We start from the raw sequence: 57,671 nt of genomic DNA, 5'->3' as shown, positions 1-57,671 counted from the left end.
GTGAGTGCGCCGGCATCGCGCGCGAGCCGGACTGCGCGGGTGGCCAGCTGATGACAGGCCTCGTCGTCCCACAGGTCCGTTGCGATGCGGCAGGCAAGCGAATACCAGCGCAGGTCGTCCTCATCGCGGCCATCCCCGTCGCGGAACGCCTGCAGCGCTCGCCGGAGCAGCGGAACGGCTGCTGCATAGCCTTCGGTGAACCGCATCGCCAGGCCGTCTAGGAGTGGGTCGACGGGTCGGGGCAGCTGCGCTGCCGGGGGCGCCCTGCGGGCGGCCTCGGCCACGGAGGCCACCCCGCCGCCGAGGCGGCCGGCGGCAATCGCGGCTTCGAGTGCTTGGAGGTACGTCTCGCGGGCAAGCCGCGGGTCGAGCGGTCCGAGGCGTTCAGCAGCGGCGAGCAGCAGGAGGGGAGGGTCGCTGCCGCGTGTTCGCGCAAACGCGATTTGGGCCCGCAGCAGGTCCACCCTGGCGCGCTGAAGCTCCTCGAGTGGGCCCAGCTCCGCCGTCGTGAGCAGTCCTAACGCCGCGTCGGGCGCCCCGGTCTGGTACTTGGCCTGCGCTGCGGCCAGCGCCCGCTCCCCCCGCCGGGTCGGATCGGGCGTGAGCTCGGTCGCCCGCTCCAGAAAGGCGGCGGACGCCGCGATCCCGCCGCGGCTCCGGGCGCGGTCGGCCGAGCGCTCGAGTTCGGTGGCCACGGCCTCGTCCGGCCTGTCTGCCGCGCGGGCGCGGTGCCAGGCCCGCCGATCGGGATCTGTCTGCGGGTCGGTCACCTCGGCCAACGCACGATGAACCTCATGACGGTCGCGCAAGTAGGCCGCCCGATAGGTCGCCGAGCGCACCAGCGGATGACGAAACCGCACCCGGGCCCCGAGCTTGATCAACCCCGCGTCCTCGGCCGGGGTGGCCGCGTCGGCTCCGATCCCAAGCCGCTCGGCCGCTCGCCACAGGAGGCTCGCGTCGCCGAGCGGTTCGGCCGCCGCGGCGAGCAGGAGCTGCTGCGTATGCTGTGGAAGCGACTGCAGCCGGCGCCGGAAACTCTGCTCGATCCGACTTGTGAGGGGCCACGCGTCGGGAAGGCCGAAGCCACCTGCCAGCTCCGCTGGTGTCAGTCCATGGGGCAGCTCCAGCAGACCGAGCGGGTTGCCGCGCGTCTCTGCAATGATCCGGTCCACTACCCGCTCGTCCAGCCGCCCGTGGATCGCCGAGGTCAACAACAGCCGGGCGTCGCCATTGCCGAGCCCTTCGACCACCAGCTCCGGCAGGCCATTCAGTTCTCGGTCGTCACTGGGCTCACGCACTACGAACACCAGGGCAACGGGATCGGCTTGCATGCGTCGCGCTACGAATGCCAGCGCCTGTACCGAGGCCCGATCCAGCCACTGCGCGTCATCGATGAGGCACACCAGCGGCTGCGCGGTCGCCACCTCGGACAGCAACGTCAGGACCGCCACGCCCACCACCAAGCGAGTAGGGACACCCCCTTCGTGCAGCCCGAACGCGACGCGTAGTGCGTCCCGCTGCGGACCCGGCAAGTCCTGCAGCCGCTCGAGCATCGGTGCGCACAACTGATGCAGCCCGGCGAGGGCCAGCTCCATCTCCGACTCCACGCCACCGACCTGGGCGATCCGGCAGCCCGACGCCCGCCCTCGCAGATAGTCCAACAGGGCTGTCTTCCCGACGCCGGACTCGCCGCGCAGGACCAGCACCGAACTCCGACCGGCACGGACCCCGTCTAGCATCCGATCCAGCACGTCGCACTCATGGCGCCGGCCACGCAGCCCAGACCCGGGATGGCCCGTGGACACAGCCATGCCCGATGGTAGCCGGGACGGCGGCTGGACTGGCAAGATGTCCGTCGATTCGCTGACGGTCATGGCCGACAGGGACTACGTGTCCCACGAACTCGACGCCCGGCGCGCTTCCAACGGATCCCAGTCGCCGCGGGCCAGGAAAGGGTGCTGCCGGTGCTGATGACGCTGTGCTTCTGACGGTTCCTGACCGCGCCGATGGTCCTGGGCGCGCACGACCACGCCGATCCGCTTGACAGCAGCCAACGGCACTCTGATCCCGTTACAGGCCATCGGTCAACCACGCCGGAATTCCGGTCGGTCGAGCGTTGCCACCGGTCGGTCACGCGCTGGGGAGCGGCGTGACCGACCGCACCCCTTTACTACGGCAGGGCACCCGGCGCTGCGCGAGTTGTAGGGGCCGTCGGCCTGGCCGTGCCGATTGCATCTCGCGGCAGCGTCCGCCGCCGAGTGGGTTCAGGCCGAGCTCGCTGTGGAGGCGACGGTGGTTGTTCCAGTCACTCGGCCACCGCGGTTTCGAGTCGTCGATCCCCCGCCACGGGCCCTTGTTCCGGACGAGTTCCGCCTTGAACAGCGAGTTGGACGGCTCGGCCATCGCACTACCGTAGGAATCACCGACCGACCCGATCGGAAGCGCCCGCGTCCCGCGCGTGGCCCGGACCGACGCGACATCAGCCCAGGTACCGTCGTAGCGGCTCGCGCCGGGGCGCAGAACGTCGTCGTGGTCGACCCCGTGCCGTTCAAGCTGGAGAAGGCCCGGGAGCTGGCATCGGCAATCTCGAAGGTCACGAGCCGCGCTCCCGTCTGCTGGACTCGCTCGATCGGCTCGTGCGGCAGGTGTCCTGTCGGGGTTGGTGACCGCGGACGAGGCGTTCGGGCAGAGCCGTTGCAGTAGCGAGCGTGTACCGGCCGGTGAGGGACCCTGCTAGGCGCTAGGTGGGCAAAGGTGCAGAACGCATTGTGCGGCGAAGCTGATGGCAGGGACGCCGAAGAGCAGCTGACCGTGGCTGCGGGCGCTGTTGCGCTCGGTCTACGACCAGCCCCACGCCACATCGGTGCACGCCAGTTCGACCGGATCCTCAACCCGATGTTGCCGCCGCTCATCAACGGATAGGCAAGCGCGTCGGCCATCAGCCCGGCCAGCGGCATCTCGTGGCTGTAGGACTCGATACCGATGACACGCATCAGATCGACGAGCGACTGCACCGCCGCCTCGGAGCCGAAAACCTTGGCGTGGATGCCGCGCTCCTCGGCGTTCGGGTCGCGCAGGTCCGCGGCCACGCAGGCCCGCCAGGCCAACGCCCGGGTCGCCTCGATGCGCGTCTTGACGTCCGCGAGCACGAAGGCCACGCCCTGGTGGTCGATGATCGGCACCGACCCGCCGCGGCGGTCGGAGCGGGCGAAGTCCAGCGCGAATGCGAAAGCCGCGCATCACCCGGACGGCACACGCCCCGACGGCGGCGCCCCCGAACGCGGCATTGATCAACGTGAGCCCGGTGCCGGGTTCGCCGATGATGTTGTCTGCCGGCACCGTCACGTCGACGAGGTCGAACTGCCGAAGCAGCAGGGCCCGGTGGCCGAGCGGATCGAATGAGCCGGTGATCTGCAGCCCCTCGATCGACCCCTCGACGGCGGCGACGGCCAGCGACTCCTCCGGTAAGCGCCCCGCCCCGGCGCGGCACGCGACGGTCATCAGGGTCGGCCCGGTTCCGTCCCAGCCCGTGGCACCCGACACCCGCTGCTTGCTGCCGTCGATGATCCAGTGTCGGCCGCGGCGTCGCATGGTCGTACACAGCCCGGTACCGGGCTCGACGGAGTCGAAGTTGGCATTGCCGCCCGGTTCGCTGAACGCCAGGGACGCCACCGGTGCGCCCTGCGTCCTGAGAAACGGGGTGAGGAGGCGTTGCTGGCTGCTCGGGTGTGCGACCTCGCAGCACCGGCGCGAGGCCCAGCGACGTCGAGAACAACGACAGCGCGGCGCTCGGATCGCCGGCGATCAGTTCCTCGGCGAGGATCGCGACGGTGACGGCGCCGGTACCATCGCCGCCGAGCTCCTCGGGCACCAACTGACGCAGGAAGCCGACCTCGACCATCTGCTGGTAGAACGGCAGCGTCGCCCGGTGCCGCTCCTCCGCCGCCGGGAGGTGGCGCGTGGCCGGGCCGACGCCGCTGAGCACGTCGCGGGCGAACTCCCGGGCGCGAGCACGGAGCAGGCGCTGCTCCTCTGTCGGTGTGAAGTCGATCGGCATCGTTCCTCCTGCGGTTCAAGGCGTTGTACCGCCGGCCGAGCCCACCCTGACCCGTGCCTTCTCCGCTCGACTAGCACCAGCGCGCACCGCGGTTGGCTCGTCGCGCACGGAGGACGCTTTGGGGCATATGTGCGCGCTCACGCCAGGTGTCGTGCGCGCACGGTCAAACCGCACCGTGACCGCGCACCGAGGATCTCTGTTGACTGCTGTTCGGCCGCCCCCACCGGCGACCCGGAGACCACGATGAGGAGAGTTCGTGACCACGACACCCGACGTGCTCGGCCCAGCGACCCACCAGCACACAAACCGCGCCTTCCGGCTACGACGGCGCCCCAACGGTCCGGCCGCCGCCGGCGACCTCACACTCGTCACCGAGCCGGTCACACCGCTGCGTGAAGGACAGGCCCTCGCCCGCACCCTCTTCCTGTCGGTCGACCCGGCGAGCCGCATCTGGATGGACCACGACCGCCCGTTCATGCCTGCGGTGCCGATCGACGCGGTCATGCGTGGCTTGGGTGTCTGTCAGATCGTCGCGTCTCGCCGCGCCGAAGTCGCCGTCGGCGACTTCGGCGCCGGCTTCACCGGCTGGCAGGAGTACTGCGTCGTCGACGACACGACGCTCGATGCCCCGCTCAGCGTCCTGCCCTCGCCGCTACCCGCGCCGGCGTCGGCTTTCGTCGGGGTTTTGGGCCACACCGGGATCAGCGCCTACCTCGGCATCGACTTCTTGGACCCGCAGCCCGGTCAGACCGTCGTAGTGTCCGCCGCCGCGGGTGCCGTCGGTTCTGTCGCCGGGCAGCTCGCCAAGGAGCGCGGTGCGCGGGTCGTCGGCATCGCGGGCAGTCCGGAGAAGTGCCGGCACGTTGTCGAGGACCTAGGGTTCGACACGTGCATCGACCACCGGGCGGCCGACTGGCAGGCCCAGCTCGACGCAGCGACGCCCGAGGGCGTGGACGTCGTTTTCGAGAACGTCGGTGGTGAGATCATGGATCACATCCTCATGCGGATGAACCTCCATGCACGCGTCTTCGTCTGCGGGTTGATCGCCCACCACAACGTCGGCGACCGCGACACTTGGCGGGGTCTGGTCAACGTCGACCAGGTCCAGATACAGCGCGCCACGATGCTCGGGTTCATCGTCACCGACCATCTCAACCGCTGGCCGGAAGCGATCAATCACCTTGCCGAGCGCCTCACCACCGGCCGGCTGCGCCATGAGGAGACCGTTCTCGAAGGCTTGGATGCCGCCCCCGCCGCGCTCGATCGCGTCTTCTCCGGGGCGGAGATCGGCAAGATCCTGCTGCACATCGCCGACCCCACCTGACCTTCCTCTCCCCGGAACCGCCCGCCATCACGAGCAGTGGACCAGCACCAAGTCCGACGCCAACAACCCGCGATCGGCCGGAATGATCGCGCTGACATGCAAGGAAATCTGCCGGCTGCTCATCGAGCCCGCCTGCCCGTCCCGAACCGCGATTCCGCCGCCAACACCGCGGCTGCCTCCGGTAACTGATCCGATCGAAATGAGGATGATTCGATGACCTTTCAGCTGGGTGTATACAGCTTCGGCAACACACCATTGTTGGACGACGAGCGTCTCGGCCCCACGTCGCAGGCGATTCGCGATGTGCTGGAGGCCATCACGCTGGCTGAACAGGTCGGGCTGGACTTCTTCGGCGTGGGGGAACATCACCGCCAGATCATGCCCATCTCCTCGCCGAGCTCGGTGATCAACGCGGCGGCTGCCGTGACCACGCGCATCGGACTGGGCAGCGCGGTAACCGTGCTGGCTACCGACGATCCGGTGCGGGTCTATCAGCAGCACGCCACGGCGGCGGCTCTCGCTCCGGGCCGTATCGAGATCACGGCCGGCCGGGGATCGGGGACCGACTCGTTCCCGCTGTACGGCTACCCTCTGGAGGACCGCGACTCACTGTATGCGGCCAAACTCGACCTGCTGCTGGCGGTCAACGCGGCCGAGCAGGTCACCTGGGATGGGCCGCACCGAGCGCAGCCGCTGCGCGACGTCCTGGTGGTACCCCGCGCAGATCCCCCGATGAAGATCTGGCTCGGTTCCGGCGGCAGCCTGGAGTCCTCCGTGCGCGCCGGCTCCCTCGGACTGTCGATCGCCTACGGCATCCTCAACGGCACCGCCGACCACTGGGCCCGCATCGCCGGGACCTACCGCGAGGCCGGCTACCGCGCCGGACACGACCCGGCCACTCTGGAGGTCTCCGTCGCGGGGCACGGCTTCATCTCCACAGACGGCCGCGCCGCCAAGGAAAACCTCTACCGGTATGAGAGCTCGGTACTGAGGACCGTCGGCCGCCCCGTGCCCGACCGAGCCTACTTCGACACCAACTATGCCCCGGGCGGCATGACCATGGTCGGCGATCCGAGTGAGATCGCCGACCGGCTCATCGCTTTTCAACGCGTGCTCGGCCACAATCGGCAGGTCCTGCAGATGGATCTCAGTGGGATCCCCCATCGGGAGGTACTGCGCTCCATCGAACTGCTGGGCACCGAGGTCGCCCCGAAAGTACGAGCTGAACTGGAATAAGCACCAGCTCGTTCGAAGATATTGCAATTAACTCCGCACTCCCGCGTGATCTGCTCGTGCAATTAACGGCCGCCCCCACCGGCGACCCGGAGACCACGATGAGGAGAGTTCGTGACCACGACACCCGACGTGCTCGGCCCAGCGACCCACCAGCACACAAACCGCGCCTTCCGGCTACGACGGCACCCCAACGGCCCGGCCGCCGCCGGCGACCTCACACTCGTCACCGAGCCGGTCACACCGCTGCGTGAAGGACAGGCCCTCGCCGGTGCAAGAGCCCGCGCGGATCAGCCTACCGAAGGGCGACACGTCCCGCATTTCGATGAGGAGAACGGACAACCGATGTCCGAATCTGCCTTTTCGACATGGACGGGAGCTCTACTCATGCCCCCCGATAACCACGTCACTCTCGGCCGTTCCGGGCTGCGGGTCAGCCCGTTCGCGCTCGGCGCTACGACCTTCGGGGAGGATCCCAGGGCCGCCGGCGAGGGCGCGCGGGCGCTGTTCGCGTCCACCTGGGAGCGCGTGCAGGCGACCGACGAGCTGGGGGCAGCGTGAGTGGCGAGACACAACGACGCCGCGCGCTGGGCGAGTTCCTCAGAGCCCGGCGGCAGCAGATCGTGCGCTCCGAAGTCGGCCTCCCGCCGACCGGGAGGAAAAGCGGTCTCGGGCTGCGCCGCGAGGAGATCTCCTACCTGTCCGGTGTGAGCATCACGTGGTATACGTGGCTCGAGCAGGGGCGACAGATCACGCCGTCCCGGCAGGTACTGGAAGCGATCGCACGCACCCTGCGCCTGTCCGTCGCCGAACTCGCCTACATCCTGTCGCTTGCCGGGCACTCCGCCCCCGACGCATCTGAGCCACCCCCGACGGCACTGTGCCACGTCCAGCGGCTGCTCGACGTACTCACGATCTACCCGGCATACGCGATCGCCCCGGACTGGACGGTATCGGGATGGAACGTCGCCTACGAGGCGCTGTACCCGAACGTAGCGACCGCCCCGGTGGCGGACCGGAACCTGCTCTGGCTCGTATTCACCGACCCCTACCTGCGTGACCTGATGGCCGACTGGGATGACACCAGCCGCCGTCTCCTCGCCCAGTTCCGAGCTGAAGCCGGCCCCCGGCTGGGCCACCCGTCCTTCTCCCGCCTGGTCAAGCGACTTCTTGAAGCCAGCGAGCCGTTCCGCGCCGGCTGGGAGAGCCACGACATCGAAGGATTTGCTGCACGGGAGCGCCTGTTCCACCACCCCGTCGTCGGCAACCTCTACATGGAGCAACACGTACTGACACCCTCGGACCAGCCTGACCTGCACGTGGTGATCTACACACCCCTGCTGACCACCGACACTGCCGCGCGGCTGCATCGATTGGTCGGCACAGCTACTCCGGACTGATCTTTGAGGTTCCCCGAAGCACGGACACCTTCGGTGCGGGGTCAGTGATCTCAGCCTGACAGGGCGTGAGAGTTGCGAAGATTCCGATGCCAGAATGTGCCCATCGAGGCCAGCAATCTGGCGTCGCGGAGCCACTTCCCGAGGCCCACGACGCGAACTGCGGGCCGTGATCGGAGCACGGCACGTTCGCCTCGCCGGTGCGTTCTTTCTCAGGCTGCCGGCGAATGATGGAGCCACCACCGCCGAGTACTCGGACCAGTCGCCTGATCGAGACGGCGATGGGGCGTCGCACCCAGGCCCTCGTGGCGCAACTCGATGGTTCCTGCCGCGCCGCGGACCGACCTCGCCGAGGCCACCGCGCAAGCGTTCGACCCAACACCCCGATGCACAGATCCTGACCAGCTTCCCCGGGATCAGTCCACTCACTGGCGCCCGCGTGCTCGGCAAGATCAGCGATGACCGTGCCCGGTTCCGGGACGCCCGAGGATTGAAGTCCTATGCCGGCTCCGCGCCGATCACCATCGCTGTCAACGGTCATCGGGGACTTCAAGTGGGCGGATAGCACTTCTCCGGGTGGGCGGACAGTGGTTCTCCAGATGGTCGGTTAGGCCAGGCGGCCACCCCCCTTGCCGGCGATTGCTTCGGTGAGACGGTGACTCTCACCCTTCGTCAGGACCAGGTGCGCGTGTGCAGCAACCTGTCCACGGTGGCCGTGATTATCTAATCGTCTCGATCGTTTGTCCACCACACCAACGGCACTATTTGAAGATCAGGGTTGAGGTAACCGCCGCCAAGGTTTTCGGCATGACCGAGTCGAATCACTGGGTTGAATGTTGCTGGTCACCGCGATCGGACGGCGCTCGTAAGCGGCGTCGATGATGATGCGATAGAACGCCTCAGCGGCTTCCTGCCCGGCGGGGAGCATCCCGATATCGTCGACCACGATCAGGTCGCACCCGCAGATCCGGGCGTGTCCCGGAAATCTCATGTCCGCCAACCCGGAGATTTCATGCCCGCCTGTCCGGACCAAACTGTCCGCCACCCGGACCTTTCCATGTCCACTGGTAATCGACCTGGGAAGGAGCCTGGTGGTGCATCATCGCAAGGCCAAGACCAGCGGCTCCCCACGGTCGGCCACGTCTGGATCTTCGGCGCTCCCCTCACCCTGCTCGCTTATCTCCCGGACGACGACGACCTCGCGCGGCTGGTGGTACCGCTACTAGTGGCGATGCTGTCTTCGCAGCCCGTCATTCGTCATGGATCGTTGGGTACATGGCAGGCAAAGAGCACTAACTGATTCACAGGGGGGCGATAAGCGCACCCTCTCTCCCAGTGCGGAACGGTGATCCAAGAAACTGGAGCACTGTAAACACGGGCGAGATCGTGCGGAATTCTCCATAGGATTCAGGATATTCTCAATTCGCGTTGATAAACGATCTGTTGACCATCCCATCTGGCAAAACGGATATATCTAAACCGTGCCAGTTGTGCTCGCAACGCGTAAGACCGAGGTAGCCCTCCGGGTCCACGACGCGGACGCCGTCGACCCGCTGCCGCCGTCGGGTCCGTCCACAAGGGACGTGATCCGTTCCGTGCCCCGCCGCCCGGTCCTCGACCGGGCCGGGGTCCCAACCGATGATCACCTGAGGAGCAGAACGAATTGGATGCAAACATTGTCGCGAGCGGAACCGGCAACGGGAAGCAGCTACTGCGGACCGTCGGCGATCGTAAGCCCTTGGTGTGGAAATTCGGCGGCACCTCGGTTGCCGACCATGGTCGGCTCCGTGCGGTTGCCGAGCGCATGGTCGCAGCGCAGCGTGCCGGTCACGACGTCGTGGCGATCTTGTCAGCCATGGGCAGGTCGACTGACGCGCTGTCGGCTATGGCCTACGAGATGTCGGCGCGGCCTCCCCTGCGCGAACTGGACGCACTCCTTTCCGTTGCCGAGTCGATCTCCTGCGCGCTGGCCTCGATGGCGGTCGCGGATCTCGGCTCCCACGCCGTGTCGCTCAACGGAGCGCAGGCCGGCATCCGGACCGATGACAACCACGGCAACGCCCGGCTGAACGACATCGCCCCTCGGCGGATCCGCGAGACGCTCGCAGGCGGCTCCATCGTGCTGGTCACGGGTTTCCAGGGGATGTCCGAGAGCGGCGACGTCACCACCTTGGGCCGGGGGGGATCCGATGCATCCGCAGTGGCGGTAGCGGCGGCACTCGGCGCGCACGAATGCGAGATCTTCACCGACGTCCCCGGCGTGTTCACCGCCGACCCGCGCATCGTGCCAGACGCACACCGGCTCGACGTCATCCGCCATGAGGAGATGCTGAAGATGGCCGAGGCCGGGGCCGCGGTGCTCCAGCCGCGCTCAGTGGAGCTGGCCATCACCCATGGCATCGACATCCACTTGCGCTCCAGCTTCAACACTGAGGTCGGCACCTGGATCCGGCATGCCGGGGGCCGGTTCGAAGTCCGGGGGGCCTTCGACGTCGCTGGGATCGCGCATCGTCGCCAGGAGTCCTTGTACGGGGTCAGAGACGTCGACGTGAGCGAGGTCGCGGCGGCGTTGGCCGAACGCGGCATCGCCATGGGCGCCGCAGTGCCGCGCAAGGGCGGGCTCGAGTTCACCACGCCCGGCGTCAGCGCGCTCGAGACGGCGGCAGCGCTCGATGCGGTGGGGGTCCCGGCGAAGGTCGACGAGGACCTCGGCTCCATCACGGTGGTCAGCCTCGGCATCGGCCGGCGCCCCGGCATCATCGCGCACTCCCGCGCCGCGTTGCGCGCGGCAGGCATCGCGCCGCGCCTGATCACCACAATGCCAGGCCGGGTTTCCGTACTCGTGGACTCGAACCTCCTGGAGGAGGCGGTGCGGGTGCTGCACGCGACCTTCATCCCGGTAGCCCCCGAGCCCCGACTCATAGCCAGCCCCGCGGCGTGAGACACCGACCGACCCTCCCAAAAGGAGCCCTCATGACAACATCAGTTTGGAACGCCGGTCACGGCGGCATGTCGAACCCCGACCGCTCCCCGCTGCTCGTCGGCGCCGAGTACTCGCCAGGACGGCGGACCCGCCCCGGTGAGCGACTGCACGAGGTGTTCGAGGAGCGCGTCGACTGGATGCGCTCCTTCGCCGAGCCCGCGCATCTGGCCGTGGACGCGGGTGGGGTTACCCTCACCTACCCCGAGCTGGACGAGCGGGCCAACCAGCTGGCGCGCTACCTGCTGACGCAGGGAGCGCGGGCAGGGGACCGGATCGGGCTGCTGTTCGACCAGGCCGTGCACACCTACGTCGCGATGCTCGCGGTGTCCAAGATCCACGCTGCGTACGTCCCGCTCGACGTCGGCTTCCCACCCGACCGCATCCACTACATCGTGTCCGACGCCCATGCCCATCTCGTGCTCACCACATCCGGTGTTCATGAGCAGGTCTACGGCCTCGAGGACATCGCGCCGCAGCCGCTCTACCTCGACGCCGCTGCTGCCCGCATCGCGGGACAGGCCCCGTCCCCGCTCACCGACGTCGAGCGTGGCGATCCCGTCGACGACCTCGCCTACCTGATCTACACCTCCGGCACCACCGGACGCCCCAAGGGCGTGGCGATTTCGCACGCGAGCATCTGCAACTTCGTCCGGGTCGCTGCCGAGGTCTACGGCATCCGGGCCGACGACCGCGTCTACCAGGGCATGACCATCGCCTTCGACTTCGCCGTCGAGGAGATCTGGGTGCCGTGGATATCGGGTGCGACGCTGGTTCCCAAGCCAGCTGGGCCCAGCCTCGTCGGCCTGGACATGCACGAGTTCCTCACCGAGCACCACGTCTCCGCAATGTGTGTCGTCCCGACGTTGCTGGCCACCATCGAGGAGGACCTGCCAGAGCTGCGGTTCCTGCTGGTGTCCGGCGAGGCCTGCCCGCAGGACCTGATCCGTCGCTGGCACCGTCCGGGGCGGCGGTTCCTCAACGTCTACGGTCCGACCGAGGCCACGGTCACTGCCACTTGGACGACGCTCGACCCCGACCGGGCGGTCACCATCGGGCAGCCTCTGCCCACCTACACCGCGGTGATCCTCGACCCGGAGGACCCGAGCCGCGCTCTGCCGTTCGGCGAGGTCGGTGAAATCGGGCTCGCCGGGATCGGACTGGCGCAGGGCTACCTCAACCGGCCGGACCTGACCGAAAAGGCCTTCGTCCCGGACGTGTTCGGGGTGCCGGAGAACCCATCGGGCCGCGTTTACCGGACAGGTGACATCGGCCGCGTGAACGAGTCCGGTGAGATCGAGTATCACGGCCGGATCGACCTGCAGGTGAAGGTCCGGGGTTATCGGATCGAGCTGCCGGAGATCGAGACCGTCCTGATGCAGGTCCCCGGGGTGGCGGCCGCCGTGGTCGACACCTTCGAGCCGACACCCGGCGCCGTCGAGCTGGTGGGTTACTACACCCTTCGCCGAGGGGTGCGCAAGTTGGAGCCGGACACCATCTACCACAACCTGCGCCAACGCCTTCCGTCCTACATGGTGCCCGCCTACCTGGAACCGCTGGCGTTCATCCCGATGACCACAGCGGGCAAGATCGACCGGAAGGCCCTGCCAGCACCGGCGTCACGGCGCCGGACCGCGGGCGGCACGCACGTCGCGCCGGCCTCCGAGACCGAGCGGCTGCTCGCCGACGCGCTCGCGGCGACACTCGGCCTGGAGGACGTGTCCGTCGAGAGCCAGTTCTTCGACGACCTTGGCGCGAACTCGCTGCTGCTGGCCCAGTTCTCGGCCAGAGTGCGCAAGACCGGCGGGCTGCCGTCGTTGTCAATGCGGGAGATCTACCAGAACCCGACGATTCGCAGGCTCGGGAAGGTGCTCGACCCGACGGGGACCGGTGTCATCGGGCCCGGACCGAAGTCGGCGACTCGACGCCATGAGGTGGCGCGAGCGAGCTCAGTGCGTTACCTGGCGACAGGCGCCGCGCAGCTGGTGGCGCTGGCGACGGCGTCCTATGTCGGGGCGCTCCTGCTCGCCAGGGGATTCGTCTGGTCCAAGTCGGCCACCACCCTGCTCGGGGTGTTCGCGCGCTCCGGCGGCAACGCCGTCGTGGATTTCCTCGCAATCTGCCTGCTGCCGATCCTGGCGAAGTGGACATTGATCGGACGCTTCACGCCACGCGAGATCCGGCTGTGGAGCGTCCAGTACTTCCGGTTCTGGCTGGTCAAGACGCTCCTGACGATCAGCCCGATGGTGCTGTTCGCCGGCACCCCGATCTTTTCGCTCTACCTGCGCGCCCTGGGAGCCAAGGTCGGACGCGGCGCGACGATCCTGTCCGCGTCGGTCCCGGTGGCCACCGACCTGATCACTATCGGCCGCGACACCGTCATCCGCAGGACCAGCTCGTTCTCCGGCTACCACGCCACCAGCGGGATGCTGCGGACCGGCCGGGTCACGATCGGGAACGACGCCTTCGTCGGCGAGGCGACCGTCATCGACATCGACGTCGAGATCGGTGACGGCGGCCAGCTCGGCCACAGCTCGGCGCTGCATCCCGGCCAGCGCATCCCGCCAGGCGAGCGCTGGCACGGGGTGCCAGCCGAGCCGACGGACACCGACTACAAGGTGCTCGCGGACGCGTCGAGGGGATCGCTGCGCCGGTTCGGGTACAGCACGGTGCAGCTGCTGGCGACGCTGGTCGTCGGAGCAGCCCTCTCGGGTGTTCTGGTGGTCCTCCTGGCCGAGTTCCCGGTGGTGTCCAGCTTCTTCGACCCCACCCGTTACTCGCTGTCCTCCTCGCGCTTCTACCTTTCAATCGCGGCCATCTCGGCGATTCTGTTCCTCGCCGGGGTACTACTGAACCTGGCCGTCAGGACGACTGTGCCGCGCCTGCTCAGCCTCTTCGTCCGTCCCGGCCGGACCTATCGGCTCTACGGGGTGCGCCACCTCATGGCCTCGGCGATCATCCGGCTGAGCAACTCCAGGTTCTTCATGATGATGTTCGGGGACAGCTCCGCCGCCGTCCCTTACACGCGCGGCATCGGCTACCACCAGCCGCAGGTCGAACAGACCGGCTCCAACTTCGGCACCGAGATCCGTCAGGACTCCGCGCTGCTCACCACCGTCGGCACCGGCACCATGCTCTCCGACGGGATCTCGATCATGAATGCGGACTTCTCCAGCGCCACGTTCCGCATGTCGCCGATCGCCATCGGCGCGCGCAACTTCATCGGGAACAACATCTCCCTGCCCACCGGTGCCAGGATTGGCGACAACGTCCTGCTCGCAACGAAGGTCATGGTGCCGATCGACGGGCCGGTCCGCGAGAACGTCGGCCTGCTCGGCTCACCTCCCTTCGAGATCCCGCGCTCGGTCGCAAGGGACTCCCGGTTCGACCACCTCAAGACCCCGCAGGAGCGGCGAAGGCGGCTCGCGGCGAAGCTGCGGCACAACATCGGCAGCATGGCGGTATTCATAGCGTTCCGGTTCGTGCGTTTCTTCGCCTTCGTGCTGATCATGACCATCTCCGCCGGCTTCTACCAGCGGTTCGCTGAGCTCGCCCTCACCGCGGGTTTCATGGCCAGCGCGATGTTCAACATCCTGCTGGCCGCGTTCGCCGAACGCGTCGTGCTCGGATTCCATCGCCTCGTCCCGCGGTTCGTGTCCATCCACGACCCGAACTTCTGGCGCCACGAGCGGCTCTGGAAGGTGCTGGCGGTAGCGGCATTCGCTGGCACTCCGTTCCGCACCCTCCACTGGCGACTGCTCGGTGTGCGGGTCGGCAAGCGGCTGTTCGACGATGGCAGCACCATCCCGGAGAAGACCCTGGTCACCCTGGGCGATGACGTGTTGCTCAACGCCGGCAGCGTCATCCAGTGCCACTCGCTCGAGGACGGCACCTTCAAGTCCGACTACACCACCCTCGGCGACGGCGTCGTCGTCGGCATGGGGGCGTTCGTGCACTACGGCGTGACGATGGGCGATGGTTCGGTGCTCGAGGCGGACGGCTTCCTGATGAAGGGCGAGGAGACCGCACCCTTCACGCGGTGGTCCGGCAACCCGGCCACCGAGACCCGTGCGGCCACGCCCGAGGCTCAACTCCGCCACCCTCCCCGACTCGGCGATCGAGGCCGTCACCGTCGCCATCGCGGCCCGCGGATCCCGCACCCGCGCCGGTCCGCCGCATGACTACCGGCGGCACCGGTCCCACCACGCACTCACCAGCGCCCACTCGAACTCCACAGGAGAAGCTCATGACCGCCACAGCCCGCCTGACCTCGGCCCAGCCGCACGTTAGCTCTCCGTTGCCCGGCCCACGCTCCGCCGAGCTGCTCCAGCGCCAGGCACGCCGCGAGTCGGGGGCCCGCGTCTACCCGAGGCACTTCCCGTTCGTCGTCGCCGAGGCGCAGGGCAGCTACATCCGCGATCTCGACGGCAACGTGTTCATCGACTTCCTCGCCGGGGCAGGCGTGCTCTCGTTCGGGCACAACCACCCCGAGCTGGTCGAGGCCGCCACCAAACAGATGTCGGTCTTCACCCACGGACTCGACATGCCCTCACCCGCCAAGGACGCGTTCACCGAGGCGCAGCTGTCGATGCTGCCCGAGCAGGTGCGCGATCACATGAAGATCCACTTCTGCGGCCCAACCGGGGCGAACGCCGTAGACGCGGCGATCAAACTCGCCAAGACGGCCACCGGACGGGGCGGCGTCGTCGCATTCCAAGGTGGGTTCCACGGCACCACGCACGCGACCATGGCCCTGACCGGCAACCTGTCGAACAAGGGCGCCGTCGCCAACGGCATGCCCGGCGTGCACTTCTTTCCCTACCCCACCGGGTGCGTGCCCGACGACGTCGACCCCGCCACCTGGGACGCCACCTGCGCCGCGCTACTGGAGAAGGCGCTGACCGACCCGAACGGCGGCATCCCGACGCCGGCCGCAGTGATCATGGAGATGGTGCAGGGCGAGGGCGGAGTCAACCCCGTCACGCTGCAGTTCGCACAGCGAGTGCGGCAGCTGACCCGCCAGCTGGGCATCCCGTTGATCGTCGACGAGGTGCAGACCGGATGCGGCCGCACCGGCACCTGGTTCGCCTTCGAGCAGTACGACATCGAGCCCGACATCATCGTGGCGTCGAAGGCCCTCAGTGGGATGGGCCTCCCGATCGCCATCATCATGTACCACCAGGACCTGGACGTCTGGGCCCCGGGAGCGCACACCGGCACCTTCCGCGGCAACCAGCTCGCCTTCGCCGCAGGCGCTAAGGCCGTCGAGATGGTCCGCCGCGACAACCTGCTCGGCAACGTGCAGGCCCGCAGCGAGCAGGTCGCACGGGCTCTGGAGCCACTCACCGCCCACCGCGGGGTCCGCGAGGTCAGGGGCAAGGGGCTGATGTGGGGCGTCGAGCTCAACGCACCAGGCGACGGCCGCAACGCCGGGCAGCTGGCGGAGGAGGTGCAAGCGCGTGCGCTACGGGCCGGCCTCATCCTGGAGCTCGGCGGCCGCGACGACTGCGTGGTGCGCATGCTGCCACCGCTCAACGTCACAGCGGAGGTCATGGATATCGCCCTGACCATCATGGCCCGGGCCATCAAGGACGCCTACCGCGAGCAGGCGCTCGCCGCGTGAGCGCCTCTCGACGAACACGCGCACCGCTCACGGTAGCCGCGCTGCTGGCCGTGTTCGCCCTGGCCACCTCCTGTGCCGGCGTCACACCGGCACAGGAGGTGGCCGTCTCGGACTACGGCAGCGGGCTGTGGCCGGACCGTCCTCGGGTCGGGCTCTCCTTCGACGTCGCGCCCGACCTCACCTCGGCGACTGGGAAGGAGTCGGTCGCGTTCACCCCGGACGCCCTGACCTGTGAACTGGACTTCCGGGCATGGCCCAACAATCCGATCATGCACGAGGCCGGCGACGCGCTGACCATCACGTCGGCCGGCGTCGAGGGCCAGCCGACGACCCCTCAGGTGACGGCAGCCGGCGCCCCGGACGGGGCACTCGGAACGCTGATCACGATTCCCCTGCGGGACTGCCTCGCCGCCGGCCAGACGACGCACGCCGAACTCGACTTCCGGCTGACCCTCGGGGCCCACGCCGACGAGCGGGTTGGTTACTCACCCGAGTCCCGGACCGCCTGGTTCGGCTCGGGATTCCCCCTCCTGTCGTGGATCCGCGGCTCCGGCTGGGCGCGTGACCGCGCGGTTCCGATGAACGGCGAGACCGCCGCCAGCGAGGACTTCATGCTCTCCGACCTCTCAATCACCGCACCGAACGACTACAAAGTGCTCGGCCCGGGAACCGCCGCCGGAGAGGCCACCGGGCCCACCCCCGGCACCACGACCCACCGGTTCGACGCCCCGGCGATCCGCGATGTCACCGTCGAGGTCGGCCAGTACGACGTGCTCGACCGCGACATCGGTGCTGTCCACCTGCACCTGGCCACCCCGACCAGCGGCACCAAGGCCACCCCCACGCAGTGGGCGGACCAGATCGAGCACACCGTCACCGGCCTGACCCAGCTCTTCGGCCCGTTCCCGTACCCGGACCTCACCGTCGCCATCACCCCTGGCCAGGGCGACGGCACCGAGTACCCGACCGCTTTGCAGATGGGCGACTCCAAGAACGACGACCTGCCCGCGCTGATCGCGCACGAGGTCTCCCACCAGTGGTTCTACTCACTGGTCGGCAACAACCAGGCCCAGGACCCGTGGCTGGACGAGTCGTTGGCCACCTTCGGCGAGGCCGTCGTCGGCGGCGACGCCGGCGACTACCAGTACGACAACGCACCACACAGGGTCGTCGGGCTGATGGGCCGACCCATGTCCTACTGGGCCGCTCACGGCGGGTTCGCGCGCTATACCCAAGGCGTCTACAACCAGGGCGCCGCCGTGTTGCTCGAAGCCCGCCGCCGCGCCGGTGACCAGGCATTCGACGCGGACCTGCGCAAATACATCGTCGCCAACGCCCACCGCGTGGCCACACCAGTGAGTTTCGCGCAGGCGTTCGGCGACCAGCCCCCGGTACTCGACCTGCTGCGCAATGCCGGGGCCCTACCGATCAGCAAATAGCGACATCGACCGACGGAGAACGTTCATCTACGCCCGCTACTCGCAGAGAGGCCGCAAATGACATCGAACAGCCACCCCGCAGGCCCACGCCCCGTCGCCGTAGTCTACAGCGACGACACGACCGGAGCCGCGGACGGGGACGACACCGACGCTCTGGCGGCGATGCTCACCGCCGCGACGAGCTGGAACTTCGACGTGATCACCGCCGGGCCGAACGGGACGATTCCCGTACGCAAGGCGCTGGAGTTACCCGGTGTGCGGCTCTACGCTCAGCCCGGCGCCGCCGGCGACGATGATGCTGCCTACAGACGCCAGAAGCACGACAAGTCCGCGATCCGCGCTTTCGTCCATGCCGGCGGCCGCTACCTGGGAATCTGCATGGGTGGATTCCTGGCCGAACCCGGCTTCTTCAACCTGTTCCGTGGCCGAGTCGACGAGTACTATTCCTCCCCCGGGGCGACGGTGCGGACCCCGGACCCCGCCGTCATTCCGATCACATGGCGCGACACCACCCGGCAGATGTACTTCCAGGACGGCGGATTCATGGTGCCCATACGCCGGACCAGCGGAGCCACCGTGTTGGCGTGCTATTCCAACGGATCTATCGCCGCACTCGTCACTCCCTATGGACACGGCAAGGTCGGGTTGTGCGGTCCCCATCCCGAAGCACCCCTCGAGTGGTATCGAAAGGCGAAGCTCCCTTATCGCGGACCCACCCAAGACCTGGGTGACGACCTCATCGACACCCTCATGGCCCCATGACCAGTCCGCACCGGGCGTCACCGGCGCCCTCCGGGATCCCCAAGCGTGAAAGCGTGATCCGTCGATCAACGCCCGGCGAGCGGCTATGACGAGACCTCGGCGACCCATACTCCGTAGGGCAAGCCCGGGTAGTGCCACTGCTAGTGGCAGCGCCGTCTTCACCCGCGGTGATACGGACTGGACCATAGGTGCCTGGATTAGCTGAGATCACGCACCCATTCAGGAGAGAGGAAGTGGTGAGGGTGTCAACAGCGCACAATCCCGCCCGGCAGACCGTCACCGACCGTCTGCTGGACTCGCTCGATCGGCTCGTACGGCGCCATCGCGGGCTCGCACTGCACAGCGGTGAGGACACCGGCTCACTCAGTGCGCTACATGTCGAGCTCATCGCCGCCGAGGTGGCACAAGAGCTCGAGATGGCGCGCATCGCATCGGACCAGCAGCTTGGGACCCGCCGAGCGAGCTGACCAGCAACCAGCAAGGTCGTTGTCAAGGCCCCGTTGTCGGCCGCCGTTATCTTCGCTGAGTCTGGTGGCCGTGACGGCGGGGGCGTCACCGGTGGCGGGCTGGCCGGGCGCGGCGCGCGAGTCACGCCCAACGGCAGCGGGTACTGCCCCGACCGGGTCGCCCGGCTGTCTTTGTACGGGTCGAACGGCGGCTGGTCGTCGCGGCAAGTGCAGCTCGCACTGCAGACGGCCAACACCATTCCGAGCGAAGGCATCCGCGAGGAGCCGCCGGCGACGGCGCACCTCCACCCACTCGACCCGAAGTTCGTGTCTCAGGCCATCACCGAGATCGCCTATCTGCGCGGCCAGCGCGAGATCCGGATACGCACACAATTTCGCCGCGTGCGCGCAGAGCTTTGCGTCCTTACTTTTCACCTGCGAGTTCGGCCCGCACGAGCGGAGCGACCTCGGTGCCGAGGAGCTCGATTGAGGTGAGCACGTCGGCTTGGGGCATCCCGCCGATATCCATCTGGAGGAACTGCCGCCGGTGGCCGAGGTGCCGGTGCAGGTCGATGATGCGCTCCGCGATCTCCTCGGGCTCACCGGCGAACACCATGCCGCCAGGTGAGTAGTTCGCTTCGACGGCCTCCCACCGCGAAGGCAGCGTCCTGCCCGCGAGCGCGAACGAAGCGATCTCGTGACGGTGGAAACGTTGCTTGGTGGCGAGCCCGTTCTTGCCGATGAACCCGTGGGATGCCACTGAGATCTCCAGCCGTGCAGGGTCAACGCCGTTGTCCTGGGCGCTGCGTCGGTACAGCTGCCCCACTTCTCCCCAGCGCGCTGGGGTTCCGCTGAGGATGCCGTAGGAGATCGGCAGTCCCGCGGATCCGGCGCGGATCGACGAACCGGGACTCCCGCCGCTGCCGACCCAGATCTTCAGTGGCTCGTCGGGCCGAGGCACGACGAGTGCATCCTCGAGCGGGGGCCGGAAGGCACTCTGCCAGGTGACCAGCTCCCGCTCGCTGACGGCCAGGAGGAGGCCAAGCTTGTCGGCGTACAGACGGTCGTAATCATCGAGGTCGTAACCGAACAACGCGAACGACTCAGTCGACGACCCGCGGCCGACGATGAGCTCCACCCGGTCTCCCCCGAGGATCGCCGCGGTGGCAGCCTGCTGGTAGAGACGGATCGGGTCATCGGTCGACAGCACGCTCACGGCGGTCGAGAGGGTGATCGACGACGTCGTGGTCGCGGCCGCGGCCAGCAGCGAGACCGGCGACGACACCGGAACCTGCTCGTGGTGGTGCTCCCCGACGCCGAAGAAGTCGAGCCCCACTTGCTCGGCTACGTGGATCTGTGCAAGCACATTGCGTACCGCTTGAGCGGTACTGACCTCGTCACCGTTGGAGTCGCGTCCCGCTACACCGAAGCTGTAGACACCTAGTTCGAATCTCACCCGAGTCCTTCCGTCGCGCAGGCAACGCGAAACTAATCACTGGTAGTCTGAAGTTGCCCGGTTGGCCTCGTCAATCAGGCACTTTCCCGTGACAGAGTTTCCTGGAGGTGACCATGGCCGCCCCGTACCCGGAACCGACGTTCTCACTCGCCGTGGGGCAGAACTGCCGCGCGCGTGAAATCCTCGACCTCGTCGCCAACAAGTGGTCACTCGGCGTCGTCGACACCCTGGAGGCTGGCCCGCAACGGTTCGGTGAGCTCAAGCGCGGTATCGCGGGCATCAGCCAGAAGATGCTCACCTCCACCGTGCGCGAGCTGGAGCGCGACGGGATCATCACGCGCACGGTGTACGCCGTGATGCCACCCAATGTCGTCTATGGGCTCACAGACCTGGGGAAAACGCTCCTCGCCGCGACGCGCCCCCTCGTCCGCTGGAGCCTGGAGAACATGGCAGCGATCGACGACGCTCGGAGCGAGTTCGACGAGAGGTCTCGCGAAATTGCGCCTGGCCGACCCGCAAAGTGAGCTAGCACTCAAGCCATCGCACATCCGATACGCGATTTCATTTCCACCGGAACACACTATCGGTTTTCCGAAACACACGAAGTGCGCTGATCCGCCACCCCATTCGCGTGACCAGCACCTCGGGCTGCCGGTCCGGTTCTCGACGAGGCGGCATCCCATGATCGGGCATAGGATGCCGCCTTGTTCGCGAGCGCCCCGTTAGTCGAGGATCGACTTCAGGTTCTGGTAGCTCGCCAAAACCTTCGGGCCCGAGTTCGCGACCGATGCCGCTGTTCTTCACGCCGCCGATCGGGGCGGAGGGGTCGGCGACATAACTGTTGATCCCGACGCTGCCCGTGTGCACGCGTCCCGCGAGTGCACGCCCGCGGTCGGGATCGGTGGTCCAGACCGAGCCGTCGAGGCCGTCCGACGAGTTGTTCGCCACGCGCACGGCGTCATCTTCGTCGACGTAGGGCAGGACGACGACCACGGGATCTCTTCCTGCGCCACCGTCGACGCGGGATCGATGTCGGTGAAGATCGTCGGCTCGACGAACCACCCCTAAGTAAGGCCGGCCGGACGCCCATCACCCGTCGCGATCCTGCCGCCTTCCGCGCGGCCCTTGGCGATCCAACGCTCGACCCGATCGCGATGACGCTCGCCCGCCAGTGCCCGATCTGCGTTGTGGGATCCGGGGATTCACCGACCTTGAGCGAAGCCGCGGACTCGGTCACGAACAGGTCGGCTTCGATGGTGGCGAGGTCGAGTGCCGCCGCCCGGATCGTCGAAGGCGTCGCGAGCGGCCGCGACCGCTGCGTCGACATCGATTTCCCGAGCTTCGGCCACGGAGCCGAGGTCCGATTCGGTGTTCGGTGACGCCCCGGTGATCGTCGCCGTGCTGCTCGGCGTGACCCATTGGCCGCCGATGTACAGCTGGTCATGGTGTGCGTCCACGCGGACTTGTCCGTCGGATGTGCTTCAACGGCGCAAGCGTACCGTGGCGGACGCGGGGGCTAAGTTTTCTCGTTCGATACACCCGGAGTGAAGACGGTCCAGGAGTTCGCGTCCAGTCCGTAGGAGCGCAGACGGCGGTACAGCATCGTCTGGCTGATGGCGAGGAACTCGGCGGCGCGCACCTTGTTGCCGTTGCACCCGGCGAGTGCCCGGGCGATCGCGTCGCGCTCGGCCTGCCACGGTGCGCCCCGGACCGGCCGCGAGCCTTGTGACCCGATCCGACCGAGCCGGTGCAACCGAAGCCGCGAGCCCCGAACCGGAAACAGCCGTGGCTCGCGGCTTCCGGCCGTTCGGATCTGCCGGTTTCAGGACGTCGCACGTCGACGTTGACGGTACTTGCGCATCGCGACCTGGCTGCTGCACGTACCGCTGCAGTACGCGCCGGATGCGTTGCGAGTGCGGTCGAGAAACGCGAAGTGGCAACCTCGGTTGCGGCACGCCTTGAGCCGACTCCACGAACCCTTCAGCCCGAGTTTGGTCACCGCCGCGAAGACGCTGCCGAACGCACCCGGGAGCCCGTCGTGAGCCGGAGCCAGGTCGGCGCCATCGTGGTTCGCTACGGCCACGAGCGGATAGCGGAGAGCGGTGCGACGCAGGAAGTCCTCCGTCTCGTCGCGGGTCTGCTCACTCACCTCCGAATCATCGGAATGACTGAGCAGCAGGGTGATCACGGCGTCGCGCAACTCGCGCGCGGAAGCGGCGTCCGCTTCTGTTGCATCTGAAGCCGCCTCGGCGAAGCCGTGCTCGGCCAGCCACGCCGACAGGCCGGCAGCGTCGCCGAAGCGCTCGACCCGGCCGAACCGGTCGACGTGCGTGTTGGCGAAGTCCACCACCAGCTCCACGTCGGGATCCGACGATGGAGCGTGCTTCCCACGCGAACCTTCCACACCTGCGGCCATACCTGATGCTACCCCGGCCGGTTAGGCACATCAGTAACACAGCTCTCACTCCCACTGGCAATCTTAGAGCTAAGAGTTAATGTTGAAGTCGCTACGGTCATAACATAGCTCAGAAGCACACGTGAAGAGGAGACTCGCTGTGAGCACCAACCCGGACGCCCCCGGCTCGTCCTTGGCCACCGATGTCCCAGGCCGCCCCAGCGGCCGGCCGGCCGGCCGCTGGCGGATCCACAAGGACCGCCTCGAGCGGACAAGCCAGTTGCCATCGCCCGCCGCCAAAGCCGTGCTTTTCCTCGCCGTCGGGCTCGCGCTGCTGGCGCTCAACCTGCGGCCTTCGATCGTCGCTGTGTCGCCGATCCTCGACACGATCCGGCAGGACACCGGCATGTCGTTCGCGCTCGCCGGCCTGCTCACGACGCTGCCGTTGCTGTGCTTCGGCCTGCTCGCGCCGGTCGCGCCAAGGCTGGGCCGCCGGTTCGGGATCGAACCCGTCGCGTACGCCGCGATGGCGACCATCGTCGTCGGCACGGCGTTGCGGCTGGTGCCGTCCACCGCCTCGCTGCTGGCCGGCACCGTCGTGATCGGCGCCGGTATCGCGGTGGCGAACGTGCTGCTGCCCGGGATCATCAAGCGGGACTTCGGGTCCCGGGTCGGTCTCATGACTGGGCTGTACTCGATGTCGATGTCCATCGGCGCTGCACTGGCCGCCGGCCTCACCGTGCCCATAGCTCGTGCCACCCACACCGGATGGCGGACCACACTGGCGCTCTGGGGCTTGCTCGCAGTCGTGGCGCTCATCGTCTGGGCCCCGCAGGTCCGGCGCCACACGCGACAGACGGCCGGCGAGGTCAACCTCGCCGCACATCCGGTTCGCGGACTCTGGCGGCATCCGGTCGCCTGGCTCGTCACCGCCTTCATGGGCCTCCAGTCCCTCGGCTATTACGCGACCACGGCCTACTTGCCGTCAATTCTCGTCACCGCGGGTCTGTCGTCCGGAGTGGCCGGCTGGCTGTTGTCGCTCGCGAACCTGCTCGGCATCGCCGCCGCGTTCGCCGCCCCGCTGCTGGCCGTGCGCGGCGGCCGAGCCGGCCTGCTCGCCGTCCTCGTCGCAGTCCTCACGGCCGGAGGCCTCATCGGCCTGATCTTCGCTCCCGCGGCCGGCGCGTACCTCTGGATCGTGCTGCTGGGCTTCGGCCAGAGCGCGGCGTTCGCGCTCGCGCTGTTGTTCATCGTTCTGCGCTCCCCCGACGGCCGCCACGCGGCGCAGTTGTCCAGCATGGCCCAGAGCTTCGGCTACCTGCTCGCCGCCGCCGGACCGCTCGCGCTCGGCGCAGTGCACCAGCTGAGCAACGGCTGGACGGTCCCGATCATGGTCTTGCTCGCCCTGCTCGTGCCGCAGACCGCGGCCGGCCTCGGCGCCGCTGGCAACCGGGACGTCGCCGAAAGTCGGGCGGCCTGACGGAACAGTCGCCCGGGCACCTCGGCGATCTCGTCGAGGTGCCCGGGTGACCTCATGAAGATCAGTCCGTCCGGCCCGGTAGTCCGCGTTGTCCCCTAGTCGTGCGCATCAGCTGAACACGGACTTCAGGTTCTGGTAGCTGGCGAGACCTTCCGGCCCCAGTTCACGGCCGATGCCGCTGTTCTTCACGCCGCCGATGGGACCGACGGGATCAGGGACGTAGCCGTTGATGCCGACGCTCCCGGTGTGCATGCGCCGGGCCAGCGCACGGCCGCGTCCCGGATCCGCGGTCCACACCGAACCAGCGAGGCCGTACGACGACTCGTTGGCGATGCGCACCGCGTCGTCCTCGTCTGTGTAGGGGAGGACGACAACGACCGGCCCGAAGATCTCGTCCTGGGCCACCGCCGACGCCGCGTCGAGGTCCGTGAAGACCGTGGGTTCGACGAACCACCCCGCCGAGCGGTCGGCCGGGCGGCGGCCACCCGTGGTTATCTTCCCACCGTCCGCGCGGCCCTTGGTGATATAGCCCTCAACCCGTTCTCGATGGCGTTCTCCGGCCAGTGGCCCGATCTGAGTGTCGGGATCGAGCGATTCGCCGATCCGAAGCGACGAAGCGAACTCCGTGATGGCTTCCACGACTTCGGAGTGCCGGCTGGCCGGAGCGAGGATGCGTGTGCTGAGGTAGCACGTCTGGCCGTTGTTGGCGAAGGTTGCCCCGAACAAGTCGGCTCCGATGGTCCCGAGGTCCAGCACAGCGTCTTCAAGGATGATCGCCGCCGACTTGCCACCGAGTTCGAGCGAAACCGGCCGAAGGAGCCGTCCACACGTTTCGGCTACCTGCCGTCCTGCTGCGGTCGAACCGGTGAATGCCACCTTGTCGACGCCGGGATGCGCCACGAGGTAAGCGCCCACGTCACGACCGGCGGGAACGATGTTGAGGACGCCTGCGGGAAGCTCCGCCGCAGCCGCCGCTTCACCCAGCAACACCGCGTCGTACACCGTCTCCGGCGACGGTTTGAGCACCACAGTGCAACCAGCCGCCAATGCGGGGGCGATCTTGCAGAACGCCATGGTCTGGGGGAAGTTCCACGGCGCGATGGCGGCGACGACTCCCACCGGTTCACGGAGTACGTCCACTGTGCCACCGAAGAGCCCGCTTCGCCGGTCGTCCTGCTGGGCTTCGATCAGGTCCGCGTAGTACCGGAGCAATGTCGCCGGGAACGCGGCCTCAACTTGCGACGAGACGGCGATCGGCATGCCGTTCTGGGCGGAGACCGCCCGGGCGAACTCATCCTTGCGAAGATCAAGTTGCTCGGCGAAACGCCGCATAGCTGCAGCACGGTTCGAGCAGCTGAGTCGGGGCCACGCGCCCCGGCCGTCAAAGGCGACGCGAGCGGCCGCCACCGCTGCGTCGACGTCGGCTTCCCGGGCCTCTGCGACAGACCCGATCGGTACTCCCGTGTTCGGTGAGACGACGGTGATCGTCGCTTCGCTGCTCGGCACGGCCCACTCGCCGCCGAGGTACAGCCGGTCTTGGTGTGCGTCCACGCGGACTCCTGTCCGTCAGGTGTGCGGTTCGACGAGGACAGCGTGACCCGCCAGGGCGTCGGCTAAGTGTGTTTGTTCGATACACCCGGCTCGGCGACAGCCCACGAACCAGCATCGAGCCCGAACACTCTGATTCGGCGGTACAGCATCGTCCGGCTGATTCCCAGTACCTCGGCGGCGCGCACCTTGTTGCCGCCGCAGAGCGCGAGCGCCCGCGCAATTGCGTCACGTTCTGCTTGCCAAAGTGCGCCTTGAACTGGCTGTGAACCGGCCCGGTACTGCGGTGGCAGGTCCTCCACCGCGATGTCCCCGGCCGATCGTCGCCGGGCGACGTAGTCGACCACCGCACTCAGCTCGCGGAGATTGCCGGGCCACTCGTGCGCGACGAGGGCGCGCAGAGCGGAGCCGTCGAAATGAGCCGTCGTAGCGGGGTGATCTCGCAGCATCGCCGCCGCGACAGCCGGGATGTGCTCGCGCTGCTCCCGCAGCGAAGGCAGCGAAATCCGGACGGGACACGAGGCCAAGAGCGCCGCGACCTCGCCTGAGGGCGGAAGACCGGGGCTGCTGGTCATGACAACACGCAGTCCCGGTCGGCCCAGCAGTCTGCGCACCCGGGTAGCACTGGCGGGCACCAGCAGGTGAGCGTCGTCGACGAGCAAGACATCCGTGACGCTGTGCCCGTCGACCTCGGCACGCACGATGTCGCCGATGCCGTCCAGGGCGCAGATCGCGTTCGCACCGGCCAAGTGTCGCGCCGCAGAACTGCGGCCGGTACCGGGTTCGCCTTCGATGAGCACCGGCGTGTCGCAGCCACGGTGTCGATCGAGCTCACGCCCGACAGACGCACGCCACGGCCCCACCGCACTCGCGCCGCGACGCCGTGGAACGACACGACGCCGGTCGGGGCGATCGAGCGTGACGAGGACGGCTCCGCCGGAGTCGGGGATCTCTTCGAACGTCGCGGCGACCTGCAGATCCGACGTAAGGGTGAGCGCGACCGCTCCCGCGGCGGATCCACGCCCGCATTCGCGGCTGAGCACCTGCAACGCCGCGTGGTCGGCGGGTACCAGCAGGTCTGAGGCGCTGTCGTTGGCGATCAGGAGATCAGGGCCGAGGACGAGCAACGGGCCTCTCGTGCGCACCGCAGCCGCTTCGAAGGCTGCGAGTGATCGCCGGTGCGTGAAGCGCACAGTGTCGTGGAGGCGCACCTCGATGTCGCGGGCCGCGCGCCCGGCGACCGCGGCCAGCAGTTCGTTGTCGTCCTCCGCCAGGCACGTGATGCACAGGACGCCTTCCCTGCGACGGGTCAAATTGCCAGAGATCGGAGCGCCGTAGCAGGAGTACGGCTTGAGGACCTCGAGGTAATGCTCGGCACCGTGTACTGCGAACCCGGTGCCCGTCTCGAAGACCGCGGCGATGGAGTTGGTGCCGGAAGTCGCTTCCGAATAGGCGTTCCCCGGGACCGCGCCGACGGCTTCCAGCCGGTCGCGGATGTGAGAGATGCCGGCGCGCAGGTCGACGAGCCGGCCGTTGCGATCGGCGAGCATGATGGCGTAGCGAGTGCCGGCAAGCTGAGCGGAGATCGAATCCAGCACCGGCCTCGCAGCCTGCAGCAGCCGGCTTTCCCGGTCGACCGTCGTCGCGCGGGAGGTGTCGATGTGCTCACCGGGCTTGAGACCGCTGAGGGCCGATCGGTGCCACGATCGTTCGATCTCCGGACGCAGGGTCTTCATTGACTACTCCGTCGTCAGTGGTGCCTTATCTATCAACTTAAACGATGGCGTTCCACGTGCGCTTCAAGCCGAAATATGCGCAGGCGAGGCAAGTACCGTCGTTGACGGTAGCTTATATCTAAGCTACATTTCGCGGCGCTGAGACACGCGAGCCAGGCTTGACCGGCCCGGCGCGGAGCCCAGCCTTCGCGCGCGTCCGGCCGCCACCGGACCCCGCCCTCTCCGTCCGGCTAGTGGCCGGACCGATCTTCACCTCTCTCTGCTGTTCCGAACTCTCCACTTCCGAGAGGAATCACCATGACTGAACCGAATTGTGACGTCGTTGTCGTCGGGGGTGGCAGCGCCGGCTGCGTCATCGCTTCCCGGCTCACCGAGAACCCGGATGTCACCGTGACCGTGCTCGAGGCGGGCGGCGAATCCGGACCGGCCGCGATGTCGGAGCCAAGCGAGTGGCCGAATCTGTTCGGCAGCGCCGTCGATTGGGGGTTCCAGACAGTTCCCCAGCGCGCGCTCGGTCAACGCGCGCTCGTCTACCCGAGGGGGAAGGTGCTCGGCGGTTCCAGCGGCATCAACGCGATGGTGCATCTGCGCGGGCACCGGCAAGACTACGACTCCTGGGAGGAAGCGGGGGCGAAAGGCTGGGCGTACGACCGGATGCTGCCCTACTTCAAGCGCACCGAAGACACATCCGGCCGAGACTCACGCTTCCGGGGTGTCGGCGGGCCCATGCGCGTCGGCCCCGGCCGCCTGCGACACCCCGTCTCCGAAGGAGCGATGGCAGCGTTGGAGGAACTGCGGCTGCCCCTTTCGCAGGACCTCAACGGGGAGGCGCAGGAAGGCGGCGCATGGCTGGACTTCAACACTCCGGACGGCCGCCGCCAGTCTGCCTACGACGGCTATCTGCGGCCCAACCTCGGCCGGCCGAATCTGAGGGTCGTGCGGAACGCAGCGGTGCAATCGTTGATCATCCGGGACAGCCGATGCACAGGTGTTGACTATCTGGAGGCCGGCGAGCAGCGTCGGATTTACGCTGGCCAGGTTGTGCTCTGCGCCGGAACCATCGCCTCACCGCAACTGCTCATGGTTTCGGGCATAGGCCCGGCTGCGGAACTCGAGCGGCTCGGCCTCCACGTGCGCGCCGACGCGCCCGAGGTCGGCCGCAACCTGCACGACCACGTGCTCGTCCCCGTCGTCTACTCCGCAGCCGGAGAACTCCCGGCCCCGACCAATATCCACGCGGACGCCGCCGCGGCCCTGCGCACCCGCGAAGGGCTTGCCCAACCTGATGTCCAGTTGCTCTTCTGCGACGTCCCCTATCTCCCACCGAACCTCTCCGGGCCTGCCAACGGCTACTCGATCCTGGTCAGCGTGCTACAGCCACGAAGCCGCGGAACGGTCACCCTGACGACGACCGATCCGGCGGACCCGCCGGCCATCGACCCGGCTTTCTTCAGCGACCAAAGGGATGTGGAAACCGCGATCGCCGGACTTCGCCTGGCCCGGCGGATCGGCGCGAGCTCCGCGATGGACATCGTGCGCGGCGGCGAAGCAATGCCCGGTCACGAGTTCGACGATGACTCGTCTCTGAGGGAACACATCATCCGAGCGACCTCTACGTACCACCACCCGGTCGGAACCTGCCGGCTCGGCAGCGATCCTGCAGCCGTCGTCGACACCGAACTGCGGGTCAACGGAATCGAAGGCCTCCGCGTGGCTGACGCCTCCGTGATGCCGACCATCGTCTCCGCCAACACGAACGCCACCGTTCTTGCGATCGCCGAACGTGCGGCCGAATGGATCGCAGGCTGACCTCTTGATGCCGAGTTGAGCACGAGTTTGCTCGCGAAGCACCTCCAGCAGCGAAGTGCTTCGTGAGCAAACTGCTCGCTCCGTCCGATCATGCTTTCGCGAGAGGGCGCGAAGGAAGGTTGTCCTCGATCACCAGTCGCACGACGCGGTCGCGGAGTTCAGCGGCGCAGCGGTTGTCGAGCAAACCCTGCCGGCGCAGCCTGGGCTTCGGCAAGTCGACTGACACGATCTCCTTCACCGTGCCCGGCGCCGGCGTCATCGCCACGATCCGGTCGGACAGGAACACCGCCTCGTCGACGTCGTGCGTCACGAACACCGTGGTGGTGTTCGAGCTGGCGACGATCGCGGCGAGCTCCTCCTGCAACCGCAGGCGGGTGAAGGCGTCGAGTGCGCCGAAAGGTTCGTCCATCAGCAGCAGGTCGGGCTCGCTCACCAGAGCGCGGGCCAAGCCGGCGCGCTGCTTCATGCCGCCCGAGAGCTGCCGAGGGTAGTAGTCCGCGTACTCGGTGAGGCCCCACGAGCGCGAACTTCTCCTTGACTCTCGTCTCGATAGCGCGACGACCGAGGTCGGCACCGGTCTCGTTCAGGCCCATCACAATGTTGTCCCGGACCGTCCGCCACGGCATCAGCGCCGCGTCCTGGAACACGAACCCAAGCCGCTTCGGCACGCCCCGCACCACGGTGCCGTCGACCGTGATGGAACCTGAGCTGTACGGCGCGAGCCCGGCGATCATCCTGATCAGTGTCGTCTTGCCACCCCCGGACGCGCCGACCAGGCTGACGAACTCGCCGGCCGCGATGTCGAGGTTCACGTTGCGCAAGGTCACGTTCGCCGAGCCCCGGCGGCGCGAGTAGCGCTTGCCCACTCGGGACACGACCACAGTCGCGCCTGCTGTCGCATGCGTCATTTCTGCCCACTTCCCTTGGCCTTCTTGGCGTAGGAGGCGTCGACCCACTGTGCCACCGGCGCCGTCGCCTTGAGCGCACCCGCCTGCAGGTAGAGCTTCTGCTGCTGGTCGAGCAAGCTGGTGTCGAGGATGGTTCCGACGGGGTAGGCGTTGGCTTGACGCAGCAACGCGAAGAGCTGGGCGGTCTGTGCCCGGTCAGCCGCCGGCTGGATCTGCAACGCCTCGTTCACGACCGCGTCGGTGTTCGCGGGGTCGTTGAACCACACGTAGGAATCGAGCAGCGCTTTGTTGAACGCGACGGCGAGCGGCTCGTTCTTCGCCAGCCAGTCGGGCGTGGCGAACACGTTGTCGTCGTACCCGATGCTGGTGCAGATGATCGAACAGCTGCGCAGCGCGGTCGGGCGATACCTGCTGAGTTTCCGCTTCAGTCACCGCCCGACGAGCAAACACGTCGACCTCATCGACCTCATCGACCGCGTTGCCGACGGTGACCTGCCGGCGGCCGCGGCGTGGATTACCGCCCACCTCGACGGCGTCCGCGAAGGGATCGAAGCCGTCGGCACGGAGGGGAACAATACGGCCGCGAAGGACCGCGAGTCGTCGCCGAAAACCGCCTGACTCGGTCTCCGGCACGGCACTTCACCGGAGACCGAGTCCGACAGCACATCGCCACCCGGTTTACATGGCGACGCCACTGTGGACTTCCGTTTCCGCCGCGATCGGCGCCCCGACCACCGCGGCGTCGATCGCGTCGAGAACGCGCTCCGGTGACATCGGCAGTCCGGTAACCTGTGCGCCGGTGGCGTCGGCGATCGCGGCGGCGATGGCGGGGGCGACCGGCAGCATCGTCCCTTCGCCCAAGCCCTTGGTGCGCAGAGGCCCGGCGCCGTGGCCCTGTTCTTGCGTGATGCTGCGAAACACTGCGGGCAGGTCCTCGGCCAGCGGCACGCGGTACAGCAACGCCTCGCCGTTGAGCAGGTCCGGCCCTTCGAACCGCAGCTCCTCGAACAGCGCCTGCCCCAGGGCCTGGACCGCCGCGCCTTCCTCCTGGCCCCTGGCGCCACGCGCGTTGACGATCACCCCGGCGTCCCCACTGACGACCAGTTGGAGCACCTTCACGGCACCCGTTTCGACGTCGACCTCGACCTCCGCCGCGGCCCAGCCACCTTCCCAGAACACGCAGGGCGCCTCCAGCGGTGCCGCGTGCGTCAGCGTGGGCTTGAAATAGCCGTCGGCAGAGAACTCAAAGCCCGTTCCGCCGAACTCGCGCATGATCAGCGGGAGCACCGGTTGCGCGGTTCCGTCCCGGGTCACGCGCCAGTCGTGCAGCGTCAGCTCGGCCGCAGGCACGCCGAGGGCCTCGCCCGCGAACTCGAGGACCTGGTCACGCACGCGGGTCGCGGCTTCCAGCACGGCCTTGCCCATCACAGCCATCCCGGACGAGGCGTTGGTGCCCTGGTCGAACGGCGAGTGGTCGGTGTCCACCGCGACGTACTTGACACGTTCCAGTGCGCAGCCGAGTGTGTCGGCGACCAGTTGCACGAGCACCGTGTGGCCACCCTGGCCCATCTCGACAAGCGCCGATTCCAGGTAGACGTCTCCGCTAGTGGCTACCCGCACTCGAGCGCGGGCCGGCTTGTTGACGCCTCCGCCGTCCTTCATCCCGATGGCGACCCCCATCCCCCGCCCCGGCACGCGCGGGCGGTCGCGGTAGCCGATCGCCCCGGCGACGAGCTCCAGGCCGGCACGCATGTCCGCGTCGAACGGGGTTTCGCCCGGCACGAACTCCTCACCCAAGTCCTTGAGGTTGCGCAGCCGCAGCTCCAATGGGTCGACGCCCAGCCGCTGCGCGATCAGGTCGATCTGACGCTCGCTCGCCCAGGTCGTCTGCGTGCCGCCGAACCCGCGGAACGCGCCGGCCGGGACGGTGTTGGTCAGCACGCCCTGGCACACCGAGTCGATCCGCAGCCACCGGTATGGCCCTGGCACCCGATAACCCGCCTTCTCCACCACGAGCGGGCTGGCATCGCTGTAAGCACCGGCGTTGAGCAGGACCTCGCTTTTGCGCGCGAGGAACGTGCCGTCCGCACAGACCGCGCTGGTGAGCCGTATGACCGCCGAATGCTGGCTGATCGTCCGCAGGCACTCCTCCAGCGTCATGCAGTAGCGCACCGGCCGGCCGGACAGCTGCGAGAGACGGATCGCGACCGGTTCCGCGCGCGGCCCGTGCTTGGCGCCGAAGGCTCCTCCGACCGTTTCCGCGTGGACGCGCACCGAGTTCTCGGGCAGCGCGAACATGCGCGCCAGCTCTTTGCGCAGCGGGAAGGGGCTCTGGGTCGCCGACCAGACCTCGATGTGGCCGGCGTCGGCGTTCGCCACGCTGACGAACGGTTCGAGGTGGTAGTGATTCATCCGTGAGAACGTGAATTCGTCGGTGAACACGTGGTCCGCCTCGTCCCACACGTCGCGCGGTCCAGTCTCGTACCGGAACTCGTAGCTGACGTTGGACACGGGGCGCAGCGCCCCCGAGGCGCCGGCGCCGTAGTCGGGCACAATGCCGCGCGGCGGCTCGGGGAACAGCTCGGGTGCGCCGTCCGCGAGGGCTTCCTCAATCGTGGCCACGGCCGGCAGCAGCTCGTATTCGACCTGCACGAGCTCGAGCGCGGCGAGCGCCGTCCGCTCGTCGACCGCGGCCACGGCGACGACGGGATCCCCGATGTAGCGCACCCGGTCGGTGGCCAGCACCGGCTCGTCCTTGACGAAGCTGCCGTACACGGCGTCCAGGCCGGCGAAGTCGTCGCGAGTGATCACCGCACCCACGCCATCCAGTGCCCGGGCAGCCTCGACGTCAATCCGGATGATGCGCGCGTGTGCGTGCGGGCTGCGCAGCACCTTGGCGTGCAGCATCCCGGGGAACGACCGGTCATAGGCGTATCCGGCGCGCCCCGACACCTTCGCGACCGAGTCCAGGCGGGGCGTATCGCGCCCGGCGATCCGGCGGCTCATTCGTCCAACCCCTTCTCCGCGCGAGTGAGCTCGCTCGCCCGTTGTACCGATTCGAGGATCATCTGATAGCCGGTGCACCGGCAGGTGTTCGAGCTGATCCACTCGACGGCCGTTGCCCGGTCGGGCGCCGGATCGTGTCGTAGCAGTCCCGTCGTCAGCATGATCATCCCCGAGGTACAGAACCCGCACTGGAAGCCACCACACTCGATGAACGCGCGCTGCACCGGTCCAGGCTCGCCATCGACCAGCTGGCCCTCCACGGTCTCGACCCGCGCGCCGTCGACCTCGAACGCGAACACCGAACACGCCGCAACCGGGACATCGTCGAGTAGCACCGTGCACGCGCCGCACACACCACGTTCGCAGGATGCCCGGGTCCCCTTCAACGCCAAGAGCTCACGCAGCAGGGTAAGCAGCACGACGCTCGACGCGACCGTCATCGAGACGACGCGACCGTTCAGGGTGAACTTGATCTCCACTTCCGTGCTCACATCGCTCCTCTCACGCCGCGGCCGGCCTGGCCAACGCGTTCAGGCGCCGCCGGATCAGCACCGCGACGACCCGGCGCCGGTAGGCGGCACTCCCGACGTAGTCCCCGATCTCGTCGGGCAGCTGCGCGGCCAGCGCGCGGCCCACTGCTTCGGGGTCCACACCGGACAACGCAGGCGCATCGACGTCTTCCCAGACCGTCACCGGGCGCCGGTACTCCGAACCGACCGTCGCCGTGACGCGGAGCGCAGACCCCCGCGTCCGCACCGCCAGAGCGACGGTGAGCAGCGGCCGCATCGACCTTTCGTAGTCGAACAAAACCAGATTTGCCAGCGGCACGCGCACGTGGTGCAGCACGCCGGCCGGTGCGGAGTCCCCGCGCCACAGCTGCGCCAACGTCACGCGGCGCTCACCGTCCAGTGCGGACAGCTCCAGCTCGGCGTCGAGCGCCGCCAGCATCACCGGAGTCTCGTACCGGCTTTGCCGAGCCATGAGGTTGCCGCCGAGCGTTGCGCGCGCCCGAATGCGGACCGTTGCGATGCGTGCCCACGCGTCCGCCAGCGACGGCAACCGCTCTCGCAACACGAGGTCGCGCGGACCACTGTGGTGCGTCGCCAGTGCACCGAGTCGCAGCAAGTCGCCGTCGTCGATGACGTCACGCCACGCCGTCACCCCACTCAGCGCGATGACCGCGCGAGGACTGAGCCCTTCGCGGAACCGTGCGACGAGATCGGTCGACCCTGCGAGCAACGTCGCGTCGGGAGCTTCGTGATACGCCTGCACGGCTTCCTCGGCCGACCGGGGCCGGTACAGTTCGAACGGCGCCAGGGCGGTTTGCGTTCCGGCCAACAGCCCGGAGCCCAACACCTGGTTGCGCATGTGTGATTCCACCACCTTGATGCCGCTTCATCGCAGACACTTGTACATCTTAGCCCTAAGGTTATCCGAGGTCCAGTTGCACCGCGAGTCGTGAATGACTGTGCCGAATGACGTGGTCTTCGCCAGTTCCTGGCCATTGCCACCGCCGTCCGCGCCGAGGCTGACCGCTGACGCGTTCGGACGGGCCTCAGTGGAGCGCGAACCCGCCGTCGACAGCGAGAAGCTGGCCGGTGACGAAGCGCGCGTCGTTCGACAGCAGGAACGCGACCACACCGGAGATGTCATCAGGGTACTGATCGCGCTTGAGCAACTTGCGCTCCGCGTAGTCGCGCCAGCGCTGCTCGGCAACCGCTTCCGTGGCCTCGATTTTCGTCAGCCCCGGAGCGATCGCATTGACCCGGATCATCCGGTCACCCAACTCTCGGGCGAGAGATCGAGTCATGCCGACGATCGCGGCTTTGCTGGTCGCGTAGTGCAGCAAAAGCGGCGCACCCCAGAACACGCAGTCCGAGGAGAGCGTGACGATCGCCCCTCCGTCCCGCATCGTCGGGGCCAAGTACTTGACCGTTTGCCAAGTACCTTTGACGTTGACGCTCATCATCTTGTCCCAGGCTTCGGCCGTCCACTCGTGGTACGCCTTGCCGCCGACACCGTTGGCCCAGCCGGCGTTCGCCACGATGCCGTCGAGTGGCGCACCGACCGAGACGTATCGCGCCACCTCCGCCATCGAGCGGTCCGACGCGACATCCGCACGGACGAACGTCGCGTCGATCCCCTCCGCCCCGAGTTTGTCCGCCGCGCCGGCGCCGCGCCGCTCATCCAGTTCGGCGAGCACGACCTCAGCACCCTCACGTCCGAGCCGCTCGGCGAAGGCATAACCCAGGCCACCACCGGCGCCGGTGACCAGAATGCGTCGTCCGTGGAATCGGCCCATGGTGATGTCTCGCTCTCTCTCCGGATCGCAATCACTTTAGCACTAAGTTATTTTGCGTCAATGCTTCTCGCGGGAGCGATCAGCGAGACCCAGCAGGCAGGCGAGCGACAGCAGCGCGGTCGCGATCACGTACACGGAGATCGAAGTGGCCGACCCGGTCGCGGCGAGCAACGCGCCGGCGATGAGCGGCGCGAGCGAGTTGCCCAGGATCGTTCCGACCGTGGTGCCCAGTGAGAGACCGGAGTAGCGGACACCCGCACCGAAAAGCTCGGAGAAGTACGCAGGCATGATGGCGTACGGGAGGTAGAAGGCCACGGTGCTCACGAGGTACGTGATCGTCACGAGGACCAAAGATCCGCTGTCGATCGACCAGTACACCGGGAATGCCATCGCGACGATGAGGACCTGGCCGATGACGTACAGCCGCCGGCGGCCGACGCGGTCGGCGAGCTTGCCGATGACGGGGATGCAGACCAGGCCGAAGAGCGACGTCACGATGATGACACCGAGCATGGCGCTGCGGCTGATCCCGGCGTGTGTGGCGTACACAAGGTTGTAGACGGCCAGCAGATAGAAGAAGATGCCGGACGACAGGTACGCGCCGGCGATCAGCAGGACCCGGACGGGGTACTTGCGCAGCACTTCCACGATCGGCGCCCGCACGACGGTCTTCTGGAGCTTGATCCGCTCGAACTCCGGACTTTCGGAGACCTTCAGGCGGATCAGCAGGCCGGCGACAACCAGGACGAAGCTCAGCAGGAACGGGAGGCGCCAGCCCCAGGCCAGGAACTGGTCCGCAGGCAAGGCGGCCAGCGGAAGAAACACCGCGGAGGCCAAGATGAGACCGACGGGTACGCCCATCTGAGGCCAGCTGCCGTAGAACCCACGGCGCCCATCCGGCGAGTGCTCGACGGCCATCAGGGCCGCACCGCCCCACTCGCCGCCGACGGAGAAGCCCTGCAGCAACCGGAGTACGACCAGCAGGATCGGCGCCGCCATTCCGATCGCGGCGTACGTCGGCAGGAGTCCGATGAGGACCGTCGCGAGCCCCATGATCATGATGGTGGACACGAGCATCTTCTTGCGGCCGAGGCGGTCCCCGAGGTGCCCGAAGACCAGTCCGCCGATCGGCCGGGCAACGAAGCCTGCGGTGAACGTCGAGAACGACAACAGTGTGCCGGTCGTGGCATCGAAGGTCGGGAAGAACAGCTTGTTGAAAACCAGGGCCGCGGCGGTCCCGTAGGCGAAGAAGTCGTACCACTCGATGCTGGTCCCGACGAGACTGGCGAAGGCGACCTTCGCCGGCGACTGGACGATGGTTCTGGCTTGGATCTCAGGTGTGGTCATGACCAGGGTCCTTTCACGACCAAAATGGATATTTTTGCCCTAAGGGATTAGTTGGCTCGAAGTTGTAGCAGGCACCGGTGATCACTTCAAGTACTTGCGCCATGTGAGTGACATCGGCCGACACCTTCCGCCATCGCCTTGGCCATCGTCGAGTCATGTTCATGGATACGTTGGGTACCAACACTTTCAGACATAGAGTAGTCTCGCTTATCTGACCGCTAAGCTAATGAGGAGTTCGGATGTCCCAGCTCAGTGCCAGTCCTGGTGTGTTCCGCACGAACCGCGTAGCCGCGAGCCTCGTGGGCACCGGCACGCCGGTTCTGCTCCTGCACGGCATCGGTGGGTCGTCCGCGTCCTTCGCGGCGTTCCAGGAAGAGCTCAGCGATCACACGACGATCGCCTGGGACGCACCGGGTTACGGCGCGTCCGACGATCCGGCCTCCGGCGACGGCGAGCCGGCGGACCGCTACGCGGACGCGGCCTTCGCGATGCTGCGCGAGCTCGGCCACCGGACGGCGCACGTGCTCGGCGTCTCCTGGGGCGGTGTGATCGCGACACGAATGGCACTGCACGCGCCGGAAAAGGTCCGGTCGCTGGTGCTGGCCGATTCTTCGCGGGGGTCAGGGCGCACCTCGGAGGGACGCGCCGGGATGGTGCGACGAGTCGAGGAACTGGCGGCGGTCGGCTCGCGGGCGTTCGCGCACCTGCGCGGACCGAAGCTTCTCGCGCCCTCCGCATCGGCGCCGCTCGTGGACCAGGTGATCGAGACGATGAGCCGCGTGCGCCTGGCCGGGTACCGCGGCGCCGCAGAAATGATGGCGGCGACGGACCACACGGACGCGCTGCGCGACATCGCCGTGCCGACGCTCGTCCTCGTCGGCGAGGACGACCGGGTCACCGGAGTCGCGGAGAGCGAAGCACTGGCGGCCGGTATCCCAGGAGCCCGGTTCGCGGTCGTACCAGGCGGTGGTCACGCGGTCTGCCAGGAGAACCCCGCCGAATTCGCCGGTCGGGTCCGGCAGTTCCTCGCCGACGTCGACGCACGGGCGCCGCTGGGCAGCTGACCTCTCAGGCCCCAGCGACGCCCTTCCGTGCACGTGCCACCGGCACGTGCACGGAAGACAACAGCATCAACATGATGCGCTGATCAGTTCAGCTAGACCGCGTCGCCGAAGCGGTCCGAGCCTGCCTCTTCCGTCCGGGAAGTCGTTTCGTAGACGTCGAGCGACCTCTCGAGGAGGCTCAGGAGCTGGGCGAGTTGTCGGCGCTCGGTCGCGGTCAACCCGACGAGCAGCGACTCCTCGTTGGCGAAATGCTCGGCCGCCACCTCTTCGATGAGCCCGAGGCCCTTGTCGGTGAGCTGAACGTAGACAACGCGCTTGTCTTCGTCATCGCGTTCGCGGATGACGAGCCCGGCCTTCTCCAGGCGATCGACCCGAAGGCTGATCCCGCCGGTGGTGATCAGAGATGTCTCGGCGAGCGCACCCGCGGTCTGCCGGTACGGCGCACCATTGCGACGCAAGGCCGCAAGGATGTCGAAGGCTGCCGCGTTGATGCCGTAGCTGTTGAACGTGTCGGTGACGTGCACCTGGTAGCGCAGGAAGACCCGGTGGATCCGGCCGAACACCGCCATCGGTGCCGCGTTCACCTCCGGCAGCTCACGCCGCCACTGCGCCAGGATCCCGTCCACCGCGTCCGGCCGCGCCACGTCACGCCGTGCCATACCTCTGCCTCCCCGCTCCGGGACCGCACTCACTCACCGCTCAGCATTTCACTGCTCACGTATTTTAACAACCAGCTGCGGGCCGTCAGCCGATCCCCGCCCACGGCAGCGGCCGCTCGTTCAGTCCGAAGTAGATGCTCTTCTGCCGAGAGTAACTGAGGATCCCCTGCCGTCCCTTCTCGATCCCGATGCCGCTCTCCTTGGTCCCCGAGAACGGCGTCGAAACGCTCAGCTGCTTATAGGTGTTCACCCACACCGTGCCCGCCTGGATCGCGCGGCCGACCCGCCACGCACGGCGGTAGTCGGCGGTCCAGATGCCGCACGCGAGCCCGTAGACGGTGTCGTTGGCGGCGACCACGAGATCGTCTTCATCGGTGAACGGCAGCACGACGGCCACAGGCCCGAAGATCTCCTCTTGCGAGGTGCGCGCGGAGTTGGGCAGTCCGTCGATCACGGTCGGCAGGTAGTACGAACCGCGTGCCAGCTCCGGGTCGTCCGGGACCTCGCCCCCGCACAGCACGCGGCCACCTTCGGCCCGCGCCGTATCGACCATTCGCGCGACCTGGTCCCGATGCGAGACCGTGACCAGCGGACCGACCTGCGTACCCGGTTCCGTGCCGGGACCGACTCGCAGCCGCTGCGTGGCTTCGACCAGTCGCGGCACGAACGTGTCGTAGATCGACTCATGCACGAATACTCGGGAGCCGGCGATGCAGCTCTGCCCGCTGGAGGAGAAGATGCCGAACAGCACCCCCGCCACCGCGTGGTCGACGTCGGCGTCGGGGAAGACGATCGTCGGAGATTTGCCACCGAGCTCCAACGTCACGGGCATGATCTTCTCGGCCGCGTACCGGCCGATCGTGCGACCGGTTTCGGTGCCACCGGTGAACGACACCTTGCCGACGCCAGGGTGGCGCACGATCGCGTCGCCCACCTCTGAGCCGGATCCCGGCAGCACGGACAGCAGGCCGGCCGGCAGCCCCGCCTCGGTGGCGAGCCGACCGACCGCCAGCGCGACCAGCGGCGTCCAGCGGGCCGGCTTGAGCAGCACGGCGTTGCCGGCTGCGAGCGCGGGCGCGACCTTCTGCGCATCGCTGGCGATCGGCGAGTTCCACGGCGTGATCGCACCGACGACGCCGATCGGGTCGTGCACTCTCATCGTGAGGTACTCGCCGCGAGATGGAGTGAGCGCCGATTCGTGCGTCTCGAGCGCCGCCGCGAAGAACCGGAACGTCCCGGCCGCGCTGGCCACCAGTGCACGCGTCTCGGTCAGCGTCTTGCCAGTGTTCGCCGTCTGCAGCCCGGCGAGCTGCTCGGCGTTCGCGTCGATCAGCTCGGCGATCCGGTGGAGATACCGCGCGCGCTGGTGCGGCAGCAGATCGCGCCACGCGGGGTCGGCCGCGGCCCGCTCCCCCGCGGCAACTGCCTCTTCGACGTCGGCGGTGCTCGCGCCGTGAATTCGCGCGAGGACCTCCCCGGTTGCGGGGTCTACGGGCTCGAGCACCGGTCCGGCGCCGGTGCGCCACCGGCCGCCCACCAGGATCTCGTCCGGGACATCGATCCGGACGGCGGTCACCAAGCTCTGGCTCATCACTCCCCCAAAGTCGTCGGGTGTTCGGGAAGATTATCTTATCGCAAAGGTACCATCGTCTGCCAGGGGCGGCGGTACCATCCCTCGCCGCGCACGATTTTCATGAACCCGGACTGGCCATAGGGGAAATCAAGTGCGAAGCTGAGTCGCGACCACGGTTACCTCGCGGTCATGAACCATTACTCCTAAGGAACTTCAGACCGGATGGAGAGCTCGACGATGAGCGCACAACGGCGCCGGAGCACTCAGACCGCGTCCCATTGGGGCGTCTACCGGGTCGAAACCGACCGCGACACCGGGGAGATCCTCGCCACCGGGGGCGTTCCCTTCGACCGGGACCCCTCGCCTCTTCAGGCGGGGTTGCCGCAGACTGTCCGCGACCGGATGCGGATCGACCAGCCCTACGTGCGAGAAGGTTACCTGCGCTCACGCACCGCGAGCCGTGAACAGCGAGGCGCCGAGGCATTCGTCCCGGTGAGCTGGGACCGGGCCCTGGACCTGGTTTGCGAATCGCTCCTCGACGCCCGCGAGCGTGGGGGCAATGAGTCGCTCTACGGCGGCTCTTACGGCTGGGCCAGCGCCGGCCGCCTGCACCACTCCCCGAGCGTGCTCAAACGCTTCCTGGGACTCTTCGGTGGCTACACCGACAAGAGCGGCAACCACAGCTTCGGCGCCGCGCTCGGCGTGATGCCCTACATCCTCGGACGCACGGACATCACCCGCCTGGTCGTGCCGTGGCCGGAGATCGTCGCACACACCCGCCTGCTCGTGATGTTCGGCGGCGCCCCGTTGAAGAACGCGCAGATCGACCCGGGCGGTGCGGTCAACCACGACAACGCGGATTGGTTCCGCCGGGCCCGCGCCGCCGGCGTCGAGGTCGTCTGCATCAGCCCGTATCGCCAGGACGTCACCGACACAGCCGCGCCCGAATGGTTGCCGCTACGCCCCGGCACCGACGTCGCACTGATGCTTGCCCTGGGTCACGTCCTCGTCACCGACTGCCTGGTCGACCGCCGGTTCGTCGGCTCACACTGCGCGGGCTACCCGGAGTTCGAGCGGTACCTGCTCGGCAGCGACGACGGTCAGGCGAAGGATCCCGAGTGGGCCGAGGGAATCACCGGGGTTTCTGCCGCGACTACCCGGGAACTCGCGCATCGGATGGCGAACACGCGGGCCGTCATCAACACCGCGTGGGCCGTGCAGCGCGCCCACCACGGCGAGCAGCCGGTCTGGGCGACGATCGCACTGGCCGCGATGCTCGGCCAGATCGGCCTGCCCGGGGCCGGGTTCAGCCTCGGCTTCGGCGCGGTGAGCGGCATCTCCCAACCGTACCCAGCCGGCATCCCGCGGCCAAAGATGCCGCTGGGCCCGAACGCGGTCACCACCAAGATCCCCGTCGGACGCGTGCACGAGCTGCTCCTCCGTCCCGGCGAGACGCTCGAGCACAACGGGACGACGCTCAGATTGCCCCGCACCGAGCTCATCTACTCCGCCGGCGGCAATCCCTTCCACCACAACCTGAACCTCAACCGCTTCGTCGCGGCGTGGCGCAAACCCGGTACGGTCATCGTGCACGAGCCGTGGTGGACGCCGCCCGCCAAGTTCGCCGACATCGTCCTGCCGTCGACGACCACGATGGAGCGCAACGACATCGCGGCCGCCGACCACAGCCGGTTCTGGATCGCCATGCACCAGGTGGTCGAGCCGTTCGCCCAGGCGCGCAACGACTTCGACGTCTTCGCCGAGCTGGCCGACCGGTTGGGCTTCGGCACTGACTACCACTGCGATCGCACCGAGATGCAATGGCTGCGGCACATGTACGACGGCGCGCTGGTCGCCGCACGGGAGCGCGGTTTCGATCCGCCGGAGTTCGACGAATTCTGGGCCGCCGAGTCCTACGAGTTCAACGAGATCGAGGAGCCGGTGACGCTACTGGCCGACTACCGCGCCGATCCGGACACCCATCCACTCGACACGCCGTCGGGCAAGATCGAAATCACGAGTGACGTCGTCCGCGCATTCCGCTACGCCGACTGTCCCGCGCACCCAGCGTGGCTGGAACCCGCGGAGTGGCTGGGCAGTCCGCGGGCCAAGCGCTACCCCCTGCACCTGCTGACCAACCAACCGAAGCATCGCCTGCACAGCCAACTCGACAACTCTCCGCTCAGCCGCGCTGCCAAAGTTTCAGGCCGTGAAGCGATCCTGCTCAACGAAGAGGACGCTCGCAGCCGCGGCCTTCACGCCGGGGACGTCGTCCGCGTGTTCAACGATCGCGGGGCATTTCTGGCGGGAGTGACCATCACAGGTTCCGACACGCTGCTGCCCGGTGTGGCACAGGTGCCAACGGGCGCCTGGTACGACCCGCAGGACCCTGGTCAGATCGGCACGCTGGAGAAGCACGGCAATCCCAACGTGGTCACGTCGGACCAGGGCACGTCACAGCTCACGCAGTGCACGGCCGCACAGACCTGTCTGGTCGAGGTGGAACTGTGTACTGATCCGCCGCCGGTCACCGCATTCGAGTGGCCACGCATCGTCTCAGCGGAAGAGGGTCGATGACGGCCGGAGATCGCCGGCGTTGGCCCGCCGTCTTCAGCCTCCTCGTCCTCGTCCTCATCTCCTATATCGACCGAGTCAACACCTCGGTGCTCATCACCGATCCGGCTTTCACCGACCATTTCGGGCTCACCGGCCACCCGGCCGAGCAAGGCCTGCTGATGACGTTCTTCCTACTGGGCAACGGAATCGCCGCGTTCGCGCTCTCTCCGATCTACGAAACCCACTTCGGCGTTCGGCGCGGACTGCTGGTCAGCATCGTGTTGTGGTCCGCGCTGACACTGGTGTCTCCGTTCGCGCTGAGCGCGGTCGCACTGCTCGCCTTACGCTTCCTGCTCGGCATCGCGGAAGGGCCGCTGTTCTCCCTGAAGACGATGTACATCAGACACACCTTCGCCGACGGCGAAGTCGGCAAGCCCAACGTGATCAGCTCGATGGGCGTCTCGCTCGGCACGCGATCGGGTTGCCACTGGTGACCTTCCTCATCTATCACAGTGGCTGGGTCGCGTCCTACCTCGTGTTGGCCGGACTCAACGCGGTCGTCGGTCTGCCGCTGATCCTGCTGACAGTGCGCGGGAAGGTGCAGCGCGCCAGGTTGCGAGAGAAACCGCGCGTCCACACCACGCTCCGCGTCGCGCTGCGGACGCCGGGCCTGGGCTGGATCCTCGCCGTGGAGGTCGTGACGCTGGCGTTCCTGTGGGGCAGCAGTTCGTGGCTGCCGTCGTACCTGCTGCACAGCCGGCATTTCAGCCTGGCGCAGACCGGCGTGCTCTCGGCGTTGCCGTTCGTGCTCAGCCTGATGTCGGTTCTGGTGGGCGGGATGCTGATCGACCGGATGCTCCCGAGGCGGACGCCGGTGCTACTCCTCGTCGGCGGTCTGGGGTCGGCGCTGTCGGTCGTCACTGTCGTGATCGCGAGCGCGCCGGCGCTGGTGGCGGTGGGCCTGATCCTGGCCAATGGATTCTGGGGGCTGCAAGCGCCTGTCATCCCGACGCTCGTGCAGCACCACGCCGCCCCAGGGACCGTCGGCTCGACCTACGGTGTGGTCAACGGGATCGGCAACGTGGTGTCCGCGTTCATGCCGACAGTGATGGGCGCGGCAATCGGCGCGGGCGGCCGCAACGGCTACACATACGGCTATCTCCTCCTGGTGGGCACACAGCTCGTCGCCGCAGCGGTCGGCGTACTTCTCCTGGCGCGCCGAACGAACCGGCCCCGCGACGGGATTGCGCTGATCACAAACAGCTTGCACCCCGGCAACCCGACGTCCACAGTAGACCAATAATTGAGCATTAAGATACCTAAGGAGCTGCGGATGTTGAGCGTTTCCGTGCTCGGCTGTGGCGCGATCGGCGGCGTCGTCGCCCGCGCGTTGCAAGCCGGTGAGGTGCCGGGGGTCGTGCTGGCCGGAGTAGCGCACCGCGACCCGGTCGACCCGCCGGACCTGCCGGTGATCGACGAGGCGGCCTTGCTCGTCAGTTCCGACCTCGTGGTGGAATGCGCGGGACACGCCGCTCTCTCCGGCACTGGGCCGAGCGTGGTCGCGGCGGGGCTGGACCTGTTCGTCACCTCGGTGGGCGCGCTCGCCGATGCGGATCTGCTGCGCACCTTGTCCGCCGGCCCGGGCCGCGTGCAGCTCACGACCGGCGCGATCGGCGGCCTCGACCTGATCCGCTCGGCTGCGGCGATGGGCGGTCTGCGTCGGGTGCGCATCACTACGACGAAACGCCCGGAGATCCTCGGACAGAAGTGGATGACCGACACCGAGCTCTCACGGTTGGGGTCCGCCACCGAGCCTCTGGTGTTGCGGGAGGGCAGCGCTCGAGAGATCGCCACGGCGTTCCCCCGTTCGGCCAACGTCGCCGCGTCCGTGGCGCTCGCCGCAGGCGACTGGGAAGTGGTCGAAGCCGCTGTGGTCGCCGACCCGGGTGCGGAGCGAACGACCCATGTGATCGAAGCGGAGGGGAACGCCGGCCGCTACCGGTTCGAGATCGAGAACCTGCCGTCGGAACAGACGCCGACGACCAGCGCGGTGGTGCCCTACGCGGTGCTGCGGGCCATCGGCGAACTGGCCGGTCGTAGCCCCGTGTTCCGCTGACGCGGATCGGGCCGGCCCTCCCCAGTGGGTGAGCCGGCCCGATCCGCGGGTGACCATGAACTCGGTGGTCCCCGCCACCGCGCCCATGTGGAGGTGCGTGGGCGTCACGAGCTGTCCAGCCTCGTACGGCTCACGCGTGGCGGCGGATCTCGGCTACGGTCGGCGGGTAAACCCGATCAACGGGTGACCGCGAGTCCGTCGATCTCCACGATCGCGCCATACGGCAGAGCGGCGACCTCCAGAAACGTCCGGGCCGGTCGCGCACCGGGGAACAAGTCGCGGTACTGCTCGTTCGCCTCGGTACGCAGCGACACGTCGGTCACGTAGTACGTGCACTTCACCAGGTCGCCGAGGCTCCCGCCCACAGTCGCCAACCGCTCCGCAAGGCGGTCCATAGCCGCGTCGAGCGCGGCCCGGCGCCCGGCGACGGCGACTCCGTCGCGATCCACACCCAGCGCGCCCGAGACGTGAACCAGGTCGCCGGCCACCACGGCCGGGCGGTACGGATGGTCCTGCGCCACGGGCTCGGCATCCACGACGACGGGTGGCTCCGGCAAGCATACGAACCCGTCGGCGTCGGCTACGAGGTAATCACCCGGCCGCACATGGGCGCCGGCGAAGACCAGCTCCAGGTCGCGTTCCCCCGCACCGGTGGTGCTCCCCCGCCGCGGACACGCGCCCCGGGCCAGCACCCCGAGATCGAGCTTGCGCAGCGTCTCCGTGTCCCGCACCGCGCCGTTGAACACGACTCCGGACCACCCGTTCTCGATCGCGAGCGCGGCCGAAACGTCACCGAACAACGCCCTCCGCAACGACCCACCGCCGTCGACCACCAGCACTCGGCCCTCACCGGGTTCCGACAGCGTGGCCCGCGCCAGCCGGGTGTCCTCGTGGCACAGCACGGTGACCACCCTCCCGGCGAACCGGTCGCGGCCTCCGTAACCTGAGAAGCCGCCCTCACAGACTTCAGCGGCCTCCCCGTATTCGTCCGCGAGATCTGCGGTGGACAGTCGAATCGCTGGGGTCGTGGTCATGCCGGAAACGCCTTCCTGCCGTTGGTTTCCCAGAAGCCTTCCGGCGACGCAATCGCCTCGACTTCCGGATGGCGGCGGCCCGCGCGCCGCACCGCGTTCGCGGCGGCCGGCGTCTCGCCGACCACAGCGACGGGCCGCAGCCGAAGCCGGGCTCGCACGTGATCGATGGCGGCGTCGACGTCGACATCCACATCTTCATCGGCCAGCGCTGTGTAGGCGTCGCGAGCGGCCGGTTCTGTCACGTACTCGGGGCCACCGTCACGGAAGTAGTGGAACGGCGCGGCGACCAGGTAGCCGCGGGCGGCCATCGCGCGCAGCGCGCGTTCGAATCCGGCCGTGATCCCGTGTGCGCCGTGCAGCGCGACAATGGCCTCGGTGGCCGGGCCGTTCAGGGGCTCGCACACGAACAGCGGCGCGGCGGTGGTCAGCACGATCCGGCCGCGGTTCGCCGGCCCGTGCGCGTGGTGGTGATCGCCGTCGGGCATCCGGGGCTCCTCGGGTCAGAAAACGGGCAACGGGGGTACGAACGGCTTCGGCATCGGGGCGAGCGCGGTCATGTCGACCTCGACCACGAACGGCCGGCGCGCGGACAAAGCCTCGGACAGCGCGTCATCGAAGTCGTCCGCCGCCCGCACCAGGCGATGCTCGAGACCGACCGACGCGGCCAGTCGGGCGAAATCGAACGCCAGCAGGTCGACGCCGGCCCGCCGCTTGCCGTGCACGTCCTGCATGCTGCGCAGCACGCCGTAACCGCCGTCGTTGAACACGATCAGGATGAGCCACGGGCTCTGCTCGGCCAGTGTCGCGATCTCGCCGATGTGCACCGAGACGCCGCCGTCGCCGGCGATGACGGCTGTCGGCTGGTCGCGCTGCGCGGCGGCCGCGCCGATGCCCATCGCCAAGCCCTGCCCGATCCCGCCTCCGAGGGGGTAGACGTTGGTGGCCGGGTCGTAGATCTCCAGCAGGCGGTTGCCCCACGTGCTGGAGGGAACCGTCACGTCACGCGCGATGACGGAGTCTTCGGGCAGATGCAGCCGGAGCGAGTCGCAAAGCTGGGCGTACTGGCCGATCGCCGACCGCTGATCCTTGCGCACTGCATGCCGAGTCGACGTACCGCGCGCAGTCCAATCCGGTTCTCGGGCCGTTTCCCAGCCGCGTAGACGCTTCAGCAGACCTTCCACCGTGACGGCCGCATCGCCGGCCAGGCCGACCGTCGCCGGGTAGTTGCGGCCGAGTGCGAGCGGGTCGACGTCGATCTGCACGTGCTTGCCCGGCATGGCGAGCGCGAAGTTCGCGGTCTCGCTAGCGCGGTAATGTGTACCGACGCCGATCAGCAGGTCGGCGGCGGCAAGCAGTTCGCGGGCGTCGGGGTAGGTGGCGTAGTTGCCGATCACCTGCTCGTGGTCTTCGCGGATGCTGCCGCGGCCGGCGTTGCTCGTCAGCACCGGCAGCCCCAGGAGTTCCGCCAGTTCCAGCAGCTCCGCTCGGGCTCCTCGGCCACCGCCGCCGATCCAAAGGACTGGCCGTCGCGCGGCGAGAACGAGCTCGGCGGCTTCGTCGAGTGCCGCGTCCGACGCCACCGGTGGTTGCGCGAGTGCGCGGTGCATCGGCGTTTCCGCGGTCTGCGCCGCGTATTGCAGGTCGTAGGGCCATTCGACGCTGACCGGACCTTGTGGCGCCGCAAGGGCTTCAGCGGCCGCCGCCCACAGCACTCGCCGCGCGCCTTCGGCGCTCAGCACCGTCTTCGCCGACTTCGACACTGCGCGCAGCAGGTCGGTCTGCCGGGGCGTGTCGTGCAGCATCCCCCGGTCCTGGTTGAGGTACGCGCTCTCGATCTGGCCGGTGATGTGCAGGACGCGGCTACCCGCCGCCTGCGCCTCCACCATTGATCCGGCGGCGTTACCTGCCCCGGTGCCGGTGCTGGTGATCGCGACTCCCAGGCCACCGCTGACGCGCGAGTACGCGTCGGCCGCGTTGACCGCGGCAGCCTCGTGCCGCACCGCGACGAACATGCCCTCCCGGTCCAGCGCCTCGACCAGGGGCAGGTTGTGCACGCTCGCGACGCCGAACGCAACCCGCACGTCGTACTCGCACATCAGCTCGATGAGCAGGTCACCGCCGTGGCGATCGACCATGAGAACCTCCAGGGTAAAAGGGATCAGACGTAGCGGGCGACGCCGCCGCCGACGTCGAGGGTCGCGCCCGTGACGTAGGACGAGCGAGGGGAGAGCAGGCTGACGATGGGGAACGCGACCTCGTCGGCCTCGCCGAACCGGCCGAGTGCGATGCCGCGATCGGCGGCGAGCTCAGCCGTCCACGAGGCGAAGTCCGACGGTGATCCCGAAGTTTCGTAGCGGCGACGCCACTGGCCGGTGTCGATGAGCCCGAGGCACACCGAGTTGACCCGGACCCTGTCGACGGCGAGCTCGTTCGCGAGCGAGGTGCTGAGGTTGAGCAGCGCCGCGCGAGCCGCGCTCGTGGCCGCGAGTCGCACCTCCGGCTGCCGCGCGAGGATCGCGTTCACGTTGACCACGGAGGCACCGGACGCCTTGCGCAGCCACGGCAGTGCGGCCCGCACGGTGTTGAGCACGCTCAGCACCTTCAGCCGCATCTGGTCCACCCACTGCTCGTCGGTGGTCTCCAACGGTGGCCGCATCAGCGAGCCACCGGCGTTGTTCACCACGCCGTCCACGCCGCCGAACTCGCCCACGAGCCCGGTGATGAGTTCCCCCACTGCGCCGGCGTCGAGAACGTCGCACGTTCGCTGGAGGAGGCGCGACCGAGCCTCCAGGCCGAGGTCTGTGAAGGCCGCCGCCAGCCGGTCACCGTCTCGCGCGCACACGCCGACGTTGGCCCCTTCGGCGAGGAGCATCCTCGCTGTGGCCAGACCTACCCCGTTGCTCGCGCCAGTGACCAGCACCGTTCGGCCGCTGAGCTGGAAATCCATCAGAGCTCCCCGATCCCCTCGGCAGCGGGCCTCATTCGAAGGCCGCCATTTCCTTCGTGCCACGTGCACGGGCCACGCCCGTCTTCTTCGCGCGCTCGCGCAAGTACTCCTCAGCTCGGCGCCGCAGCAGCCGGCGCACCCGGACGAGCGCGATGTCGTGCTGGTAGAGCCCTTCGCCGGCCACCGCGTCACGCGGCATCCGCTCGATCATCGCGCGGTCCTGCTCGAGCACGTGCCAGTGCCGCTCTTCCAGCACCACGCGGTAGAGGAAACGCCACGAGTCGCGCTGCCAGCCGGAAACCTTGCGGCACCGCCAGAAGAACGCGGCGTGGGTGTGCGGCCCGGTCGGGGTCAGCATTGCAATGATGGCGAACGCACCACCCGGCCCAGCCGATTCCGGGTACGGGATGTCCAGCCGCATCGCCTGGTATCCGTTGTCAATCCACTCGACCCAGTCGAAGTTCACAGACTTCTGATCGGTCTTCTCGAACAGGAACCCGGTGGCGGCGTCGCGGATCTGGAACGCCGCTTCCCGCTTGCCGAACGACATCGAATGCGACTCACGGTGCAGGAACGCCCCGTGCATGGGGTCCATCACGTTGTCCAGCGAGAGCTGGTATGGCGCGTCCCACTCGACGTAGCAGGGGAAGTTCTCCCACTCGTCGGAGGTGAGCTGCTCGGGGAGCTCGAGCGGCGTCGGCACGCTCCCGGTCTCGGTGATCCATGCGAAGATCGCGCCAGCGCGTTCGCACGCGGGGAAGGTCATCACGGCTTGACGGCCCTCGAGCGCGCAGCCCGGGCTACCCGGCACCGACACGACTTTCCCGGTGCCGTCGACCTGCACACCGTGGTAATTGCACGCCACCCGGTCGCCGAGGTGCACGCCCTGCGACAGCGGGGCGCTGCGGTGCGGACAGCGGTCGCGCTGCACGTGGACTTCACCCGCCGCGTCCCGCCAGAGCAGCAGGCTCTCGCCGACCCGGTTCAGCCGTACCAGCTCACCGCGCCGCACCGCGCCCGCGGGGCACAGCGCGTACCACTGGTCGCGCAGACCGTGGGTGAGCAACTCGTCCGCAGTGTCCACAATGGTCAGTCCAGAGCGCGGGCCGGGGTCCAGCTGCCAGGCCGGCCCGGCTTCCTTGCCGCCGACCCGTGCGAGTTCGGCGGTGAGGGTGTCGGGCGTCCAGTCGGACCCGGACGGCGGCCGCAGGCCACTCACGTTGAGCGCGGCCGTGAGGTCACCGAGCTCGTACGCTCCCGCCCGGTAAGCGGACTCGAGCTCGGCGGCCAACGCGAGCTCGTAGTTGCTCGGTGCGTCGCGGCGCGTCTGGTGGGGCTGGAGACAATGCATGAGAACTCCTGGTGGTGGCGTAAGTCCGAGGAGGACAGTCAGAGATCGAGGACGATCTCGTCGCCCTTGGCGCGAGAGACGCAGATCATCATCGAGCAGTTCTCGGCGCGCTCGGCGTCGGTGAGCACCGAGTCGCGGTGGTCGGGCGTTCCGGAGACGACCTTGGTCTCGCACGTGCCGCAGATGCCTTCTCGACACGACGAGGGGACGTCGAACCCGGCCGAATCGAGGACGTCGAGGATGGTTTGCCCGTCCTCGATTCGGAGCCGATCGCCCGTGGCCGCGAGCACGACGTCGAACGCCGAGCCGGATTCGGTCTCAGGCCGCGGCGCGGCGCGGAAGCGCTCCACTCGCACCAGCGACGGCTCGGGAGCGTGTTCTTCGACCGCGGCGATGAAGCTTTCCGGACCGCAGCAGTAGACAAGCGCTCCCGCGTGCTCGCGCAACAAGGCGCCCACGTCGATCGGACCACCGTTCTCGTCGTCTGCGTGCAACCTGACCCGGGGGTCGGACCAGCTCGCGATTTCGGCCCGGTAGGCCATCATCGAGCTGCTGCGAGCGCAGTAGGCGAGGTCGAACGGCGTGCCCGCCGCGCGCAGCCGCCGGGTCATCGCCAGAATCGGCGTGATGCCGATGCCGCCGGCGAGGAACAGGTAGCGATCGGCCTCCGCGAGCGGGAAGTTGTTGTACGGCCCTTCGACCGGCAACGACGACCCGACGCGGAGCCGATCATGCACGTGCTCGCTGCCGCCGCGGGAGGTGGGTGAGCGGTGGACGGCGACCGTCCAGGAAGCCCGGTCGCTGGCCGGACCACACAGCGAATACTGCCGCTGCAGCCCGTCGGCGAGGTGGAGCACGACGTGGGCGCCCGGTTCCCACATCGGCAGCTGCTCACCGGCAGGCTCCACGAGCCGGACCTCCACCACGCCGTCGGCGAGGCGGGTCATCTGCTCGACGCGCAAAGTCCGCTCTGACTCACTCATCTGATCTCCCTCAACGGGTGCTGCGGTGCTCAGTCCCTGGTGATGCCGTGCATCGGCGAGGTCTCCGGGTACGTCGGCAGCTGCGGCTTGCCGGTGCCGATCACAACGCAGAACAGCGCGTCCGTCTGCCCGGTGTTGCGCAGGCTGCGCGGCACGCCCGCCGGCACGCGAACGAGGTCGCGGTAGCCGAGCGTGCGGCTCGCGGTGCGGGCGCCGTCCGCGACGTCGTGCACCGTCACCTCGAGCTCGCCTTCCAGGACGTAGAAGACCTCTTCGACGTCGTGGTGCGTGTGCTCCGGGCCGACGCCGCCGACCGGCAGCCGCATGTTGGAGAAGGTGAAGCCGGCCGAGGGGATGATCCGGTTGTCGGACTCGTGGTTGCCCGTCGCGCCGGAGCCGATGTAGCGGATCTGCGCGCGCCGGAACTGCTCGCCCGCCTTGGACTGGAATGCCAGCGTGTCCCAGTCCTCCTGCCGCGATGCCGCAGTGGCGATGCAGGAGTCGAGGAGCTCTTGGAGGTCGGTGGTCGTGTTGGTCATGCGTCATCCTTAGGAATTTAGTTGAGCACTAAGATGTTTTGTTGTCCTCTTTATAGCAGCTCCCACGGCCGCACTCAACCCTGTTGGCACTCAAAGTTAACTTGGGACTAAGTGATATACCTGAACGAACCCATGGTGGACAAGCGAAAAGCTCGGCCGGTTAGCCGCGAGACCCTGCGAGCACTCGCCAACCGCAGTCAGCCGACGGAGACGTCGCCCCCCGGCTTCTGACGGGCGAAGTAGCCGGGGTCCGACTCCCCCGCCATGTGCTGCCGAGTGGTTGCCGATGGCGCACCAGCAGTGCCCCACAAGTCCGACAGCTCAGGAGTCCGCCGCCAGACACGGCACAACCACGCGTCCTCGACCACCTGCTCGACCTCGGACGTGTACTCGCAAACGAGCCCCGCCGGGTCAGCGAAGTAGCTGAACGTATTGTCCCCCGGGCCATGCCGGCCAGGTCCCCACAGCGGCATCTGCCCGTGGTGTCGCAGACGTCCGACGCCCCGCATCATGTGGTCGATCGACCCCATCTCGTACGCGACGTGGTTCACAGACGCCCACTTGGCCTGGTTGAACGCGATGCAGTGGTGATCGGAGTTGCACCTCAGGAACGCCATCTGGTGCTCCGACCAGTCCGAGATTCGCATACCCAGCACCGAGGTGTAGAACTCGCAGACAGCGTCGATGTCGGCCGTGTTGAGCACGACGTGTGCAACTTTCCGCGGAACCGCGGCACGCCCCTCCGGATCCTCGGGTGCCACCGCCCATGTGTCGCAAGAGAGCTCGATGAGCCGACCCTCGGGATCGACGAAACGCAGCCCGTAACCGGCGCCGGCCTGGTCGAGATTCCCCGGCGGCGTCACCACCGGCACGCCGAGGGATTCAAGCCGCTTCGCGGCTTCGTCGATCTCCCGTCGCGTCGCGACGGCGAACGCGATCTTGTCGAGCCCGTTCGCATCCGCATCGACCAACTGCAGGATGTGGTGCTCGGCCCCGGATCCGCGCAACCACACGGCTTCCGAACCAGAGTCCGTAGCCCGTAGGCCCCACACTTCCGAGTAAAAGCCCGCCGAGTCGGCGAGGGTCGTGGTGCGCAGCGAAACCGAGCGCAGCGACCGCAACCGGACCACGGGCTGCTGTGCAACCATCATTGTTCCTCCGAACGTCCGAAACTTATCTTAGGTGCAAGATAGCTTGCCTCGGCGTTCGGAACAACAGGCAGCGTCAGGGCGAGACTTCTTCCAGCGGTCGCCGCGCCGTCTCCTCGGCGAACAGTCCAGTGACGATCGCCGCGATCAGGGCCACAGCACCGAGGACGAGGAACACCGCCGCGAGGTCACCCCCGGCGTACACCGCCCCGATGACCACCGGCCCGATGATCACACCCAACCGGTTCCAGACTCCGGCCAAACTGCAGCCGAGCGCCCTGATACGAGTCGGGTAGAGCTCAGGGGTCATCAGGTAGAGGCCGCCACTCACGGCGTAGCCGAAGACGGCCGCCAGAGAGCTCCACACCATGATCTGCGCCGCGCTGCCGGCGCCGAGGATCCACAGCGCCAGCAGGAGAACCCCGGCGAACCCGGAGGCAGCCGTGAGCGCCCGGCGCCGGCCGAGCCGGTCCACCGTCAGCGCGATCAGCACGGACCCCAGCAAGCCGGCCACCGTGCCGGCCATGCTGTAGGTCAGCGCTTGACGCAGCGGCAAGTGGAATACCCCGCTGTAGATCGACGGCAGCCACGAAGCGATTCCGTAGACGACGAAGTACGCGCAGAACCACAAACACCACAGCACGAACGTGCGCCTGCGGTACCGCCCGGTGAACAACTCGCGCCACGATCCGCGGGTTTTCGCGTCCACCGCATCAACACCAGCGGGCTCGGGCCTCGGCAGCGGCTCGCCTGTGATCGCCTCGATTTTGGCCTCGATCCGTTCCACGGTTTGCCGGGCGCGATCCGCATACCCCCTGGCCGCGAGCCAGCGCGGCGATTCCGGCACCAGCTTGCGGATGAAGTACACCGCGGGCAGCGGTAGCGCCCCGATGACGAAGAGCCATCGCCAGCCGAACGTCGGCACGACCCACACCGCGGTCAGCGACGCCGCGGCCAGTCCCAGCGGAAAGATGACCTCGTACAACAGCACGAACCTCCCGCGATGCCGCGCGTTCGCGATCTCGCCGATGTAGGTCGCGGCGACCGGAACTTCACCGCCGATCCCCAGCCCCTGTACGACCCTGAGCAGCACGAACAACTCGAAGCTCGGCGCCGCGGCCAACAGCAGACTCGCGAATCCGTAGACGCAAAGCGAAACGACGATCACGCGGACTCGACCGAACCGGTCAGCGAGGTATCCGGACACCAGAGCGCCGCCGAGCATGCCCACCGATCCGGCCGTGATCGCCCACGTGGACCCGGCGGCACTGAGCTGCCACTCATGACTGAGCACCGGGAGAACGTAAGAGATCAACAACTGATCGAACGCGTCGAAGAAGGTGACAACGCCGATCACGAGGCGCACGGTCAACTGCCACCTCGTGATCGGCAGCCGGTCGAGCCGACCCGCCACATCCAACGCCGCAGTCCCGGACACGTCGATGTTCATCCGCGCTCCTCCTGGCGAAATGCGGAGCACCACCACGCGCCGCGTCTCCCACCACCGACAGCTTAGTGATGGCTAAGATTCTTAGCGCTGAACAATAAGGGTCGAACATGGGCGCGGATACAGCGCGGTCAGCGTCGTTATCGATCCGTGACGGAGGGACGGACCACCCGGAAGAAGGGGATCGACGCATGACACCGAGCGGAGCGACAGATGGCAGAGGAGTGCGCCGTCCACCCCTCGACCCTCATCGCGCGGATCACGCCTCTTCTGTGCGCGTCAGCCGAATCACCGGCAGCGCCCGGTCGGTCTTCTCCTGGTAATCGGCATACCGCCGCGGGCTCTCGACGATACGTCGCCACGCCACCTCACGCTCGCCACCTTCGAGCTGCTCAGGCACAACCCGATAGTGCCGACCATCGACTTCGACGGCGACCTGGTCGGGGTGGGCCGCCAGGTTGTGGTACCAAGCGGGATTCGTTGCCGCGCCACCGAGGGAGGCGACGACGAGCCAGTTGTCTCCATCAGGGAAGTAGGCCAAGGGTGTTTGTCGTTACTTGCCTGACTTCGCGCCGACAGTGCTGAGGTAGATGATGTCCATCCCGTTGAAGGTGTTCCCACTGCGTCGGTGCTGCTTGATCATCAGCTTGCGCGTCGGGCGAAAGAGCCACGTCATCACGCCGACGTTTGCCCCGCGCGTACCGCGCTGCACTTTGCGGATCGCCACGGCGTCCTCCTTGAAACTAAGTGATAGTCGACTATCACGTAGCTTAGCACTCGGGTTTCATCGGAGAGACTTGTGACGAACCGCCTCATCCAGAGCTGCATCGGACCACGCAACCGCGGTCACCGCGGTCGACCGTGATAAGTGACCATCGTGGACAGACCCGGCTGTGGCCCTTCACTTGCCTGGCCGGGATCCTGCAACGCCGGCGGCGCTACTACGGCGGGCAACACACCAACGACGGCGTCTACGACCGCATTTCCTGCGAACTCGTCCGCTACATCTGGGGCACATCCCGCCCCGACCGGCCCGCGCCGCGCCGGCGCGAGTGGTGACCACCGAGCTTGCAGCTGGTCCTCGTGGCGGACGCGCACGCCGGCGACGAGGACACCCACCCGCCCGGGACTTTTCCGGGCACGTGATCCTTCCGCACTACGACAGCGCCACCCGCTACCGGCACCAGCACCGGCCATCGCCGGGGCCTGACGTGGAAACCGCCGGTTTTGCGGCTGCTCGGCGGTTCCCGTCCGCGCGGTGATCCGTCTGGCTGTTGACATCGGGAAAGTTGGTGTCACTGACCAGTGGATGGCACATGGTGTTCATCAGGGCGGATCGTTTTGAACTGGCCGCCGGCGCGGTGCGATGGCCCCAATCCCGGCGACCTGGCCCGGAGCCGCACTGGGAGGCTTCGTATGCGCGTCTTCGTTCGTTCGGTCACCACGGTCTGCGCCGCTGTCGCACTGGTCGGTGGCGGCGTGGCCATCACCGGTGGCGTGGCGGAAGCCGCGACCTGCTCCACGGCCCGTCTGCCGCTGCACGCCGGGCACCTACAACCCCGACGTCACCCAGTCCACCATCCACAGCACGATCTGCGTGTCCGGCTGGACCGCCACCGTGCGCCCGCCGACCTCCTACACCAACCCGCTGAAGGTCCAGGGCATCGCCGACTACGGCTACAGCGACACCAACCTCGCCGACTACGAGGAAGACCACATGGTCCCGCTCGAGCTCGGCGGCGCACCCCGGGACCCGAAGAACCTCTGGCCCGAGCCCTGCTCCGGCACTCAGACCGCCCACACCAAGGACGGCACCGAGACCAAGCTGAAGAACGCCGTCTGCGCCGGCACCATCACCCTCTCCGCCGCCCGCTCGGCGATCAAGAACAACTGGACCACCGCCCTGCAGGTCACCGGCATCGGCTGATCACCCCAGCCCGGCTGCACGTCCTCACCGCCGGCTCGACGCATCGTGCCGGTGGTGAGGACCCCGGTTCTCGGTGTGTCCGTAGCTGTCGGGGGGCGGCCCCCTTCAGGGGTCGGCCCTGAAGGGGGCCGCCCCGCGCGCCCCTTCACCCGCGCGCATCGGCACCCCGGAAGAACTCGCGGGCCGGTACAAGCAGGCCGAGCAGCGAAAGCGCGAGGAAGACCACCTGGTGAATGTGGTCCTTACCCGGCGGCAGTTGGCCGACCAGGTGCGCCACCCAAAACACCGGATAGAACCACAACGCGAACCACGCCCACCGCTCCCGCCGCCGGAATGGCACGAGCGCAAGCAGCCCGCCGAACAAGCCCACCCCGATCGAGGCCAGCCCGTCAGCGCGGTACAGCAGCTCGTCACCGGCCGGCGGAGCGAGGGCGACACCCGCGCCGAACCCCAGGACCCCGAGGCTGACCGCCACCAGGCAGATCCACCCGCCGCTCAACGCTGCACCCGCACGCTGCACCCGGCCAACGTACTGCCGCCAACCGCCTTCCGAATGAGCTCGCCGCAGGCTTCGGTAACGGGATCGGCATCGACGGCGACCTGGTGGTGTGCGCACCGAGGGCTCGATCGACGCGAGGCTGACGCGGCTGCTGGCCGCGTGGCGCCGCAACATCGAGGTCGAACCACTCGCGGCGTCGCTGGACATCGCGACGATGCGCCGCCGCTGGCTGAGCAGGCGGACAGACGTCCCCAGCTGGTCGGGGCTTCGTCGTCGAGTGCCATCCAGGCGGTCGAACGCCGCGCATGCCGGTCGGTGGGCGGACTCGCGGCACGGCCTACCGAGGGTAGAGGCGCTGCCACGCGACGTCGGCAACCCAGTGAACCACTCGTCCAATTAGGTGTCCACCCGGTGAATTCGCCGCGAACTGGTTCAGACCAGGTAGAGCCTTGTCTGGTTCGACCTCCGACCGGACCCCCACAAGGGTGATACGGCGGAGCAACTGGAGGGGTACAACAATGAGATTCAAGATGGGCGCGGTTCTCGCCGCGGCAGCGTCGTTGACGTTCGGCTTGAGTGG

At 67.9% G+C, this 57,671-nt stretch carries 48 protein-coding genes and 6 pseudogenes (1 of these 54 running past the window's edge); 23 read left to right on the top strand and 31 right to left on the bottom strand.

Going from position 1 to position 57,671, the window contains the following annotated elements; genetic code table 11:
• A protein-coding gene (locus ABZU76_RS38305) for an AAA family ATPase (RefSeq protein WP_354879241.1) crosses the window boundary here: on the bottom strand, nt 1–1,811 show its 5' portion. The gene continues 961 nt to the left of window position 1, outside the view; only the first 1,811 of its 2,772 coding nucleotides appear in the window; the start codon lies at nt 1,809–1,811; its stop codon lies off the left edge, out of view.
• 938 nt (nt 1,812–2,749) lie between these two features.
• On the opposite strand from ABZU76_RS38305, the pseudogene ABZU76_RS38300 reads away from it, so the two are divergent.
• A pseudogene (locus tag ABZU76_RS38300) lies at nt 2,750–2,872 on the top strand (transposase); the annotation flags it as partial.
• 91 nt (nt 2,873–2,963) lie between these two features.
• On the opposite strand, the pseudogene ABZU76_RS38295 reads toward ABZU76_RS38300, so the two are convergent.
• Both ABZU76_RS38295 and ABZU76_RS38290 read right to left on the bottom strand, forming a co-directional pair.
• Nucleotides 2,964–3,182 (bottom strand): annotated as a pseudogene (locus ABZU76_RS38295) (acyl-CoA dehydrogenase family protein); the annotation flags it as partial.
• Nucleotides 3,183–3,778: 596 nt separating this feature from the next.
• Nucleotides 3,779–4,057 (bottom strand): annotated as a pseudogene (locus tag ABZU76_RS38290) (acyl-CoA dehydrogenase family protein); the annotation flags it as partial.
• Nucleotides 4,058–4,313: 256 nt separating this feature from the next.
• Here ABZU76_RS38290 and ABZU76_RS38285 point away from each other — a divergent pair.
• The 12 genes and pseudogenes from ABZU76_RS38285 (at nt 4,314) to ABZU76_RS38230 (ending at nt 19,282) form a co-directional block, all read left to right on the top strand.
• Nucleotides 4,314–5,381, top strand: coding sequence for an NADP-dependent oxidoreductase (locus ABZU76_RS38285; RefSeq protein WP_354879009.1), 1,068 nt, complete (start codon nt 4,314–4,316; stop codon nt 5,379–5,381).
• A gap of 213 nt (nt 5,382–5,594) precedes the next feature.
• Complete coding sequence (locus tag ABZU76_RS38280) at nt 5,595–6,617, top strand: LLM class flavin-dependent oxidoreductase (RefSeq protein ID WP_354879006.1); 1,023 nt, start codon at nt 5,595–5,597, stop codon at nt 6,615–6,617.
• Nucleotides 6,618–7,001: 384 nt separating this feature from the next.
• Nucleotides 7,002–7,175 (top strand): hypothetical protein, encoded by a 174-nt coding sequence (locus ABZU76_RS38275; protein WP_354879003.1) that lies wholly within the window; start codon nt 7,002–7,004, stop codon nt 7,173–7,175.
• Nucleotides 7,172–8,014 carry a helix-turn-helix transcriptional regulator gene (locus ABZU76_RS38270; protein ID WP_354879000.1) on the top strand — a complete coding sequence of 281 codons (843 nt, stop codon included), beginning with the start codon at nt 7,172–7,174 and terminating at the stop codon, nt 8,012–8,014. The genes ABZU76_RS38275 and ABZU76_RS38270 overlap by 4 nt, the downstream gene beginning before the upstream one ends.
• A gap of 241 nt (nt 8,015–8,255) precedes the next feature.
• Nucleotides 8,256–8,540 (top strand): annotated as a pseudogene (locus tag ABZU76_RS38265) (transposase); the annotation flags it as partial.
• A gap of 300 nt (nt 8,541–8,840) precedes the next feature.
• Entirely contained in the window at nt 8,841–9,311 is a 471-nt protein-coding gene (locus tag ABZU76_RS38260; protein ID WP_354878997.1) for a hypothetical protein, read from the top strand.
• Between the two features lie 363 nt (nt 9,312–9,674).
• The gene (locus ABZU76_RS38255; RefSeq protein WP_354878994.1) at nt 9,675–10,952 is read left to right on the top strand and encodes an aspartate kinase; all 1,278 of its coding nucleotides are present in this window, start codon (nt 9,675–9,677) and stop codon (nt 10,950–10,952) included.
• 32 nt (nt 10,953–10,984) lie between these two features.
• Nucleotides 10,985–15,172 carry a Pls/PosA family non-ribosomal peptide synthetase gene (locus tag ABZU76_RS38250; protein WP_354878991.1) on the top strand — a complete coding sequence of 1,396 codons (4,188 nt, stop codon included), beginning with the start codon at nt 10,985–10,987 and terminating at the stop codon, nt 15,170–15,172.
• Between the two features lie 65 nt (nt 15,173–15,237).
• Nucleotides 15,238–16,614 (top strand): diaminobutyrate--2-oxoglutarate transaminase family protein, encoded by a 1,377-nt coding sequence (locus tag ABZU76_RS38245; protein ID WP_354878988.1) that lies wholly within the window; start codon nt 15,238–15,240, stop codon nt 16,612–16,614.
• A complete protein-coding gene (locus tag ABZU76_RS38240; RefSeq protein WP_354878985.1) occupies nt 16,611–18,053 on the top strand; it encodes a M1 family aminopeptidase in 1,443 nt (480 codons plus the stop codon). The genes ABZU76_RS38245 and ABZU76_RS38240 overlap by 4 nt, the downstream gene beginning before the upstream one ends.
• Before the next feature lie 57 nt (nt 18,054–18,110).
• Nucleotides 18,111–18,815 carry a hypothetical protein gene (locus ABZU76_RS38235; protein WP_354878982.1) on the top strand — a complete coding sequence of 235 codons (705 nt, stop codon included), beginning with the start codon at nt 18,111–18,113 and terminating at the stop codon, nt 18,813–18,815.
• A 242-nt stretch (nt 18,816–19,057) separates the two neighbouring features.
• Nucleotides 19,058–19,282 carry a hypothetical protein gene (locus tag ABZU76_RS38230; RefSeq protein WP_354878979.1) on the top strand — a complete coding sequence of 75 codons (225 nt, stop codon included), beginning with the start codon at nt 19,058–19,060 and terminating at the stop codon, nt 19,280–19,282.
• 403 nt (nt 19,283–19,685) lie between these two features.
• On the opposite strand, the gene ABZU76_RS38225 is transcribed toward ABZU76_RS38230, so the two are convergent.
• Nucleotides 19,686–20,717, bottom strand: a complete 1,032-nt coding sequence (locus ABZU76_RS38225; RefSeq protein ID WP_354878976.1) for an LLM class flavin-dependent oxidoreductase — start codon at nt 20,715–20,717, stop codon at nt 19,686–19,688.
• A gap of 113 nt (nt 20,718–20,830) precedes the next feature.
• Between ABZU76_RS38225 and ABZU76_RS38220 the strand changes: the two genes are divergently transcribed.
• Nucleotides 20,831–21,241 (top strand): helix-turn-helix domain-containing protein, encoded by a 411-nt coding sequence (locus ABZU76_RS38220; protein WP_354878973.1) that lies wholly within the window; start codon nt 20,831–20,833, stop codon nt 21,239–21,241.
• 37 nt (nt 21,242–21,278) lie between these two features.
• On the opposite strand, the gene ABZU76_RS38215 is transcribed toward ABZU76_RS38220, so the two are convergent.
• From ABZU76_RS38215 to ABZU76_RS38205, 3 genes are all read right to left on the bottom strand, one after another.
• On the bottom strand, nt 21,279–21,710 hold the full coding sequence (locus ABZU76_RS38215; protein ID WP_354878970.1) for an aldehyde dehydrogenase family protein: 432 nt from the start codon (nt 21,708–21,710) through the stop codon (nt 21,279–21,281).
• A gap of 523 nt (nt 21,711–22,233) precedes the next feature.
• Nucleotides 22,234–22,470 (bottom strand): helix-turn-helix domain-containing protein, encoded by a 237-nt coding sequence (locus tag ABZU76_RS38210; protein WP_354878967.1) that lies wholly within the window; start codon nt 22,468–22,470, stop codon nt 22,234–22,236.
• Nucleotides 22,471–22,539: 69 nt separating this feature from the next.
• Complete coding sequence (locus ABZU76_RS38205; protein WP_354878964.1) at nt 22,540–23,076, bottom strand: ABATE domain-containing protein; 537 nt, start codon at nt 23,074–23,076, stop codon at nt 22,540–22,542.
• Nucleotides 23,077–23,272: 196 nt separating this feature from the next.
• Between ABZU76_RS38205 and ABZU76_RS38200 the strand changes: the two genes are divergently transcribed.
• Nucleotides 23,273–24,592 (top strand): MFS transporter, encoded by a 1,320-nt coding sequence (locus ABZU76_RS38200; RefSeq protein ID WP_354878961.1) that lies wholly within the window; start codon nt 23,273–23,275, stop codon nt 24,590–24,592.
• A gap of 108 nt (nt 24,593–24,700) precedes the next feature.
• On the opposite strand, the gene ABZU76_RS38195 is transcribed toward ABZU76_RS38200, so the two are convergent.
• Together ABZU76_RS38195 and ABZU76_RS38190 are read right to left on the bottom strand one after the other, a co-directional pair.
• Nucleotides 24,701–26,098 carry an aldehyde dehydrogenase gene (locus tag ABZU76_RS38195; protein WP_354879238.1) on the bottom strand — a complete coding sequence of 466 codons (1,398 nt, stop codon included), beginning with the start codon at nt 26,096–26,098 and terminating at the stop codon, nt 24,701–24,703.
• Between the two features lie 107 nt (nt 26,099–26,205).
• Nucleotides 26,206–27,876: a helix-turn-helix domain-containing protein gene (locus ABZU76_RS38190; protein WP_354878958.1), complete on the bottom strand. Its 1,671-nt coding sequence runs from the start codon at nt 27,874–27,876 to the stop codon at nt 26,206–26,208.
• 297 nt (nt 27,877–28,173) lie between these two features.
• On the opposite strand from ABZU76_RS38190, the gene ABZU76_RS38185 reads away from it, so the two are divergent.
• Nucleotides 28,174–29,685 (top strand): GMC family oxidoreductase N-terminal domain-containing protein, encoded by a 1,512-nt coding sequence (locus tag ABZU76_RS38185; RefSeq protein WP_354878956.1) that lies wholly within the window; start codon nt 28,174–28,176, stop codon nt 29,683–29,685.
• An 88-nt stretch (nt 29,686–29,773) separates the two neighbouring features.
• Here the strand turns inward: ABZU76_RS38185 and ABZU76_RS38180 are convergent, their stop codons facing one another.
• The 3 genes and pseudogenes from ABZU76_RS38180 to ABZU76_RS38170 all read right to left on the bottom strand — a co-directional run bounded on the left by ABZU76_RS38180 (nt 29,774) and on the right by ABZU76_RS38170 (nt 30,937).
• Entirely contained in the window at nt 29,774–30,259 is a 486-nt protein-coding gene (locus ABZU76_RS38180) for an ATP-binding cassette domain-containing protein (RefSeq protein ID WP_354878953.1), read from the bottom strand.
• Between the two features lie 19 nt (nt 30,260–30,278).
• Nucleotides 30,279–30,593 (bottom strand): annotated as a pseudogene (locus ABZU76_RS38175) (ATP-binding cassette domain-containing protein); the annotation flags it as partial.
• Nucleotides 30,590–30,937, bottom strand: coding sequence for a hypothetical protein (locus ABZU76_RS38170; RefSeq protein ID WP_354878950.1), 348 nt, complete (start codon nt 30,935–30,937; stop codon nt 30,590–30,592). The pseudogene ABZU76_RS38175 and the gene ABZU76_RS38170, both read right to left, overlap by 4 nt.
• On the opposite strand from ABZU76_RS38170, the gene ABZU76_RS38165 reads away from it, so the two are divergent.
• On the top strand, nt 30,927–31,211 hold the full coding sequence (locus ABZU76_RS38165; RefSeq protein ID WP_354878947.1) for a hypothetical protein: 285 nt from the start codon (nt 30,927–30,929) through the stop codon (nt 31,209–31,211). The genes ABZU76_RS38170 and ABZU76_RS38165 overlap by 11 nt on opposite strands.
• Before the next feature lie 60 nt (nt 31,212–31,271).
• On the opposite strand, the gene ABZU76_RS38160 is transcribed toward ABZU76_RS38165, so the two are convergent.
• The 5 genes from ABZU76_RS38160 to ABZU76_RS38140 all read right to left on the bottom strand — a co-directional run bounded on the left by ABZU76_RS38160 (nt 31,272) and on the right by ABZU76_RS38140 (nt 37,248).
• Nucleotides 31,272–33,599, bottom strand: a complete 2,328-nt coding sequence (locus ABZU76_RS38160; RefSeq protein ID WP_354878944.1) for a xanthine dehydrogenase family protein molybdopterin-binding subunit — start codon at nt 33,597–33,599, stop codon at nt 31,272–31,274.
• Nucleotides 33,596–34,078 (bottom strand): (2Fe-2S)-binding protein, encoded by a 483-nt coding sequence (locus tag ABZU76_RS38155; protein ID WP_354878941.1) that lies wholly within the window; start codon nt 34,076–34,078, stop codon nt 33,596–33,598. The genes ABZU76_RS38160 and ABZU76_RS38155 overlap by 4 nt, the downstream gene beginning before the upstream one ends.
• A gap of 22 nt (nt 34,079–34,100) precedes the next feature.
• Complete coding sequence (locus ABZU76_RS38150) at nt 34,101–34,967, bottom strand: FAD binding domain-containing protein (RefSeq protein WP_354878938.1); 867 nt, start codon at nt 34,965–34,967, stop codon at nt 34,101–34,103.
• Nucleotides 34,968–35,154: 187 nt separating this feature from the next.
• Nucleotides 35,155–35,901: an SDR family oxidoreductase gene (locus ABZU76_RS38145; RefSeq protein WP_354878935.1), complete on the bottom strand. Its 747-nt coding sequence runs from the start codon at nt 35,899–35,901 to the stop codon at nt 35,155–35,157.
• Nucleotides 35,902–35,958: 57 nt separating this feature from the next.
• Nucleotides 35,959–37,248, bottom strand: a complete 1,290-nt coding sequence (locus ABZU76_RS38140) for an MFS transporter (protein ID WP_354878932.1) — start codon at nt 37,246–37,248, stop codon at nt 35,959–35,961.
• 239 nt (nt 37,249–37,487) lie between these two features.
• Between ABZU76_RS38140 and ABZU76_RS38135 the strand changes: the two genes are divergently transcribed.
• Nucleotides 37,488–38,312, top strand: a complete 825-nt coding sequence (locus ABZU76_RS38135) for an alpha/beta fold hydrolase (protein WP_354878929.1) — start codon at nt 37,488–37,490, stop codon at nt 38,310–38,312.
• Between the two features lie 92 nt (nt 38,313–38,404).
• Here the strand turns inward: ABZU76_RS38135 and ABZU76_RS38130 are convergent, their stop codons facing one another.
• Together ABZU76_RS38130 and ABZU76_RS38125 are read right to left on the bottom strand one after the other, a co-directional pair.
• Entirely contained in the window at nt 38,405–38,971 is a 567-nt protein-coding gene (locus ABZU76_RS38130; RefSeq protein WP_354878926.1) for a MarR family transcriptional regulator, read from the bottom strand.
• Nucleotides 38,972–39,056: 85 nt separating this feature from the next.
• Entirely contained in the window at nt 39,057–40,562 is a 1,506-nt protein-coding gene (locus ABZU76_RS38125) for an aldehyde dehydrogenase (protein WP_354878923.1), read from the bottom strand.
• 219 nt (nt 40,563–40,781) lie between these two features.
• On the opposite strand from ABZU76_RS38125, the gene ABZU76_RS38120 reads away from it, so the two are divergent.
• From ABZU76_RS38120 to ABZU76_RS38110, 3 genes and pseudogenes are all read left to right on the top strand, one after another.
• Nucleotides 40,782–43,121, top strand: coding sequence for a molybdopterin-dependent oxidoreductase (locus ABZU76_RS38120; protein ID WP_354878920.1), 2,340 nt, complete (start codon nt 40,782–40,784; stop codon nt 43,119–43,121).
• Nucleotides 43,118–44,403 (top strand): annotated as a pseudogene (locus ABZU76_RS38115) (MFS transporter). The gene ABZU76_RS38120 and the pseudogene ABZU76_RS38115 overlap by 4 nt, the downstream one beginning before the upstream one ends.
• Before the next feature lie 30 nt (nt 44,404–44,433).
• Entirely contained in the window at nt 44,434–45,216 is a 783-nt protein-coding gene (locus ABZU76_RS38110) for an aspartate dehydrogenase domain-containing protein (RefSeq protein ID WP_354878917.1), read from the top strand.
• 176 nt (nt 45,217–45,392) lie between these two features.
• On the opposite strand, the gene rraA is transcribed toward ABZU76_RS38110, so the two are convergent.
• From rraA to ABZU76_RS38055, 11 genes are all read right to left on the bottom strand, one after another.
• Complete coding sequence (gene rraA / locus ABZU76_RS38105) at nt 45,393–46,250, bottom strand: ribonuclease E activity regulator RraA (protein ID WP_354878914.1); 858 nt, start codon at nt 46,248–46,250, stop codon at nt 45,393–45,395.
• Nucleotides 46,247–46,735 carry a dienelactone hydrolase family protein gene (locus tag ABZU76_RS38100; protein ID WP_354878911.1) on the bottom strand — a complete coding sequence of 163 codons (489 nt, stop codon included), beginning with the start codon at nt 46,733–46,735 and terminating at the stop codon, nt 46,247–46,249. The genes rraA and ABZU76_RS38100 overlap by 4 nt, the downstream gene beginning before the upstream one ends.
• 15 nt (nt 46,736–46,750) lie before the next feature.
• Nucleotides 46,751–48,385 carry a thiamine pyrophosphate-binding protein gene (locus tag ABZU76_RS38095; protein ID WP_354878908.1) on the bottom strand — a complete coding sequence of 545 codons (1,635 nt, stop codon included), beginning with the start codon at nt 48,383–48,385 and terminating at the stop codon, nt 46,751–46,753.
• Nucleotides 48,386–48,408: 23 nt separating this feature from the next.
• Nucleotides 48,409–49,197: an SDR family oxidoreductase gene (locus ABZU76_RS38090; protein ID WP_354878906.1), complete on the bottom strand. Its 789-nt coding sequence runs from the start codon at nt 49,195–49,197 to the stop codon at nt 48,409–48,411.
• A gap of 31 nt (nt 49,198–49,228) precedes the next feature.
• Nucleotides 49,229–50,548 (bottom strand): recombinase-like helix-turn-helix domain-containing protein, encoded by a 1,320-nt coding sequence (locus ABZU76_RS38085; RefSeq protein WP_354878903.1) that lies wholly within the window; start codon nt 50,546–50,548, stop codon nt 49,229–49,231.
• A 38-nt stretch (nt 50,549–50,586) separates the two neighbouring features.
• Nucleotides 50,587–51,531: a PDR/VanB family oxidoreductase gene (locus ABZU76_RS38080; RefSeq protein WP_354878900.1), complete on the bottom strand. Its 945-nt coding sequence runs from the start codon at nt 51,529–51,531 to the stop codon at nt 50,587–50,589.
• A 29-nt stretch (nt 51,532–51,560) separates the two neighbouring features.
• Nucleotides 51,561–52,070 (bottom strand): cupin domain-containing protein, encoded by a 510-nt coding sequence (locus ABZU76_RS38075; RefSeq protein WP_354878897.1) that lies wholly within the window; start codon nt 52,068–52,070, stop codon nt 51,561–51,563.
• Nucleotides 52,071–52,267: 197 nt separating this feature from the next.
• On the bottom strand, nt 52,268–53,200 hold the full coding sequence (locus tag ABZU76_RS38070) for a VOC family protein (protein ID WP_354879235.1): 933 nt from the start codon (nt 53,198–53,200) through the stop codon (nt 52,268–52,270).
• 94 nt (nt 53,201–53,294) lie between these two features.
• A complete protein-coding gene (locus ABZU76_RS38065; protein ID WP_354878894.1) occupies nt 53,295–54,668 on the bottom strand; it encodes an MFS transporter in 1,374 nt (457 codons plus the stop codon).
• A 256-nt stretch (nt 54,669–54,924) separates the two neighbouring features.
• The gene (locus ABZU76_RS38060; protein ID WP_354878891.1) at nt 54,925–55,206 is read right to left on the bottom strand and encodes a nitroreductase/quinone reductase family protein; all 282 of its coding nucleotides are present in this window, start codon (nt 55,204–55,206) and stop codon (nt 54,925–54,927) included.
• Nucleotides 55,207–55,218: 12 nt separating this feature from the next.
• Complete coding sequence (locus ABZU76_RS38055) at nt 55,219–55,392, bottom strand: hypothetical protein (RefSeq protein WP_354878888.1); 174 nt, start codon at nt 55,390–55,392, stop codon at nt 55,219–55,221.
• A 134-nt stretch (nt 55,393–55,526) separates the two neighbouring features.
• Here ABZU76_RS38055 and ABZU76_RS38050 point away from each other — a divergent pair, with 134 nt between their 5' ends.
• A complete protein-coding gene (locus tag ABZU76_RS38050; protein ID WP_354878886.1) occupies nt 55,527–55,724 on the top strand; it encodes a hypothetical protein in 198 nt (65 codons plus the stop codon).
• Nucleotides 55,725–56,157: 433 nt separating this feature from the next.
• Entirely contained in the window at nt 56,158–56,592 is a 435-nt protein-coding gene (locus ABZU76_RS38045; protein WP_354878883.1) for a hypothetical protein, read from the top strand.
• A gap of 145 nt (nt 56,593–56,737) precedes the next feature.
• Here the strand turns inward: ABZU76_RS38045 and ABZU76_RS38040 are convergent, their stop codons facing one another.
• Complete coding sequence (locus ABZU76_RS38040) at nt 56,738–57,298, bottom strand: hypothetical protein (RefSeq protein ID WP_354878880.1); 561 nt, start codon at nt 57,296–57,298, stop codon at nt 56,738–56,740.
• Nucleotides 57,299–57,671 lie beyond the last annotated feature (373 nt).

This window comes from Amycolatopsis sp. NPDC005232, from assembly GCF_040607795.1.
Classification (GTDB): domain Bacteria; phylum Actinomycetota; class Actinomycetes; order Mycobacteriales; family Pseudonocardiaceae; genus Amycolatopsis.
The sequence above is the reverse complement of the archived record's forward strand: the minus strand, read 5'-3'. Positions and strand labels throughout refer to the sequence as shown.

What these genes read in the sequence shown, in the direction of transcription:
- ABZU76_RS38135 (WP_354878929.1), top strand. Translation starts at nt 37,488, where the DNA reads ATGTCCCAGCTCAGTGCCAGTCCTGGTGTGTTCCGCACGAACCGCGTA.
- ABZU76_RS38220 (WP_354878973.1), top strand. Translation starts at nt 20,831, where the DNA reads ATGGCCGCCCCGTACCCGGAACCGACGTTCTCACTCGCCGTGGGGCAG.
- ABZU76_RS38080 (WP_354878900.1), bottom strand. Translation starts at nt 51,531, where the DNA reads ATGAGTGAGTCAGAGCGGACTTTGCGCGTCGAGCAGATGACCCGCCTC.
- ABZU76_RS38110 (WP_354878917.1), top strand. Translation starts at nt 44,434, where the DNA reads ATGTTGAGCGTTTCCGTGCTCGGCTGTGGCGCGATCGGCGGCGTCGTC.
- ABZU76_RS38085 (WP_354878903.1), bottom strand. Translation starts at nt 50,548, where the DNA reads ATGCATTGTCTCCAGCCCCACCAGACGCGCCGCGACGCACCGAGCAAC.
- ABZU76_RS38185 (WP_354878956.1), top strand. Translation starts at nt 28,174, where the DNA reads ATGACTGAACCGAATTGTGACGTCGTTGTCGTCGGGGGTGGCAGCGCC.
- ABZU76_RS38275 (WP_354879003.1), top strand. Translation starts at nt 7,002, where the DNA reads ATGCCCCCCGATAACCACGTCACTCTCGGCCGTTCCGGGCTGCGGGTC.
- ABZU76_RS38130 (WP_354878926.1), bottom strand. Translation starts at nt 38,971, where the DNA reads ATGGCACGGCGTGACGTGGCGCGGCCGGACGCGGTGGACGGGATCCTG.
- ABZU76_RS38190 (WP_354878958.1), bottom strand. Translation starts at nt 27,876, where the DNA reads ATGAAGACCCTGCGTCCGGAGATCGAACGATCGTGGCACCGATCGGCC.
- ABZU76_RS38065 (WP_354878894.1), bottom strand. Translation starts at nt 54,668, where the DNA reads ATGAACATCGACGTGTCCGGGACTGCGGCGTTGGATGTGGCGGGTCGG.
- ABZU76_RS38125 (WP_354878923.1), bottom strand. Translation starts at nt 40,562, where the DNA reads ATGAGCCAGAGCTTGGTGACCGCCGTCCGGATCGATGTCCCGGACGAG.
- ABZU76_RS38235 (WP_354878982.1), top strand. Translation starts at nt 18,111, where the DNA reads ATGACATCGAACAGCCACCCCGCAGGCCCACGCCCCGTCGCCGTAGTC.
- ABZU76_RS38075 (WP_354878897.1), bottom strand. Translation starts at nt 52,070, where the DNA reads ATGACCAACACGACCACCGACCTCCAAGAGCTCCTCGACTCCTGCATC.
- ABZU76_RS38280 (WP_354879006.1), top strand. Translation starts at nt 5,595, where the DNA reads ATGACCTTTCAGCTGGGTGTATACAGCTTCGGCAACACACCATTGTTG.
- ABZU76_RS38245 (WP_354878988.1), top strand. Translation starts at nt 15,238, where the DNA reads ATGACCGCCACAGCCCGCCTGACCTCGGCCCAGCCGCACGTTAGCTCT.
- rraA (WP_354878914.1), bottom strand. Translation starts at nt 46,250, where the DNA reads ATGACCACGACCCCAGCGATTCGACTGTCCACCGCAGATCTCGCGGAC.
- ABZU76_RS38095 (WP_354878908.1), bottom strand. Translation starts at nt 48,385, where the DNA reads ATGGTCGATCGCCACGGCGGTGACCTGCTCATCGAGCTGATGTGCGAG.
- ABZU76_RS38100 (WP_354878911.1), bottom strand. Translation starts at nt 46,735, where the DNA reads ATGCCCGACGGCGATCACCACCACGCGCACGGGCCGGCGAACCGCGGC.
- ABZU76_RS38040 (WP_354878880.1), bottom strand. Translation starts at nt 57,298, where the DNA reads ATGTCCAGCGACGCCGCGAGTGGTTCGACCTCGATGTTGCGGCGCCAC.
- ABZU76_RS38150 (WP_354878938.1), bottom strand. Translation starts at nt 34,967, where the DNA reads ATGCGCAACCAGGTGTTGGGCTCCGGGCTGTTGGCCGGAACGCAAACC.
- ABZU76_RS38120 (WP_354878920.1), top strand. Translation starts at nt 40,782, where the DNA reads ATGAGCGCACAACGGCGCCGGAGCACTCAGACCGCGTCCCATTGGGGC.
- ABZU76_RS38090 (WP_354878906.1), bottom strand. Translation starts at nt 49,197, where the DNA reads ATGGATTTCCAGCTCAGCGGCCGAACGGTGCTGGTCACTGGCGCGAGC.
- ABZU76_RS38145 (WP_354878935.1), bottom strand. Translation starts at nt 35,901, where the DNA reads ATGGGCCGATTCCACGGACGACGCATTCTGGTCACCGGCGCCGGTGGT.
- ABZU76_RS38140 (WP_354878932.1), bottom strand. Translation starts at nt 37,248, where the DNA reads ATGACCACACCTGAGATCCAAGCCAGAACCATCGTCCAGTCGCCGGCG.
- ABZU76_RS38250 (WP_354878991.1), top strand. Translation starts at nt 10,985, where the DNA reads ATGACAACATCAGTTTGGAACGCCGGTCACGGCGGCATGTCGAACCCC.
- ABZU76_RS38160 (WP_354878944.1), bottom strand. Translation starts at nt 33,599, where the DNA reads ATGAGCCGCCGGATCGCCGGGCGCGATACGCCCCGCCTGGACTCGGTC.